Consider the following 55,777-nt stretch of genomic DNA (forward strand, 5'->3'; position numbering starts at 1 on the left):
TAACACTTCCCCTTGCCGGGTGTGTAGGGGACTTCCACCCCCAAGTAGGTGCGCCCTGCCGGGCGCACCAAAAAAAACGGGGCCCCTTGCAGGGCCCCGCTCTCGATGCCAGGACGTTGGTCCTTACATCACCATCATGTTGGCATTCAGGTTGTGCATGATCCACAGCGAACCCGCCACCACGATCACCAGGATCAGCGCCGTGAACAGCAGCGCGATCACGTTGCTGCGCTGCTCGGACGACGTGTCCAGGTGCAGGAAGTACTTCAGGTGGACCAGGATCTGGACCGCGGCCATGCCGAGGATGATCCAGAGGATGGTGCCCTTGTCCATGCTGCCGTCCATCACGAGCTTGAACGGGACCACGGTCAGGATCACGGCCAGGATGAAGCCGATTGCGTACGACTTGAAGCTGGCGTGGGTGTCATGACCCGCGTGCGAGTCGTGCGAATCGTGGGCGCCGTGCGCCGCCGGTGCGTTGTGTTGTGCCATCACAGATGTCCCATCAGGTAGACCACGGTAAACACGCCGATCCAGACCACGTCCAGGAAGTGCCAGAACAGCGACAGGCACATCAGGCGCTTGCTCAGGGTCGGGGTGATGCCCTTCTTCGACAGTTGCCACATCAGCACGATCATCCACAGCATGCCGCTGGCGACGTGCAGGCCGTGGGTGCCGACCAGCGTGAAGAACGACGACAGGAACGCGCTGCGGCCCGGGCCGGCGCCTTCGGCGATCAGGTGATGGAATTCGTTGATTTCCATCGCCATGAATGCCGCGCCCAGCAGGAACGTGATGCCGAGCCACACCTGCACGCGGCTCAGGCTGCGGTTCTGCAGCGAGATCATCGCCATGCCGTACGTGATCGAGGAGAACAGCAGGATGAAGGTCTCCACCAGCACGTAGCTGAGCTCGAACAGCTCCTTCGCCGACGGGCCGCCTGCCAGTTCGCCGCGCAGCACGGCGAAGGCCGCGAACAGTCCGGCGAAGATGATGCAGTCGCTCATCAGGTAGATCCAGAAGCCATACACCGTATTGGCACTGGTATCGTGGTGCGCATGGTCATGGCCATGCGCGTCGGCTTTGGCCGGTGCGCCGGCCTGCGCGGGGATGCGGTCTAGGACTTGAGTCGACATGGTTCTCAGGCTTGCGAAGCAATGCGCTGCAGATGGCGCGTTTCGATCTGCTCGACCTCGGTGGCCGGCACGTAGTAGTCGATATGGTCGTCGTTGCTGCGGTGGATGAACGCCCACACCATGCCCACCAGGCCAACGATGGCCATCCACCAGATATGCCAGGTCAGGGCAAAGCCGAACACCAGGCTGAAGGCGCCGATGATGAAGCCCGCGCCCGTGTTCTTGGGCATGTGGATCTTCTCGTAGCCTTCGGTCGGCAGCGTCTCGCCACGGGCCTTCATGTCGGAGAACGCGTCCAGGTCACGCACCACCGGGGTGTGCGCGAAGTTGTAGAACGGCGGCGGCGACGAGGTGGCCCACTCCAGGGTGCGGCCGCCCCACGGGTCGCCGGTCACGTCGGCCAGCTTCTTGCGGTCGCGGATCGACACCACGATCTGCAGCACCTGGAAGAAGATGCCCAGCGCCACGAACACCACGCCGACCACGGCCAGGTACAGCCACGGCGTCCAGGCCGGGTTGTCGGTGTGGTTCAGGCGGCGGGTCATGCCCATCAGGCCCAGCACGTACAGCGGCATGAAGGCGAAGTAGAAGCCGACCAGCCAGCACCAGAAGGCGCACTTGCCCAGCCGCTCGTTCAGCGTGAAGCCGAACGCCTTCGGCCACCAGTAGGTGATGCCGGCCAGGTAGCCGAACAGCACGCCGCCGATGATCACGTTGTGGAAGTGGGCGATCAGGAACAGGCTGTTGTGCAGCACGAAGTCAGCGGCCGGCACGGCCATCAGCACGCCGGTCATGCCGCCGATCACGAAGGTGATCATGAAGCCCAGCGTCCACAGCACCGGCGAGGTCATCTGGACCCGGCCGCGGTACATGGTGAACAGCCAGTTGAAGATCTTCACCCCGGTCGGGATGGAGATGATCATGGTGGTGATGCCGAAGAACGCGTTGACGTTGGCGCCCGAGCCCATCGTGAAGAAGTGGTGCAGCCACACGATGAACGACAGCACCATGATCGCGGCGGTCGCGTACACCATGCCCTTGTAGCCGAACAGCTTCTTGCCCGAGAACGTGGCGATCACTTCAGAGAAGATGCCGAACGCCGGCAGGATCAGGATGTACACCTCGGGGTGGCCCCAGATCCAGATCAGGTTCACGTACATCATGGCGTTGCCGCCACCGTCGTTCGTGAAGAAGTGGGTACCGACGTAGCGGTCCAGGCCCAGCAGCGCCAGGGTCACGGTCAGCACCGGGAAGGCAGCCACGATCAGCACGTTGGTGCACAGCGCGGTCCAGGTGAACACCGGCATGCGCATCAGCGTCATGCCCGGCGCGCGCATGCGCAGGATCGTCACCAGGAAGTTCACGCCGGTCAGCAAGGTGCCCAGGCCCGAGATCTGCAAGCTCCAGAGGTAGTAGTCCACCCCCACGCCCGGGCTGAAGTCCAGGCCCGACAGCGGCGGGTAGGCCAGCCAGCCGGTCTTGGCGAATTCACCGACGCCCAGCGAGACATTGACCAGCATGGCGCCCGACACGAACAGCCAGAACGACAGCGTGTTCAGGAACGGGAAGGCCACGTCGCGCGCGCCGATCTGCAGCGGCACGACCAGGTTCATCAGGCCGGTCATCAGCGGCATGGCCACGAAGAAGATCATGATCACGCCGTGGGCGGTGAAGATCTGGTCGTAGTGCTCGGGCGGCAGCACGCCGGTCGCGCCATTGGTGGCGAGCGCCAGCTGGGTGCGCATCATGACCGCGTCGGCGAAGCCGCGCAGCAGCATGATCAGCGCGACCAGGCAGTACATCACGCCGATCTTCTTGTGGTCGACCGAGGTGAACCACTCGTTCCAGAGGTAGCCCCACTTCTTGAAATAGGTGATCGCGCCTAGCAGCGCGGCACCGCCCAGGGCGACGCCGGCCAGAACGACCATGATGATCGGCTCATGAAACGGAATCGCCGACAAACTCAACTTGCCAAACATCATTGCTCCTAGGATTGCGCGCCCAGCGCCTTCACAGGCGTGGTCATCGACAGCTGCTCTTCACCGAGGGTGTTGCGCGACGTGCAGATCGGGCCGCCCTTGAACCCGTCGGCGGCGAGCGCCGTGCCGCTGTGGTCCATGTACTTGTGCAGGATGTTGTGGAAGAGCTTGTCTTCCACCTTGCCGTAGTACGTGACCGGCTCCTTCTCGCTGGGTTGTGCCAGCGTCTTGTAGCCTTCAACGCCCAGTTCGGTGGACGAGGCGCGAACCTTGGCGACCCACTGGTCGAACTCATAGTTCGACATGGCGACCGCCTTGAACTTCATGCCCGAGAAGCCGCCGCCGCTGTAGTTGGCGGACACGCCGTCGTAAGAGCCGGCTTCGTTGGCGATCAGGTGCAGCTTGGTCTCCATCCCTGCCATGGCGTATACCTGGCTGCCCAGTTGCGGGATGAAGAACGAATTCATGATCGAATCCGAGGTGATCTTGAAGTTCACCGGGGTGTCGACCGGGAAGGCGATCTGGTTGACCGTGGCGATCTTCAGTTCCGGATAGATGAACAGCCACTTCCAGTTCAGCGCCACCACCTCGACGGTGACCGGCTTCTTGCTGGATTCGAGCGGCTTGTACGGGTCCAGGTCGTGCGAGGACTTCCAGGTGATGATGCCCAGCGCAATGATGATCAGGCAGGGGATCAGCCACACCACCACTTCGATCGCGGTGGAGTGCGACCAGTCCGGCTCATAGCGCGCCGAGGTATTGGACGCGCGGTACTTCCAGGCGAACACCAGCGTGAGCACGATCACCGGCAGCACCACCAGCAGCATGAGCCAGGTCGCGATCAGGATGATGTTCTTGATGTCGACGCCGACCTGCCCTTTCGGGTCGAGCAGCGTCATGTTGCAGCCGGCGAGCAGGAGCAGGCCAAGGCAAGGCAGGAACCGCGTCCAACGCGGCAGTATGGGTTTCTTCATGTCACGACTGGTTTGGTTACACCGCGCTTCGGGCAAAAGCGTGGCTAAACCGCCTGATGCTCGCGCAAGAGGCGTGGGGCTGAGGGAAAACCGGAAGGACGTGTCCTTAGCTGGCGTTGCGGTCGGGCGGCGGATCGAACGCCGGGGGACCATGCGGCCTTGCAACGCCATGAACACGGAAGGACAACTGACTGCGTGCGCTGCAGGCCCTGTAGGACCTTGCCGGCGCTGCGGCACCTGGCCGAAACCGCGAACGGTCCCGGCTCAGTACAGCGGCCGGGTAGCGTTGGAATACGAGGTTTTTGCACTTCCCGACGGACTTGCCTTCATGGCAAGCGCGGTTTTCGGCCGGGGAGCGCAACACGTAAAACATCGTGGGCGCGACTGTACCGCAACGCAACATTAGGGGTAAACCCAACGGCACAGAACACACTGTTCAGCAGAACGGACAATCGACGCACAAATCCGCGAAGCAGTATTTGACTGGCATCAACGTCACAAATCGGTTCCTAAAAATGCAGAAAGCCGCGCATTAGGCGGCCTCCGGGGTGCGGCATGCCTGTGTGGCATATTGTCGCACCGCGTCAAAACTGCCTATCCGTCACCCGTAGCGGCGCGTGATCGACTCGGCGACGCAGACCGGACGGTCGCTGCCCTCGCGCTCCACCGTCACTTCCCAGGTGGACTGTGCGCCCACCAGTTCGGGCGACTTCGGCAGCGGATCGAGACGCTCGACCTTCAGCAGCTTGATGCGCGCGCGCAGCTTGCTGCCCACCGGCACGGGTGCCGTGAAGCGCACGCGGTTCAGGCCGTAGTTGACGCCGATCTTCGACGGCATATGCAGCGCGTTGTGCATGAACTTGGGCAGCAGCGACAGGGTCAGGAAGCCGTGGGCGATCGGGCCGCCATAGGGCGACTCCTTCTTCGCGCGCTCCACGTCGATGTGGATCCACTGGTGGTCGCCGGTGGCATCGGCAAACTGGTTGACCTGCTGCTGGGTCACCTCGATCCAGTCGCTGACCGCGACTTCCTGGCCCTGCAGGCCTTCCAGTTCTTCCAGCGTTGCGATGGTGCGCATGTCGATAGTCTCCTCGTGACGATAAAGTGTTCTTAAGCGGGGCGGCGGCCGTACATGCCCATGCCCTTGACGGCGCAGACCAGTTCGCCGCGCTGGTTGGTGGCTTCCCACTGGGTGTGGACCACGCCGCGGTCCGGCTTGGACTGCGACGGCCGGGTATCGAGCACATTCAGCACGACGGTGAGCGTGTCGCCGGCGTAGACGGGCTTGAGCCAGCGGATCTCGTCCACGCCGGGCGAGCCCATGCTGGCCGACTTGCCGGTGGTGCTCAGCACCAGCAGCCGCATCATGATCGAGCACGTCATCCAGCCGCTCGAGATCACGCCGCCATAGATGCTCTTGGCAGCGGCTTCCTTGTCGATATGGAACGGCTGCGGATCGTACTGGCGGGCAAAGGCCAGGATCTCTTCCTCGGTGACGAGGTACGAACCCAGTTCGCGGCGGCTGCCGACTTCAAAGTCCTCGAAATACAGCATCGGTTGTCTCTCTGTAGTGATTGGCGCCAGGGCGCTAAGTTTGCTCAGGCGATGATCGCATGGCCGCCGGGGGCCGGCGTCCGTATTTGCCGAACCCGCCCCTAACGGTCCCCAAAGAAAAAAACCGCGCCTGGACTACAGCGCGGTTTTGCTTGGACTGACAGGATCAGGCAGCTTCCTGGAACCCCGGCTGGGCGGCGAACCTGCCCAGGTGGTGATCCACGTCGCCGAAGGTGGTGTTGATCAGCGTCAGCCGCTTGAACATGTGCGCGGCCGGCAGTTCGTTGGTCACGCCCATGCCGCCGTGGATCTGCACTGCCTCCTGGCCGACCGTGCGCGCTGCCTGCCCCACGCGCGCCTTGGCGGCGGAGACATAGCGGCGGCGCTCTTCCGGCGTTACTTCTTCGAAGCGTGCCGCGGCCAGCAGCGTGATCGAACGCGACTGCTCGGCGTGGATGAACATCTCCACCATGCGGTGCTGCAGCGCCTGGAAGCGCGCGATCGGCACGCCGAACTGCTGGCGCGTCTTGGCATATTCCAGCGTGGCGGCGTTGAGCGTATCCATCACGCCCACGGCCTCGGCGCACAGCAGCACGGCAGCGTAGTCGGCCACTTGCTCGATCACCGGGAAGGCCTTGCCGGCTTCGCCCAGCAGTTGCGCGGGGGCATCCTGGAAGGTGATGTCGGCCGCGCGCAGGTTGTCGATGGTGCGGTAGTCCTTGATGCTGACGCCGGCGCCCGTGGCATCCACCAGGAACAGCGAGATGCCGTCCGGGTCGGCTTCGGCACCGCTGCTGCGGGCCGACACGATCAGCTTGTCGGCCTGGCCGCCGTGCAGCACCACGGTCTTGCGGCCGTTGAGCTTGCCGTCGCGGGCGGTGACGCGCACGTCGTTCAGTTCATAGCGCGCCTGCGGCTCGTTGAAGGCCACGGCCAGCTTCAGTTCGCCGCCGGCGACCTGTTCCAGCAGCGCATCCTGGCCACCGGCCAGGCCCAGGGCGTAGGCGCCCACCACCGTGGCCAGGTACGGCTCCACGATCAGGCCGCGGCCCAGCTCCTGCTGCACCACCATCATGTCCAGGGCCTTGCCCGCGAAACCGCCCTGCGCTTCCGGCACCGGCAGCGCGGTCAGGCCAAGCTCGACCAGCGAGCCCCAGGCGGCGTCGCCATAACCGGCGGCGCTTTCGTAGTTCTGCTTGCGGGACTCGAAGCCGTAGTCCTTGTCGATGAAACGGCGGACGGCGTCGGCCAGCTGCTTCTGTTCGTCGCTGAGATTGAAGTTCATGTTGCGTGTCTCCTCACAGCCCCAGAATCATCTGGCTGATGATGTTCTTCTGAATTTCGTTGGACCCGCCATAGATGGAGGTCTTGCGATAGTTGAAGTAGTACGCGGCCAGCGGCGCGGCGTCGTCGTAGCCGGTCACGGCGTGCTCGGTCTCGCACTCCAGGTAGGCGGTGTCGAACGGCTGCGCGTACGGGCCGACGGCCTCGACCATCAGCTCGGTCAGCAGCTGCTGGATCTCGGTGCCCTTGATCTTGAGCATCGAGGCCTCGGGGCCGGGGCCCTTGCCTGCCGCTTCGCTCGAGACCACACGCAGCACGGTGATTTCCAGCGCCATCAGTTCGATTTCCAGCGCGGCCACCTTGGCGCCGAACACCGGGTCTTCCAGCAGCGGCTTGCCGTTCTTCTGCTGCTGGCGCGCCACGCGCTTGAGGAAGCCGAGCTCGCGCTTGGAGTTGCCCACGCGGGCGATGCCGGTGCGCTCGTGGCCCAGCAGGTACTTGGCGTAGGTCCAGCCCTTGTTCTCTTCGCCGACGCGGTTCTCGACCGGCACCTTGACGTTGTCGAAGAAGACTTCGTTCACCTCATGCTCTTCGTCGAGCATGATGATCGGGCGCACGGTGATGCCCGGGGTCTTCATGTCGATCAGCAGGAACGAGATGCCCTCTTGCTTCTTGGCCTCGGGGTCGGTGCGCACCAGGCAGAAGATCATGTCGGCGTGCTGGCCGAGCGTGGTCCAGGTCTTCTGGCCGTTGACGATATAGTGCTTGCCGTCCGAAGTCAGCTCGGCACGGGTCTTCAGCGAGGCCAGGTCCGAACCCGAGCCCGGCTCCGAATAGCCCTGGCACCACCAGTCGGTGCAGTCCAGGATGCGCGGCAGGTAGTACGACTTTTGCTCTTCGCTGCCGTACTTCATGATCACCGGCGCGACCATCGCCACGCCGAACGGCAGCACGCCGGGCGCGCCGACGCGGGCATTCTCTTCATCCCAGATATGGCGCTGGGTGGCGTTCCAGCCGGTGCCGCCGTACTGGACCGGCCAGTGCGGTGCCGACCAGCCCTTGCCGGCCAGGGTCTTGTGCCAGCGCACCAGGTCGTCGCGGTTCGGACGGCGGTGGTTGAGAATCTTGCTGCGGATGTCCGCCGGCAAGTTGGCTTCGAGCCAGCTACGCACTTCCTCGCGGAAGGCGTTGTCGGACGCCGAGTAGTTGAGATCCATGCCCGTCTCCAGTGGTGCCGGCTTGGCGTGGGGCCGCCGGCGGTTTGTTCTGCCTGCACGTCAAGCGCCGACAGCAAACGGGCACAAGACGCAATTCAGTGAGCCGTCTGCTTCAGCGCATCCGGCACCACGAGCGGGAAAGTCTCGATGCCCTCTTCGGCCAGCGCCTGCACCTCCTCCGCCGAGGCCGAACCGCGAATGCCGCGTTCCGGCGCCTCGTCATAGTGCATGCGCCTCGCCTCTTCGGCAAAGCGATCGCCAACGTCCTCGGTCTGTGCCAGCACCTGCTTCACTGCATTCATATAGAGCGCTTGCAGTGTCACCGGTGCGGCGGCCGGCTGCGCCGGCCTGGCGCTGCCTTCGCGCGCGGTCGCGCCCGACAGGTTCAGGCGCGGCGCGCTGGGCAGCCGCGTCACGGCGTGGTCGCCACAGACCGGGCATTGGACGAGGTCACGCGAGATTTGCGACTGCGCATCTTCTTCCGAGGCAAACCAGCCCTCGAAACCATGGTCATGCGCGCAGCGCAGGTCGAGCACCTTCATGATCTTTCCAGCCCGTCAAAAGCTATATTATCCGCGAATCGAAATTTTGTGAACGGTCGTGCTAAATTTTTTAGAACGACCGTTCGGGAACAACCGCATGGCGCAGAATCCACGCGGCTCACTACTCACTATACGGCGTAATGCGGCAGCGGCTGTTCGCCCGGTTGCCAGGCACCCGAGATCACTTTTTCCAGCCAGAATGCGCCGATGATGGTCTTTACGTCGGTGATGCGGCCGCTGCGGACCCAATCGATCACCTGCCCCACCGGCGTGATGAAGGTCTCGATGAACTCGCCGTCGTCGAGCTGCGCCTCGCCATGCGTCAGGTCGCGCGCCAGGAAGATGTCGATGAACTCGGTGGAATACGAGATAACCGGGTGGATGCGCGTCAGGTAGTCCCAGCGCGCCGCGCTGTAGCCGGTCTCCTCCAGCAGTTCGCGTTCGCCGCAGCGCTGCGCGCCCTCTTCCGGATCAAGCTTGCCGGCGGGGAATTCCAGCATCACTTCGCCGATCGGATAGCGGAACTGGCGCTCCATCAGCACGGTGCCGTCGCTGAACAGCGGGATCATCATCACCGCGCCCGGATGGACCACGTACTCGCGCCCGGTCTGCTTGCCGTCCGGCAGCCTGACGATATCTTGCTTGAGGGTGAGGAACTTGCCGCGATGGACCGTGGCCGAGGCGACGCACACTTCCTTCAGTGCGTCGTCGTTCCCGGCGGGTTCAGCGGTAGACGGGGTGCCGCGTTGGATCTTGTCGGTCATGGACGCTCCGGATCAGGCAGGGCCCGGCGCCGACAAGACCGGCTTCAGGCCGTGCGGTGTTTGACGAGGTATTGCCAGGTGAAGCCCGGGAAGGCAAACACCAGCATCATGCACGCGGTGATGGCGTAAAACTGCCAGCCCTGCGGGAAGGCGTTGCCAAGGCTGGCCTCCACCGCAAAGCCGGCGGCGCCCGCCACCGCGAACCATACGATCAGTTCCAGCAGGCGCAGCCACAGCGGCTTGCGCGCCCGCCGCAGCGGGATCAGCACGAACAGGCGCTGGTTCACAAACGGCAGGTTCGCACTGATCAGTGCCAGCAGGATGACAAACCAGCCGCTTGCGGATGCGCTCATGGCGTGTGGCGGATCAGGAACCCAGGGTCGAGCGGATGGCCTGGTAGCACAGGTTCATCAGCGCGGCCGGGAAAATACCCAGCAGGATCACCGCGGCGCCGTTCACGCTCAGCATCGAGCGCAGGCCAAAGGTTGCTTCCAGCTCTTCTTCAGCAGCGGGCGCATCGAAGTACATCAGCTTGACGATACGCAGGTAATAGAACGCGCCGATCAGCGAGAACAGCACGGCCACCACGGCCAGCCAGGTCATGCCCGACTTGACCACCGCATCCAGCACGGCCAGCTTGGCATAGAAGCCCACGGTCGGCGGAATGCCGGCCAGCGAGAACATCATCACCAGCATCAGGAACGCGAACCACGGGTTGCGGCGCGACATGCCCCTCAGGTCTTCCAGGGTTTCGGCCTCGAAACCCTTGTTCGTGCGCAGCAGGATGATGCCGAAGGTGCCCAGCGTGGTCAGCAGGTAGGTCACCGAGTAGAACATCGCCGAGCTGTACGCATCGGCGGCGCCGTCAGCCTTGTTGGCGACCACGCCCGACAGCAGGCCCAGCAGCACGAAGCCCATGTGCGAGATGGTCGAGTACGCCAGCATCCGCTTCAGGTTGCTCTGCACGATGGCGGTCAGGTTGCCGATGGCCAGCGAAATGATCGACAGCACCACCAGCATCATCTGCCAGTCGCTGGCCAGGGGCAGCAGGCCTTCCACCAGCACGCGGATGAACAGCGCAAAAGCTGCCACCTTGGGGCCGCCGGCGATCAGCAGCGTCACCGCGGTCGGCGAACCCTGGTAGATGTCCGGGATCCACATGTGGAACGGCGCGGCACCCAGCTTGAACGACAGGCCGGCGACGATAAAGACCACGCCAAAGGCCAGCATGGTGGTGTTGACGCGGCCCGACTCGACCACGCGGAACACTTCGCCCAGGTTCAGCGAACCGGTGGCGCCGTACATCATCGAGATGCCGTACAGCAGGAAGCCCGAAGCCAGCGCGCCCAGCACGAAGTACTTCATCGCCGATTCCGAGGTCACGCGCGATTCGCGGCGCAGTGCCACCAGCGCGTACGACGACAGCGACAGCAGTTCCAGGCCCAGGTACAGGGTCAGGAAGTTGTTGCCGGTGATCATCACGATCTGGCCGCCCAGCGTGAACAGGGCCAGCATGTAGAACTCGCCGGCGAACATGTCGCGCTCAGCCAGGTAGCGGCGCGTGTACACCAGCGTGACAAACAGGCCCGCCGCGCAGAACGCCGACAGCACGTTGGCCATCGGGTCGATCACCACCAGGTTGGAAAACGCGTAGTGGGTCTCGCCGGCGGCGGCGTTCAGGCCGAACCACACCGTCAGCACCAGGGTGGTCAGCAGCGACAGCGGATAGGCAACGCTTTGCTTGCCCTTGCCGCGCGCAAGGTCGATCCAGTTGATCGCGGCGATGGCGATCGCCAGGAAGATGATCGGCGCCACAGGGCCGAGTGTCGAGGACGGTTGCATGTTGATTTCTCTCCCCGATTACAGCTTGGACTGCGCCGCGTGGGACAGCAGGTTCACCACGGACGCGTGCATCACGTCGGTAAAGGGCTTCGGGTGCAGGCCCATGTACAGCGTCATGATGGCCAGCAGGCCGAGCATGACGAACTCACGCTTGTTCAGGTCGACCAGCTCGCGCACGTGCTGGTGGACGATATCGCCGAAGATCACGCGCTTGACCATCCACAGCGAGTAGGCGGCGCCGAAGATCAGGGCGGTGGCAGCCAGCAGGCCGATCCAGAAGTCGAACTTGACCGCGCCCAGGATCACCATGAATTCGCCGACGAAGCCCGAGGTGGCCGGCAGGCCGCAGTTGGCCATCGCGAAGAACACTGCCAGCGCGGCGAACTTGGGCATGGTGTTGACCACGCCGCCGTAGTCGGCGATCTGGCGCGAGTGCACGCGGTCGTACAGCACGCCGATGCAAAGGAACATCGCGCCGGAGATAAAGCCGTGCGAGATCATCTGCACGATGCCGCCTTCAACGCCGATGTCGCTGAAGATGAAGAAGCCCAGCGTGACGAAGCCCATGTGGGCGATCGACGAGTACGCCACCAGCTTCTTCATGTCGGCCTGCACCAGGGCCACCAGGCCGATGTAGATCACCGCGATCAGCGAGATGGTGATGATGAACGGCGCCAGGTAGTGGCTGGCGTCAGGCGCGATCGGCAACGAGAACCGCAGGAAACCGTAGGCACCCAGCTTCAGCATGATGGCGGCCAGCACCACCGAACCGCCGGTCGGCGCTTCCACGTGGGCGTCCGGCAGCCAGGTGTGCACCGGCCACATCGGCACCTTGACCGCGAAGGCGACGAAGAAGGCAATGAACAGCGCGATCTGCTCGTTCATCGACAGCTTGGCCTGGTGCCATTGCAGGATTTCGAAGGTACCGGTCTTGTTGTACAGGTACAGCAGCGCAATCAGCGTCAGCAGCGAGCCCGCCAGCGTGTACAGGAAGAACTTGAACGCGGCATAGACGCGGTTCGGGCCGCCCCAGACACCGATGATGATGTACATCGGGATCAGCGTGGCCTCGAAGAACACGTAGAACAGCATGCCGTCCAGCGTGCAGAACACGCCGACCATCAGGCCCGACAGGATCAGGAACGAGGCCATGTATTCGGCCACACGCTCGGTGATCACTTCCCAGGCCGAGATCACCACGATCACCGTGATGAAGGCGGTCAGCACCACGAACCACATCGAGATGCCGTCAACACCCAGCAGGTAGTTGATATTGAAGCGTTCGATCCAGCTCGCCTTTTCGACGAACTGCATGGCCGCGCTGGCGCGGTCGAAGTGGAATACCAGCGGCAGCGTGACGACAAAGCTGGCGATCGAGCCGAACAGCGACATCCACCGGACAAAGCCCGGGCTGCGGTCCGAGCCGAAGGCCAGGATCAGCAGGCCGAAAAAGACAGGCAGCCAGATTGAGAAAGACAGAACCATTTCTATGTTTTCCTTACTTGGTGCCTATCACTTGGTGCCGATCACGCCCGTGACCGTTAGCGTCAGCAGCACCAGCATGCCGACGATCATCGCGAACGCGTAGTGGTAGATATAGCCCGACTGCAGGTAGCGGCTTGCCGAAGCAAACGAAGCCACCAGGCGCGCCGCGCCGTTAACGAACAGGCCGTCGATCAGGCTCTGGTCGCCGCCCTTCCACAGGCCGGTACCGAGCAGGCGTGCGCCGCGGGCGAACACGGCCTGGTTGATGGCGTCCATGTAGTACTTGTTGTCCAGCAGCTTGTAGAGACCCGAGAAGCGGTTCGCGATGGCTTCAGGGATATCCGGGCGCTTCATATAGAAGAACCAGGACAGCACCACACCGGCGACGGCCAGCCACAGCACGGGCGTGGTCAGCGAGTGGATCGCCATTGCCACCCAGCCGTGGAATGCTTCCTTGAGCTCGGCCATGGCGTGGTGGTTCTCGCCAACGAAGATCACGTCCTTGAACGCGATGCCGTTCTTGAAGAAATTACCAAACAGCATCGGCTCGATCGCGATCGCACCGACGATCACCGACGGGATCGCCAGCAGCACCAGCGGCAGCGTCACCACCCACGGCGACTCGTGCGGCTTCTCGCCGGCGGCCAGGCCATGGTGGTGGTCGTGCGAGACCTCTTCGTCCTCATGGTCGCCTTCATGATGCTGGTGGGCATGGTTCTGGCCCCAGCGCTCCTTGCCGTGGAAGACCAGGAAGTACATGCGGAACGAGTAGAACGCGGTGACGAACACGCCCGCCAGCACGGCGAAGTAGGCAAAGCCCGAACCCGCGATATGCGACTCGGCCACGGCCTCGATGATCGAGTCCTTGGAGTAGAAGCCCGCGAAGAACGGCGTGCCGATCAGCGCCAGCGAACCCACCAGCGAGGTGATCCAGGTGATCGGCATGTACTTGCGCAGGCCGCCCATGTTGCGGATGTCCTGGTCGTGGTGCATGCCGATGATGACCGAGCCCGCACCCAGGAACAGCAGTGCCTTGAAGAACGCGTGCGTCATCAGGTGGAACACGGCCACCGAGTATGCCGAAGCGCCCAGCGCCACGGTCATGTAGCCCAGCTGCGAGAGGGTCGAGTAAGCGACCACGCGCTTGATGTCGTTCTGGATGATGCCCAGGAAGCCCATGAACAGCGCCGTGATGGCACCGATCACCAGCACGAAGGACAGCGCCGTATCCGACAGCTCGAACAGCGGCGACATGCGCGCCACCATGAAGATGCCGGCGGTCACCATCGTTGCCGCGTGGATCAGCGCCGAGATCGGGGTCGGGCCTTCCATCGAGTCAGGCAGCCAGACGTGCAGCGGGAACTGCGCCGACTTGCCCATCGCGCCGATGAACAGGCAGATGCAGGCCACGGTGATCATCAGCCAGTCGGTGCCCGGGAAGATCACGGTCGCCAGCTGGTCGCGCGCGGCGAACACTTCGGTGTAGTTCATGCTGCCGGCGTAGGCCAGCAGCAGGCCGATGCCGAGGATAAAGCCGAAGTCGCCGACGCGGTTGACCAGGAACGCCTTCATGTTGGCGAAGATCGCCGTCGGGCGGGTGTACCAGAAGCCGATCAGCAGGTACGACACCAGGCCCACCGCTTCCCAGCCGAAGAACAGCTGCAGGAAGTTGTTGCTCATCACCAGCATCAGCATCGAGAAGGTGAACAGCGAGATGTAGGCGAAGAAGCGGTTGTAGCCGGGGTCCCCGTCCATGTAGCCGACGGTGTAGATGTGCACCATCAGCGAGACGAAGGTCACCACCACCATCATCATCGCGGTCAGCGAGTCGACCAGGAAGCCGACCTCCATCTTCAGGCTGCCGATGGCCATCCACTCGTAGACGGTGCCGTTGTAGCCGGCGCCGTTCATCACGTCGAGCAGCACCATCACCGACAGCACGCAGGCAATGGCCACGCCCAGAATCGTCGAGGTGTGGGCCACCATCCGGCCGCCGCGCGACTCCGAGGAAAACAGGTCAAAGAACTTGGTACCGAACAGGCCGGCGATCGCGGAGCCGACTAGCGGCGCCAGCGGGATCGCAAGCAGCAGGTTGGGGTTGAGCGTGGTTGCCATAGGACGCTTAGTGGTGTGCGGTCGGTGAGTCTTGGGTATCTGCGTAGTGCGCCACGGATCAGCCCTTGAGGGTATCCATGTCGTCCACGTTGATCGTATCCAGGTTGCGGAACAGCACAACCAGGATGGCGAGACCGATTGCCGACTCGGCGGCGGCCACCGTGAGGATGAAGAAAACGAAAACCTGACCAGCCAGGTCGCCCAGGTAATGCGAGAAGGCGACGAAGTTGATGTTCACCGCAAGCAGCATCAGTTCGATCGCCATCAGCAGCACGATCACGTTCTTGCGGTTCAGGAAGATGCCGACGATGCTGATCGCAAACAGGATCGCACCGAGCACGAGGAAATGAGCGAGAGAGAGCACAGCGATTTCTCCGGGCTTTAGTTCTTATTGGCGGCAGCCGCGGCTTCCGTCTGCTGGGTCTGGCCTTCGGACTGCATCGGCACCAGGCGCACGCGCTCGTCGCGGCGGGTGCGCAGCTGCGCCGACACGTCCTGGGCCTTGACGTCCTTGCGGCGGCGCAGGGTCAGCGCCACGGCGGCGATGATTGCCACCAGCAGGATGATGCCGGCCACTTCGAAGGCGTAGATATAGTCGGTGTAGATCAGCTTGCCGAGCGCGGCGGTGTTCGAGTAGCCCGGGTCCTGCGAACCGTTGGTGGCCACCGGCGTGGTGGTGCCGATAAAGTTGCGCACCAGCACGATCGCCATTTCGGCGATGATCAGCGCGCCCACCACCGAGGCCATCGGCACGTAGGTCCAGAAGTCCCGCCGCAGGTGCTCGATGTCGATATCGATCATCATCACCACGAACAGGAACAGCACCATCACCGCGCCGACATAGACCAGCACCAGCAGGATGGCGAGGAATTCCGCCTTGAGCAGCATCCAGATCGCCGCGGCCGTGAAGAACGACAGCACGAGGAACAGTGCGGAATGCACCGGGTTCTTCGCAGTGATGACTTTCAGTGCGGAGAGCACCAGCACCAGCGCAAAGACGTAGAAGATGGTGGTCGTGAGTTCCATGGTCCCTATCGGATCCTCTCTGGGCCGTCCGGCACAAGCCACCCCTCGGGTGGCCCGCTCCTGCGGCATCCTTGCATTGGCCCCTTGCATTGCAGGGACCGCATTCAAATTCGGTGGCGGCGGCTGCCAGGTCTGCTGCTTGCGGCAGCCGCGAACCGGTCGTTACTTCTGTCGCTGCTTCGGCTTAGCGGTACTTCGCGTCGGCAGCCTTGGCTGCGGCGATCTGCGGCTCGTAGCGGTCGCCCACTGCCAGCAGCATGTCCTTGGTGAAGTACAGGTCGCCGCGCTTCTCGCCGTGGTACTCCAGGATCTGTGTTTCCACGATGGCGTCGACCGGGCAGGCCTCTTCGCAGAAACCGCAGAAGATGCACTTGGTCAGGTCGATGTCATAGCGGGTCGTGCGGCGCGTGCCGTCGGCGCGCGCGTCGGACTCGATCGTGATGGCCAGCGCCGGGCACACCGCCTCGCACAGCTTGCAGGCGATGCAGCGCTCTTCCCCGTTGGGGTAGCGGCGCAGCGCGTGCAGGCCACGGAAGCGCGGCGAGATCGGCGTTTTCTCTTCCGGGAACTGGACGGTGATCTTGCGCGCGAAGAGATAGCGGCCGGTCAGGGCCATGCCCTTGAAGAGTTCCTTCAGGAGCAGGCTGTTGAAGAAGTCCTTGATGGCGAGCAGCATGATGCTTCCTAGTATTTCCACACGGTGCGCGCCACGGCGCGCACCGTCGTTTGGCCGTTCAGTGCCAGATGTTCCAGGGCGACTTGATCCAGATCGCCACGATGATCAGCCACGCCACCGTCAGCGGGATGAACACCTTCCAGCCCAGGCGCATGATCTGGTCATAGCGGTAGCGCGGGAACGAGGCACGGATCCAGATGAAGACGGACAGCAGCAGGAATACCTTGATCACCAGCCAGAAGAAGCCCGGGATCGCATTGGTCAGCACGCTATCGACCGGGGGCGCCCAGCCGCCCAGGAACATCAGCGCGGTCATCGTCGAGATGATGATCATGTTGATGTACTCGGCCAGGAAGAACAGCGCGAAGCCCATGCCCGAGTATTCGATCATGTGGCCGGCCACGATTTCCGACTCGCCTTCCACCACGTCGAACGGGTGGCGGTTGGTTTCGGCCACGCCCGAGATAAAGTAGACGCCGAACATCGGCAGCAGCGGCAGCCAGTTCCACGACAGGATGTTGATGCCCATGTCGGCAAAGTAACCGGTGTTCTGGCCATTGACGATGGCCGACAGGTTCAGGCTGCCGGCAACCATCAGCACCGTCACCAGCGCAAAGCCCATGGCGATTTCATACGACACCATCTGGGCCGCGGCGCGCATGGCGCCGATGAAGGCGTACTTGGAGTTCGAGGCCCAGCCGGCCAGGATCACGCCGTACACGCCCACCGAGCTGATCGCCATCACGTACAGCAGGCCGGCGTTGACGTCCGCCAGCACCACTTCAGCCTGGAACGGAATCACGGCCCAGACCGCCACGGCAGGCATCAGCACCATCAGCGGGGCAATCAGGTACATGCCCCGGCTGACCTGCGTGGGCATCATGACTTCCTTGAGCAGCAGCTTCAGCACGTCGGCGATCGGCTGCAGCAGGCCCAGCGGACCCACGCGGTTCGGACCGATACGGACGTGCATCCAGCCGATCAGCTTGCGCTCCCACAGGATCAGGTAAGCCACGCACAGCAGCAGCGGCACCACGATAATCACGGCGCGAATCAGGATCCACAGCGGTGTCCAGTAGGCACCCAGCAGGCCCTGTCCTTGCGAGGTAATCCAGTCAATCATGTCTTGTTCTCGCTCTTGTTCTTACGCCGTGGCCACGGTGCCGGTGGCCGGCGCCAGGTCAATGGCCTTCTCTACGGTGACCGTGCCGTACATCGCGCCCAGGCTCATGGCCGCCGGCGTTGCCGCCGGCACGCGCACGGTGTTGGCCGGGAGCGTGGCTTCGAGCACGGCCGGCAGCACCACGCTGCCCTGCCCTTGCGTGACCCGCACCGGATCGCCGGACTGGATGCCAAGGCTGGCGAACAAGTCGGCCGGCAGCGAGATCTGCATGGCGCGGCGCGCGGCAGCGCTCAGCTGCAGCGATTCGGCGCGGCGCACGATCGGGTCGGCGTGGTAGATGGGCACATCGGCGATGCGTTCGATGCCGTTGGCGGCAGCGGCGGCAACGCGGATCGGCGCGTCGGTGGCGTTGTCCAGCTGCGCGTCGACCGGGGCCGACAGCACTTCGGCACGCACCGACTCGGCGGTTTCGTAGTCGAAGCCGGCCACGTCCAGCAGGTTGCCCAGCACGCGCAGCACCTTCCAGCCCGGACGCGATTCGCCCAGCGCGCGGACCACGCCGTTGAAGCTCTGCGGCTTGCCTTCGCAGTTGACGAAGGTGCCGGCGGTTTCCGTGAACGGCGTCACCGGCAGGATCACGTCGGCGTACTGCATGGCCGCTTCCGAGCGGAACGGCGACAGCACCACCACCGTGCCGGCCTGGGCCAGCGCGGCCAGCGCCTTGCGCGGGTCGGCGGCGTCGAACTCGGGTTCGGTGTTCAGCAGGATGTAGGCCTTGCGCGGCGTGTCCAGCATCGCCTGCGCATTGGCGCCACCCTGCCTGGGCAGCGCGCCGGCGACATAGCTGCCGACGGTGTTGGCGGCTTCGGTCAGGAAGCCCAGCGTCGCACCGGTTTCAGTGGCGATCCACTGTGCCAGCGCGTGCAGCGCCGAGAACTGCGGATGGCGCACGGCCTCGTTGCCGAGGAACACCGCGCGGCGCTCGCCCGACAGCAGCGCTTCGGCCGTCTTGGCGGCAACATCGCCACCGTCGAAACCTTCGGTGCCGGCCGGGGCGGCCATGCCCTTGGCAGCGGCCACGGCACGGGCCACGCCGGCGAGGGCCGCGGTCCAGCCCGACGGCGCCACGTCGATGCGGGCGGCCACGGGCATCAGCAGGTCTTCACCGCCGGCGCCCAGCACGGCCACGCGGGCGCCCTTCTTGGTAGCCTGGCGCAGGCGCGAGGCCAGCAGCGGATGATCCTTGCGCAGCGACGAGCCGATCACCAGCACGCGTTGCAGCGTGGTCACGTCGGCCACCGGCATGCCGAGCCACGGCGCGCCCTTGAGCGCGGCCGAGAAGTCGGACTGGCGCAGGCGGAAGTCGACGTTGTCGCTGCCCAGGCCGCGCATCAGCTTGCCCAGCAGGAACAATTCTTCGAGCGTGCTGTGCGGGCTGGCGAGCGCGGCGATCTGGTCGGCGCCGTGCTCGCGCTTGATGCCGGCCAGGCCGTTGGCCACGTATTCGAGTGCGGTCTGCCAGTCGGTTTCCATCCATTCGCCGCCCTGCTTCAGCAGCGGGCGGGTCAGGCGGTCGGCGCTGTTCAGGCCTTCATACGAGAAGCGGTCCTTGTCGGAGATCCAGCACTCGTTGATGTCTTCGTTTTCCAGCGGCAGCACGCGCATCACGCGCTGGTTCTTGGTCTGCACCACCAGATTCGCGCCCAGGCCGTCGTGCGGCGACACCGACTTGCGGCGGGCCAGTTCCCAGGTGCGGGCCGAGTAGCGGAACGGCTTGCTGGTCAGCGCGCCGACCGGGCACAGGTCGATCATGTTGCCCGACAGTTCCGAATCGACGGTCTTGCCGACGAAGGTGGTGATCTCGGAATGCTCGCCGCGGCCCAGCATGCCCAGCTCCATCACGCCGGCCACTTCCTGGCCGAAACGCACGCAGCGGGTGCAGTGGATGCAGCGGGTCATCTCCTCCATGGAGATCAGCGGGCCCACGTTCTTGTGGAACACCACGCGCTTCTCTTCCTTGTAGCGCGACTCCGAGGCACCGTAGCCCACGGCCAGATCCTGCAGCTGGCATTCGCCGCCCTGATCGCAGATCGGGCAGTCGAGCGGGTGGTTGATCAGCAGGAATTCCATCACGGACTTCTGCGCCTTGACCGCCTTCTCCGAATTGGTGAAGACCTTCATGCCGGGGGTCACCGGCGTGGCGCAGGCAGGCAGCGCCTTCGGGGCCTTTTCGACCTCGACCAGGCACATGCGGCAGTTGGCCGCGATGGACAGTTTGCGGTGGTAGCAGAAGTGCGGGATATAGGTGCCCAGCTTGCGGGCTGCTTCCATCACCAGGCTGCCTTCAGCAACCTCAACCTTCTTGCCGTCGATCTCTAGTTCAACCATGTTCTGCCACGCTTAGATGTAGGCCGGAACCATGCACTGCTTGTGTTCGACGTGATATTCGAACTCTTTCCAGTAGTGCTTGAGCATGCCGCGGACCGGCATCGCCGCGGCATCGCCGAGCGCGCAGATGGTGCGGCCCATGATGTTTTCCGCGACGTTGTTGAGCAGGTCCAGGTCTTCCTGGCGCCCCTCTCCGTGTTCGATGCGATTGACCATGCGGTAGAGCCAGCCGGTGCCTTCGCGGCAGGGCGTGCACTGGCCGCACGATTCCTCAAAATAGAAGTACGACAGGCGCAGCAGCGAGCGGACCATGCAGCGCGTCTCGTCCATCACGATCACCGCGCCCGAGCCCAGCATCGAGCCGGCCTTGGCGATCGAGTCATAGTCCATGTCGGACGCCATCATCAGGTCGCCCGGCACCACCGGCGCGGACGAACCGCCCGGGATTACCGCCTTGATGCGCTTGCCGCCGCGCATGCCGCCGGCGAGCTCCAGCAGCTTGGCGAACGGCGTGCCCAGCGGGATCTCGTAGTTGCCGGGACGCTCGACGTCGCCCGAGATCGAGAAGATCTTGGTGCCGCCGTTGTTCGGCTTGCCCAGCTTCAGGTAGTTCTCGGGGCCGACGGCCAGCAGGAACGGCACCGCGGCGAAGGTCTCGGTGTTGTTGATGGTGGTCGGCTTGCCGTACAGGCCAAAGCTGGCCGGGAACGGCGGCTTGAAACGCGGCTGGCCCTTCTTGCCTTCCAGCGATTCGAGCAGCGCGGTTTCCTCGCCGCAGATATAGGCGCCGTAGCCGTGGTGCGCGTGCAGCTGGAAATCGAAGCCCGAGCCCAGGATGTTGTCACCCAGGAAGCCGGCCGCGCGCGCCTCTTCGAGGGCTTCCTCGAAGATCTTGTACTCGTTCCAGATTTCGCCGTGGATGTAGTTGTAGCCCACGGTGATGCCCATCGCATACGCGCCGATGGCCATGCCTTCGATCAGCGAGTGCGGGTTGTAGCGGATGATGTCGCGGTCCTTGAACGTGCCGGGCTCGCCTTCATCGGTGTTGCAGACCAGGTATTTCTGACCCGGGAAGGTGCGCGGCATGAAGCTCCACTTCAGCCCGGTCGGGAAACCCGCACCGCCGCGGCCACGCAGGCCCGATGTCTTGACATCGGCGATCACCTGCTCGGGCGGGATCTTCTCGGTCAGGATGCGCTTCAGTTGCTGGTAGCCGCCACGCTTGACGTAGTCTTCCAGGTGCCAATTCTTGCCGTCCAGGCCGGCCAGGATCAGCGGCTGGATATGGCGGTCGTGCAGACTGGTCATATTACTTGTCCCCCTTGGCGGCTTCGCTCTTGAGCTCGTCGACAAGCGCGTCGAGCTTGTCGTCGCTCATGAAGCTGCACATGCGGGTGTTGTTGACGATCATCACCGGCGCGTCGCCGCAAGCGCCCATGCACTCGCCCTCTTTCAGGGTGAAGCAGCCGTCAGCGGTGGTCTCGTTGTAGTCGATCCCGAGCTTGCGCTTCAGGTACTCGCCAGCCCGCTCGCCGCCCGACAGGGCGCACGGCAGGTTGGTGCAGACGGCGAGCTTGAATTTGCCCACCGGCTTGGTGTCATACATGTTGTAGAAGGTCGCCACCTCTTCCACCCACACGGGCGGCATCTCGAGGTAGTTGGCGACGAACTGCATGACTTCGGGGGAAACCCAGCCCACCTCGCCCTGCGCCACGGCAAGCGCCGCCATCACGGCCGACTGCTTCTGGTCGGCCGGATACTTCGCGATCGCGCGATCGATTTCCTTGAGAGCTTCTGCTGATAGCATGGTCATTGCAGTAAAACGGCGTCAGGCAGCGCCACCGGGCGTTCCCTTCCGCAGGTTTGCAGCCGTCGCTGCCCGTTCCGCCGGCAGGCCTGAGGCCGTACCGGTCCGCCGCGGGTCTTCCGCCCGCTCCCCCTTGGGGAGCGCCGCGGAAAGCGCCCGGATCGTCGTCCGGGCCGGCGGTCCGTGATTAGCGGTCGATCTCGCCGAAGACGATGTCTTGCGTGCCGATGATCGTTACCGCGTCAGCAATCATGTGTCCCTTGGCCATTTCGTCGAGCGCGGCCAGGTGGGGGAAACCAGGTGCACGGATCTTCAGGCGGTACGGCTTGTTGGCCCCGTCCGAGATCGCGTAGATGCCAAATTCGCCCTTCGGATGCTCCACCGCTGCATATGCTTCGCCTTCCGGCACGTGCATGCCTTCGGTGAACAGCTTGAAGTGGTGGATCAGTTCTTCCATGTTGGACTTCATGTCCACGCGCGAGGGCGGCGCCACCTTGTGGTTGTCGGTGATCACCGGGCCCGGGTTACGGCGCAGCCATTCCACGCACTGCTTGATGATGCGGTTGGACTGGCGCATCTCTTCCACGCGCACCAGGTAGCGCGCGTAGCAGTCACCGCCCACGCCCACCGGCACGTCGAAGTCCAGCTTGTCGTACACCTCGTACGGCTGCTTCTTGCGCAGGTCCCACTCGATGCCGGAGCCACGCAGCATCGGGCCGGTAAAGCCCATCTGCAGCGCACGTTCCGGGCTGACCACGCCGATATCCACCAGGCGCTGCTTCCAGATCCGGTTGTCGGTCAGCAGCGTCTCGTATTCGTCGACGTACTTCGGGAACCGGTTGGTGAAGTCCTCGATGAAGTCCAGCAGCGAGCCCGAACGCGCCTCGTTCATGGCCTTGATCGCGCGCTCGTTGTGTACCTTGGAGGCACGATATTGCGGCATCGTGTCAGGCAGGTCGCGGTAGACGCCGCCCGGACGGTAGTAGGCCGCGTGCATGCGCGCGCCCGACACCGCCTCGTACATGTCGAACATGTCCTCGCGCTCGCGGAAGGCGTACAGGAACACCGCCATCGCGCCCACGTCCAGCGCGTGCGAGCCGATCCACATCAGGTGGTTCAGCAGGCGGGTGATCTCGTCGAACATCACGCGGATGTACTGCGCGCGCACCGGCACTTCCAGGCCCAGCAGGCGCTCGATCGCCATCACGTAGGCGTGCTCGTTGACCATCATCGACACATAGTCGAGTCGGTCCATGTACGGCACGCTCTGGATCCAGGTCTTCTGCTCGGCCAGCTTCTCGGTGGCACGGTGCAGCAGGCCGATATGGGGGTCGGCGCGCTGGATGACTTCGCCGTCCAGCTCCAGCACCAGGCGCAGCACGCCGTGCGCTGCCGGGTGTTGCGGGCCGAAGTTCAGGGTGTAGTTCTTGATGTCTGCCATGGCGCGTTATCAGTGCAAGCCGCCGTAGTTGTCCTCGCGGATCACGCGCGGGGTGATTTCGCGCGGCTCGATCGTGACCGGCTGGTAGATGACCCGCTTCTGCTCCGGGTCGTAGCGCATCTCGACGAAGCCCGAAACCGGGAAATCCTTGCGGAACGGATGGCCGACGAAACCGTAGTCGGTCAGGATGCGGCGCAGGTCCGGATGGCCGTCGAACACGATGCCGTAGAAATCGAAGGCTTCACGCTCGAACCAGTTGACGCCGTTCCACACGTCGATCAGCGACGGCAGCACCGGGAAATCATCGTCCGGGGCGAACACGCGCACGCGCAGGCGCCAGTTGTGGGTGATCGACAGCAGCTGCGAAACCGCGGCAAAGCGCAGGCCGTCCCAGGCACCGTCGCCGTACTCGGAATAGTCCACGCCGCACAGGTCGATCAGCTGCTCGAAGCGCAGCGACGGATCGTCGCGCAGGATGCGGGCAACTTCGAGGTAGTCGTCGGCCTTGACGATCAGCGTCAGTTCGCCGGTCGCCTCGATCAGGTTCTGCACGCGCTTGCCGAGAGCTTTCTCGAGCGCGGCCTTCAGGATGTCAAGCTTCGCCATTTCAGCCCTTGCGCGCGATGGTGTTGGTGCGCTTGATCTTGTTCTGCAGCTGGATCACGCCGTAGATCAGCGCCTCGGCCGTCGGCGGGCAGCCCGGCACGTAGATATCCACCGGCACGATGCGGTCGCAGCCACGCACCACCGAGTACGAGTAGTGGTAGTAGCCGCCGCCATTGGCGCACGAGCCCATCGAGATCACCCAGCGCGGTTCTGCCATCTGGTCGTAGACCTTGCGCAGCGCGGGGGCCATCTTGTTGCACAGCGTGCCGGCCACGATCATCACGTCCGACTGGCGCGGCGACGGGCGGAAAATCACGCCGAAGCGGTCCATGTCGTAGCGCGCGGCGCCGGCATGCATCATTTCCACGGCACAGCAGGCCAGGCCGAAGGTCATCGGCCACAGCGACCCGGTGCGGGTCCAGTTGATCAGCTTGTCAGCGGTTGTCGTGACAAAGCCTTCGTTGAGAACGCCTTCGATTGCCATTTCACATCACTCCCAATCGAGCGCGCCCTTTTTCCAGATGTAGACGAAGCCCACGATGAATTCCAGCAGAAACACGCCCATGGCGATGAAACCCGGCCAGCCGATATCGCGCAGGGCGACACCCCACGGAAACAGGAAGGCGGTTTCGAGGTCGAACAGGATAAACAGGATGGCGATGAGGTAGTAGCGCACATCGAACTTCATGCGCGCGTCCTCGAACGCTTCGAAGCCGCACTCGTACGGCGACAGCTTCGCGGGATCGGGCTTGTTCGGACCGAGGATCCGACCGATCGACATCAGCGCCACGCCAAGCACGACACCGAAGATGATGAAGATGAGAACGGGGAAGTAGGCTTCGAGATTCAAGGTACGGCCAGCCTTATCTGGAATGTTGTCAACAGCACCAGCTGAAGCGGCGTCCTGTTGCCCACCCCAGGCGCTAAGCCATGAGCCTCATGGCGCGCCGCCTTGCGGACTGCCGGAGCCCCACGCTCGGGTGCATTGCCCGGCCAGGGACTCCGATCAAGTTGTTTGGTGCCGACGGCGAGACTCGAACTCGCACAGCTTTCGCCACTACCCCCTCAAGATAGCGTGTCTACCAATTTCACCACGTCGGCTGGGGGAGAAACAATATTGCCTGGCGCCGGGTTTTCAGGCCCTTCAGGTCCGTTGCAGAGGCTTACGTCTTTGCTCGGAACCCATCGCTGGGGAATCGTTTCAAGCCTTGCATTCTAACCTAGATTTCTTGCTTTGTTCAACGCACAACTGCAAAAAAACTCAGGAATCCGCCGCAAGGCTTACGGATTATTTCGGTACAGCGGGAGCTGCCGGCGCCGATGCATCAGCGGCCGCTGCCGGGGCTGCAGCGGGAGCCGAAGCACCTGCCACTGCGGGCGCCGAAGCCGGCGCCGCGCCCATCACGCCCAGCGATGCAGCCGGCTTGTAGTTGCCCAGCAGCGTTAGCGCCAGCGTGCAGACGAAGAACAGCGTGGCCAGCACGGCGGTGGTGCGCGACAGGAAGTTTGCCGAGCCGGTGGCACCGAACAGGCTGCCCGAGGCGCCCGAACCGAATGCCGCGCCGACATCGGCGCCCTTGCCATGCTGGATCAGCACCAGGCCAATCACGCCCAGCGCCGACAACACCTGCAGCACCACCAACAAAGTCTTGAAGATTGCCATTTGATTTAGATAAGCCTTACTGGCTGGTTACTTGCCTGATCGGTCGATCGGAACGGCCGGCATTCAGGCGTTGCCGATCGCGAGAAAATCTTCCGACTTCAGCGAGGCGCCGCCAATCAGGCCCCCGTCGATATCGGTCATGGAAAACAGTTCGGCCGCATTGTCCGGCTTGACGCTGCCGCCGTACAGGATGGCCATGCGCTCGGCCACACCCGCGTCGCGCGCGGCAACCTGGCCACGCAGGAACGCGTGCACCGCCTGCGCCTGCTCGCTGGTGGCGGTCTTGCCAGTGCCGATCGCCCAGACCGGCTCATAGGCCAGCACCACGCGGCTCAGCTGCTCCACCGTCAGCGCGTCCAGCACGGCCTGCAGCTGCCTGCCGACCACCGCTTCGGTTTCGCCCGCGTCGCGCTGGGCCAGGGTTTCACCCACGCAGACTACCGGGACGATGCCGAATTCCAGCGCGCGCAGCGCCTTCGCCGCCACGGTCTGGTCGGTTTCGCCATGATAGATGCGGCGCTCCGAGTGGCCGACCAGCACATAAGTGCAGCCAAACTCACCCACCATCGATGCCGCGACTTCACCGGTGAAGGCGCCGCGCGCCTCTGCCGACACATCTTGTGCACCCCAGGCCACTTGCGAGCCATTCAGCAACGCCTGGCATTGTGCAAGATAGGGGAACGGCGCGCAGACCGCCAGCGTCGCCTTGGCCGCGCCAGCCTTGATGCCCTCCAGCAGCGCCGCGTTTGCAGCCAGACTGCCATGCATCTTCCAATTGCCGATGACGAGCTTTTGTCTCACGAAGTGCCCCTCCCAAATCAAACCCGCTATTGTAGCTTGTGGCGGGGGCACGGCGCTACCGCCGCCCGATGGCGGCGGGCGGCAGCATTGGCCACATGCAACGGTCGATGTGCCTTACCAGGTCAGCACGATCTTGCCGATATGCTCGCTTGACTCCATCAGGCGATGCGCATCGGCCGCCTGCGCGGCCGGGAACACCTCGTGGATCACCGGCTTGATCTTGCCGGCGGCCAGCAGCGGCCACACCTGCTCGTGCAGTGCCGCGGCAATCTTGCCCTTGAACGATGCCGGGCGCGGACGCAGCGTGGAGCCGGTCACGGTGATGCGCCGGCGCAGGATATCGCCCAGCGGGATCTCGGCCTTGGCGCCGCCCAGCAGCGCAATGATGACGATGCGGCCATCGTCGGCGATGCACTTCAGCTCGCGCGCCAGGTACGGGCCGGCAACCATGTCGAGGATCACGTCGACACCGTTGCCGCCGGTCAGCGCCGACACCTCGGCGACGAAGTCCTGCGTCTTGTAGTTGATCGCGCGGTCGGCGCCCAGGTCTTCGCAGGCCTTGCATTTCTCATCGGTGCCGGCGGTGACGAACACCTTGTAGCCCAGCGCCTTGGCGATCTGGATCGCGGTCGTGCCGATGCCGCTGGAGCCGCCCTGGATCAGCAGGGTCTCATCCTTGCCGCGCGGGCCCTGGCCCAGGCAGCCGCGGTCGAACACATTGCTCCAGACGGTGAAGAAGGTCTCGGGCAGCGCCGCGGCCTCGATATCGCTCAGGCCTTGCGGCGCGGGCAGGACCTGCGCCAGCGGCGCCGTGCACAGCTGTGCGTAGCCGCCGCCCCGCACCAGCGCGCAGACGCGGTCGCCCACCTTCAGGCCGAAGCGGTTGTCGGCATGCGACAGGTCGCCGCCCACCACCACGCCCGCCACTTCCAGGCCGGGCAGGTCCGAAGCACCCGGCGGCACCGGGTAGTTGCCGGTGCGCTGGAATACGTCCGGACGGTTGACACCGGCGGCAGCCACGCGGATCAGGACCTCGCCCGCACCCGCAACCGGGTCGGGACGCTCGGTCAGCTGGAGGACTTCGGGGGCACCGTATTCGCGGATTTCGATGGCTTGCATGCTGCTCTGCTCCTTGTACTTGTCTTGGCGCGGGTCGACGATGCATCGCGCCAGGGTCGGTGTGAGCCTTGGCTCGATAGGGTTGCCGGCAGTGTAAACAAAAAAACGACTGGACATCGTCCAGCCGTTTTTTTGGCGGCGCCACCTTGCGGCGGCACCTGCGGGCAATCCTGCCCCGCTGGCTTTACTGCTGTTCCGAGCCTTCGGCCGGAGCCGCCGGCGCGGCGGCTTCGCCGGCGTTGATCGGGCTGATGCTGCCGCCCTCTTCGGCCAGCGCGGCCTTCAGCGACAGGCGCAGGCGGCCCTTCTCGTCAGCCTGGATCAGCTTGACGCGGACTTGCTGGCCTTCCTTCAGCCAGTCCTTGATGTCCTTGACACGCTCGTTGACGATTTCCGAGATGTGCAGCAGGCCATCCTTGCCCGGCAGGATGTTGACGATGGCGCCGAAGTCCAGCAGCTTCAGCACGGTGCCGGCGTAGATCTTGCCCACTTCGGCTTCCGCGGTGATGCCCTCGATGCGGCGCTTGGCTTCGGCCATGCCGTCGGTCGAGGTCGACGCGATCGTGATCGTGCCGTCTTCCTGGATGTCGATGGTGGTGCCGGTTTCCTTGGTCAGCGCCTGGATGGTCGAGCCGCCCTTGCCGATCACTTCGCGGATCTTGTCCGGATGGATCTTCATGGTGATCATGCGCGGAGCGTGCGCCGACAGTTCGGTGCGGGCGTGGCCCATCGCTTCCTGCATCTTGTGCAGGATGTGCAGGCGGCCTTCACGGGCCTGCGCCAGCGCGACCTGCATGATCTCCTTGGTGATGCCCTGGACCTTGATGTCCATCTGCAGCGCGGTGATGCCGTTGTCGGTACCCGCCACCTTGAAGTCCATGTCGCCCAGGTGATCTTCATCGCCCAGGATGTCGGTCAGCACGGCAAACTTGTTGCCTTCCAGGATCAGGCCCATGGCCACGCCGGCCACGTGCGCCTTGACCGGAACGCCGGCGTCCATCAGCGCCAGGCAGCCGCCGCAGACCGAAGCCATCGACGACGAGCCGTTGGATTCGGTGATTTCCGAAACCAGGCGGATGGTGTAGGCGAATTCATCGTCCTTCGGCAGCACCGGGATCAGCGCGCGCTTGGCCAGGCGGCCGTGGCCGATTTCACGGCGCTTCGGGCTGCCCACGCGGCCGGTTTCACCGGTGGCGAACGGGGGCATGTTGTAGTGGAGCATGAAGCGGTCGCGGTATTCGCCGGCCAGTGCGTCGATGATCTGCTCGTCGCTCTTGGTGCCGAGCGTGGCCACCACCAGCGCCTGCGTTTCACCACGGGTGAACAGCGCCGAGCCGTGCGCGCGCGGCAGCACCGACGAGCGGATCTCGATCGGGCGCACCGTGCGGGTGTCGCGCCCGTCGATACGCGGCTCGCCGGCCAGCACCTGGCCGCGCACGATCTTGGCTTCCAGGTCGAACATGATGTTGCCGACTTCCACCTTGTCGGCTTCCACGCCGGCGGCTGCCAGCGCGGCCGCCACGTTGGCGTTTACTTCCTTCAGCTTCTGGCTGCGGGCCGACTTCTGGCGCAACTGGTAGGCTTCCTGCAGCAGCGGCAGTGCAACTTCGGTGACCTTGGCGATCAGCGGCTCGTTCTTGGCGGCCGGGGCCCAGTCCCACTCGGGCTTGCCGCCTTCGCGCACCAGCTCATGGATGGCGTTGATCGCGATCTGCATTTGCTCGTGGCCATAGACCACGGCGCCCAGCATGACGTCTTCCGACAGCTGGTTGGCTTCCGATTCCACCATCAGCACGGCGCGCTCGGTACCGGCGACCACCAGGTCCAGGTCCGAGGTGGCGAGCTGCGAGCGGGTCGGGTTGAGCAGGTACTGGCCATCCTTGTAGCCCACGCGCGCGGCGCCAACCGGGCCGTTGAACGGGATGCCCGACACGGCCAGCGCGGCCGACGCGCCGATCAGCGCGGGAATGTCAGCGGGCACTTCCGGGTTCAGCGACACCACGTGGATCACCACCTGGACGTCATTGTAGAAGCCTTCCGGGAACAGCGGGCGCAGCGGACGGTCGATCAGGCGCGAGGTCAGGGTCTCGTTTTCCGACGGACGGCCTTCACGCTTGAAGAAGCCGCCGGGGATCTTGCCGGCTGCGTAGGTCTTCTCGATGTAGTCGACGGTCAGCGGGAAGAAGTCCTGGCCCGGCTTCGGGCTCTTGGCGGCGACCACGGTCGCCAGCACCACGGTGTCTTCCACATCGACCAGCACGGCACCGCCGGCCTGGCGGGCGATTTCGCCGGTTTCCATGCGGACCGTGTGCTGGCCCCACTGGAATTCCTTGACGATCTTGTTGAACATGGACATGTGCATTCCTTGGCTTGCGTGCAGGCCGCGCAATCACGCAATAACACGCGCACGGCCTGCGACGCCTGCGTTCTCAGCCGCAGGCAAACTGCCGGGTCGCCGGTCGCAGTCGCAGGGAAGTGCTATGCCATTCCAGCGCGGCACCGGCGTTGCCGATGCCGTGCTGGAATGACACAAAGCCCTGTTTCTTTGGCCGGTCCGGGGTATTGAAAACAGAAAAAAGAACAACTTACTCCGTTGCGCAGCTTGCTGCAACGGGCGCCCGGTGAATCAGAATGTCCGCCGGGCGGCGTGAAGCGAAAATCACTCCATCATCTGCCTGCATCGCTGGACAAGGCGGATTCACCCCGCCAGAAATGCAAAATGCCTGCCCCAGCATTGCTGAAGCAGGCATCGAGGCCTCACGCGAAACCGTGCAAACCCTGGAATCGCGCTGCCATCGGGCGCAACCTTACTTGCGCAGGCCCAGCTTTTCGATCAGGGCGCGGTAACGGTCGGCGTCGTTGGACTTGAGGTAGTCCAGCAGGCGGCGACGGCGGCTCACCATGCGCAGCAGACCGCGGCGGCTGTGGTGATCCTTCATGTTGGCCTTGAAGTGCGGGGTCAGTTCGTTGATGCGGGTGGTCAGCAGGGCCACTTGCACTTCGGGGCTGCCAGTGTCGTTGGCGCCACGTGCGAACTGCTTGATGACTTCGGACTTGTTGATATCGGCAACTGCCATGATGATTTCCTTTCACTTGCGAACGCTACAGCGCGGGATGCGCCGCATGCGTCGTGCCATGTTTTGACTGGCTACCGCCGCCACCGGGCCAACGGCCAGGCAACGACAGCCGCGGATTATAGCCGAAAAGCCGCGGCAGGAATACCGGGCGGCCCGCGCAGGCGCGCTGGCGCTCAGGGGCGCTCCATCCGGCACGTGGTCGGCAGCGTGGTCTGCGCGGCCTTGAGCTTGCGCACGGTACGGAAGCCATAACCCGAGCCCTCGTTGTCGAAGCGCACTGCCCCGCCCTGGCGCTCCATCACGGACACGTACAGCGGCTGCAGCACCTGGTGGTCGTCGGCGCGCACGGTGGCCTCGTGGAACTGGTTGACGTAGCGCATGTTCTCGAGCGCGCGCGCCACCTTGACCGCATCGGTGGAACCGGCCTGCTCGATCGCGCGCGCCAGCATTTCCACCATCATCTGCATGCGCAGGTGCACGTAGTCGTCCTTCGGCTCCGGATAGCGCGCGCGGAACTGCTGGTAGAACGCGTCCGACGCCGCCCCGCCCACGTTCGGGTGCCACTCGGCCACCGCCAGCACGCGGCCCACGCCGGCATCGCCCATCGCCGCGGGCGCGCCCAGGCCATTGCCGTAGAAGGTGTAGAACTTGGCCTGCAGGCCGCCTTCGCGCGCGGCCTTGACCATCAGCGTCAGGTCGTTGCCCCAGTTGCCGGTGATGACCGCGTCCGCCCCGCTCGCCTTGATCTTGGCGATATAGGGCGCAAAGTCCTTGATCTTGCCGATCGGGTGGAACTCGTCGCCCACGATCTGGATGTCCGGCCGGCGCGCCGCCAGCATCTCGCGCGCCGAGCGCGACACCTGGTGGCCGAAGCTGTAGTCCTGGTCGATCAGGTAGACGCGGCGCACGGCCTGGTCCTGGCGGATCACCTCGGTCAGCGCCTGCATGCGCATATCGGCGCTGGCGTCGAAACGGAAGTGCCAGAAGCTGCAGTTCTCGTTGGTCAGGCTGGGATCGACCGCCGAGTAATTCAGGAACAGCGCGCGCGCGTCGGGCTGGCGCGCATTGTGGCGGTTGATGGCCGACACCAGCGCGCCGGCCACGGCCGAGCTGTTGCCCTGCAGGACAAAGGGAATGCGCTTGTCGGTCAGGGCCCGCAACTGGATCAGGCTCTCGTCGACATTGCCCTTGCTGTCAAAGGTGACCAGCTCCATGGGCCGCGCACCCTCTGCGGTCTTCACGCCGCCGCGCGCATTGATGCGCTCGATCGCCAGGCGCAGGTTGCGCGTCACGGCTTCGCCTGCGTTGGCAAACGGGCCGGACAACCCGTCGATCATGCCCAGCCGGATCGGCTCTTGAGCTGACGCGCCCGCCGCGGCCGCCAGCAACAACCCGCCCAGCCATCCACGCCACCGTCCCGCAACCTTCATGTTCTCTCCCGGAAAGCGCAGGATAGTACGGCAGCGACCGGTTGCGGGCAAATGCCACCGGGCCCGATCATTGGTGCCGTTTCCGCGAGGAAAGCGCCAGGTTGCGCGAAGATCCACCGAAAAGCAGCGCCCGGCGCACACAAGCGCGGAGGCCGCACTACACTTGCGGTATTCACCATCCACGCATTGACCGAGGTTCGCCATGAATTCTGTCATCGCCAACGGCGCGCGCCGGCTCTTGCTGGCGCTGGGCGCCGCCATGCTGTCTGCCTGCACCACGCTGATGCCGGTACCGGAAGGCACCAAGCTGGTGGGCCAGCCGCAGGCCGCAGTACAGGCCGCGTTCGGGCCGCCCACCGATGTGTTCCAGCTGCGCGACGGTACCTCGCGCTGGATCTACACCAAGCAGCCGCTAGGCCAGTACGCCTATGGCGCCGACTTCGACCGCAACGGCAACCTGACCCGCTTCAGCAATGTGCTGTCCACGCTGGAACTGTACAAGGCGCAGGTCGGCACCTGGACCAGGCAGGATGTGGCCGAGCATTTCGGCATGACGCGCCTGCCGGTCGAGTACTACCCACTGATGCGGCGCGAGGTCTGGTCCTACCGCTTCCGCCATGAAGACGTGTGGCCGTCGCTGTACCACTTCTATTTCGACGACGCCGGCATCCTGCGCCAGACCCAGATCACGCCCGACCCGATGTACGACCCCGACGAGCGCCGCCGCTGAGCCATGAAAAAAGCCCGCCATCCCCGGGTCGGGAATGGCGGGCCTGGTCCGGACGCTCAGGCCGGGTAAGCCTTCCGCCGTCTACGCAGGGGCCTCGGTCAGATCTGCGGATTGATCTTTTGCACAGCCTTGTCGTGCAGCTTGTTCAGCGCGGCCAGGTAGGCTTTGGCCGAGGCGGCGACGATATCCGGGTCGGTGCCCACGCCGTTGACGATGCGGCCGGCCTTGGACAGGCGCACGGTGACTTCGCCCTGGGCCTCGGTGCCGCCGGTGATGGCATTCACCGAATAGAGCACCATCTCTGCGCCGCTGGACACGCGTGATTCAATCGCATGCAGGGTGGCGTCGACCGGGCCGTTGCCCTCGCCCTCGCCGCTCTGCTCCTGGCCGTCCATGCTGAACACCACGCGCGCATGCGGGCGCTCACCGGTCTCGGAGCGCTGCGACAGCGAGATAAAGCGGAAGTGCTCGTTGGCATCGTGCTGGGCCTCGTTCGAGACGATGGCGACGATGTCCTCGTCGAAGATCTCGGCCTTCTGGTCGGCCAATTCCTTGAAGCGGGTGAAGGCGGCGTTGACTTCGGTCTCGCTCTCGAGCTCGATGCCCAGTTCCTGCAGGCGCTGCTTGAAGGCGTTGCGGCCCGACAGCTTGCCCAGCACGATCTTGTTGGCGCTCCAGCCCACATCCTCCGCGCGCATGATCTCGTAGGTGTCGCGCGCCTTGAGCACGCCATCCTGGTGGATGCCCGAGGCATGCGCGAAGGCATTGGCGCCCACCACGGCCTTGTTCGGCTGCACCACGAAACCGGTGATCTGCGACACCAGCTTCGAGGCCGGCACGATCTGCGTGGTATCCACGCCGATATCGAGGTCGAAATAGTCGCGGCGGGTCTTCACCGCCATCACCACTTCTTCCAGGCTGGTGTTGCCGGCGCGCTCGCCCAGGCCGTTGATGGTGCATTCGATCTGGCGCGCGCCGGCCATCTTGACGGCGGCCAGCGAGTTGGCCACGGCCATGCCCAGGTCGTTGTGGCAGTGCACCGACCAGATCGCCTTGTCCGAGTTGGGAATGCGCTCGCGCACCGAGCGGATCAGCTCGGCGTAGCCTTCCGGCACGGCATAGCCCACGGTATCCGGCAGGTTGATGGTGGTCGCCCCCTCGGCGATCACGCCTTCCAGCACGCGGCACAGGAAGTCCATGTCCGAGCGGCTGCCGTCTTCCGGCGAGAACTCGATATCGTCGGTGAACTGGCGCGCAAAGCGCACCGCCAGGCGGGCCTGCTGGTACACCTCGTCCGGCGTCATGCGCAGCTTCTTCTCCATGTGCAGCGCGGAGGTGGCGATGAAGGTGTGGATGCGGAACGAGTTGGCCGGCTTGAGCGCCTCGGCGGCGCGGGCAATGTCCTTGTCGTTGGCTCGGGCCAGCGAGCAGATGGTCGAGTCCTTGACCACCTGCGCGATCGAGCGGATGGCCTCGAAGTCGCCGTTGGAGCTCGCCGCGAAACCGGCCTCGATCACATCGACCTTCAGGCGTTCCAGCTGGCGTGCGATGCGGATCTTTTCCTCGCGGGTCATCGAGGCGCCGGGCGACTGCTCGCCGTCACGCAAGGTGGTGTCGAAAATGATGAGTTTGTCAGACATTTTGTGGAGCTCCTGATTGCTTGTCGTGTGCTGTCCCCGGCATGCTGCGTCCGGGGCCTACCGCCTGTTCCGCGCTCCACGGCTGTGGAATGCAAAACGCCCCGGCGTGCATGGAGCAGGCCGGGGCGTTGGAAAAATTCCTTGCGGATGTCGCGCTAAGGGGTAAGTCCGTCCTTAGCGCGCGCGCGTCCCGACCTGATGGCCTAGTAGGCCACCTAGGGTGGTGGTGCGGGCGATTAGGACTTGGCGCGAAATCATGCCAGCGACTATAGCCGAGTTGGCGCGCCCGTGCAATACAGGGTTTAGCCCATATTGCCCGGACGCGCCAGCGGCACGGATCAGCCCTTGGGCGGAATGCGCAGCTTCTGGCCCGGGTAGATCTTGTCCGGGTGGCTCAGCATCGGCTTGTTGGCCTCGAAGATCTTGTTGTACTCGGCACCGTTGCCGTAAGCAGCCTGGGCGACCGCCCACAGCGTGTCGCCCTTGACCACGGTATGCCAGCTCGATTCCGCGGATTCGACGTTGACCGACATCTTGTCCTCGACCTTGTCCACGCCCTCGACGTTGCCGGCGCACAGGATGATCTTCTCGCGCGTGGCCTGGTCCGGTGCCACGCCGAACACCGTGACCAGCCCCTGCGAGCCGTCCACCTGCACCATCAGCCCGGTGGCATCCAGACCCATCTTCCGGATGTAGCCCTCGATCGCATCGCCCGCGGCGCGATTGGCCGCATCGACCTTCTCCGCCGACGCATCCGCCGCGGCGGCCTCTTGCGCGGCCTTGGCCTCGCCCGTGCCGAACAGCTTTTCTCCCGCTTCCTTGATGAAGTCGAACATGCCCATGACATCCTCCTGACGGTGAGTGGAAAACACTGCAGAGTGCCACGCCTCGATGGCCGCGGCATGAAAACAATTGTGAACCCGGAAATGCATGAAGGGCGCCTGAGCGCCCTTCTGCCTGAAGCGTCTATGAAGCCTTGGCGCCGTTCTCGCGCTGCTTCTTCTCGATGGCCGGCTTGCCGTGCATCGCCCGCCAGGCCCATAGCACATAGCCCGAGATCGCATAGGCCACGAACAGGCCGAACAGCGCCACCGGCGGATCGGTGGACACCACCACGAACAGCACCAGGACCAGCACCATCATGCCGAACGGCACGCGGTAGCGAACGTCAAGCGCCTTGCCGCTGTAGAACGGCGCGTTGGACACCATCGACAGGCCGGCGTACAGCGTGATGCCGAACGCCACCCACGGCATCCACAGCTCCTTGACCGGCAGCTTGTTGTCGATCACCAGCCAGACGAAGCCCGCGACCAGCGCGGCGGCGGCCGGGCTGGGCAGGCCTTGGAAGAAGCGCTTGTCTACCACGCCGATGTTGGCGTTGAAGCGCGCCAGGCGCAGCGCCGCGCAGGTGCAGTAGACAAAGGCTGCGATCCACCCCCACTTGCCCAGGTCATGCAGGATCCACTCATACATCACCAGCGCCGGCGCAACCCCGAAAGAGGTCATGTCCGACAGCGAGTCATACTGCTCGCCAAACGCACTCTGCGTATTGGTGATGCGCGCCACGCGCCCGTCCATGCCGTCCAGCACCATCGCCGCGAAGATGGCAATGGCCGCCGCATCGAAGCGCATGTTCATGGCCTGGACGATGGCGAAGAAACCCGCGAACAGCGCCGCGGTGGTGAACGCGTTGGGCAGCAGGTAGATGCCGCGCCGGCGCGGACGCTGGTAGACGATGTCGTGGTCGTCGGCGGTTTCGTCGTCGAAGTCATCGTCGGCGCCGCGCAGCTGGTTATGGCGGAACGGCCGCAGGTGGGTCACGTTGCCGCTGCTGCTGCGCTTGTTACGTCGATGGAAGGCAACCATCACAGTCCTCCGGTCAGGCTGTCGCTCACTTCACGTCGAGTTCGGCGAGGATGGTCGACGAGGCCGATACCTTCTCGCCGATGGTCACGCGCGGGCGTGCATCGAGCGGCAGGTAGACGTCCACGCGCGAGCCGAAGCGGATAAAGCCGTAGCGCTGGCCGCGCGCGAGGTTGTCGCCCACCTTGGTGTAGCACAGGATGCGGCGGGCCACCAGGCCGGCCACCTGCACCAGCGTCACCAGCTGGCCGTCCGCAGCGCGCCGGATCAGCACGGCATTGCGCTCGTTCTCGACCGAGGCCTTGTCCATGTCGGCGTTGACGAACTTGCCGGGGAAATATTCGACCTTCTCGACCGCGCCGTCGACCGAGACCCGGTTCGAGTGCACGTTGAAGACGTTCATGAAGACGCTGATCTTCAGCGCCTCGCGGCCGGCGTACGGGTCCTGGGTCTTTTCGACCACGACGATGCGGCCGTCCGCTGGGGCCAGCACGGCGTTGGGTTGCGACGGGATCGGGCGCGGCGGATCGCGGAAGAACTGAAGCACGAATACCGTGATGATCCACAACGGCAACGCCCACCAGAAGCCCGCGCTGGCGTGCACCAGCAGCGAGATGACAAAGGCGCCGGCCAGGAACGGCCAGCCTTCACGGGCGATCAGCGGATGAGGGTAGTTCATGCAGTACAGGTGTCGGTGGATACAAGACCATGGCAAGGCGGCGCGGCGGCGGCGATAGCCACCATCGGGCGGCGCCCCCGTGGTCGCGGAGCAGGATAATGCACGCCTTGCCCAAAGTCTGACAAGCATAACAAAAAGCCGTTCAGGTCCCGCGACTCCCCTCTGATAATAGAAGGGCGTGGCACGGAACGCTGAACGGCTTCGGCCCGCCGCCGTGCGGCGCGGGCCATCAGACAGCGATGCAGCTTAGTTCTTCGACTGGTCGACCATCTTGTTCTTGGCGATCCACGGCATCATCGCGCGCAGCTTGGCACCCACTTCCTCGATCTGGTGCTCGGCCGTCAGGCGGCGGCGCGAGATCAGCGTCGGGGCGCCGGCCTTGTTCTCCAGCAGGAAGCTCTTGGCGTACTCGCCGGTCTGGATGTCGGTCAGGCACTGCTTCATCGCCTTCTTGGTCTCTTCGGTCACCACGCGCGGGCCAGTGACGTACTCACCATATTCCGCGTTGTTGGAGATCGAGTAGTTCATGTTGGCGATGCCGCCTTCGTAGATCAGGTCGACGATCAGCTTCAGTTCGTGCAGGCACTCGAAGTAGGCCATTTCCGGCGCGTAGCCGGCTTCCACCAGGGTTTCGAAGCCAGCCTTGATCAGCTCGACGGTACCGCCGCACAGCACGGCCTGCTCGCCGAACAGGTCGGTTTCGGTTTCTTCGCGGAAGTTGGTCTCGATGATGCCGGCACGGCCGCCGCCGTTGGCGGTGGCGTACGACAGCGCGATGTCACGGGCGGCGCCGGACTTGTTCTGGTGCACGGCGATCAGGTGCGGCACGCCGCCACCTTGCGTGTACGTGGCGCGCACGGTGTGGCCCGGGGCCTTCGGCGCGATCATGATCACGTCCAGGTCGGCGCGCGGGATCACGGCACCGTAGTGCACGTTGAAGCCGTGGGCGAAGGCCAGCGCCGCGCCTTCCTTGATGTTGTCGTGCACTTCGTTCTTGTACACGTCGGCGATCTGCTCGTCCGGCAGCAGGATCATGACCACGTCGGCACCCTTGACGGCCTCGGCCACTTCCTTCACTTGCAGGCCGGCGTTGGCAGCCTTGTTCCACGACGCGCCGCTCTTGCGCAGGCCGACCGTCACATTGACGCCCGAATCCTTCAGGTTCAGCGCGTGGGCATGGCCCTGCGAGCCATAGCCGATGATGGTGACGTTCTTGCCCTTGATCAGGGAGAGGTCGGCGTCCTTGTCGTAAAACACTTTCATGATGATTCCTTCAATCTCTGTCTTTTGTATGAGGGGGGCGGCATCCTCGGACGCATCGTGTGCGTCCGGATCGCGCCGCCCCGGGGATGCTGCGTGAAGCCGTATGGGTGAGCCGGGGCCCGGTCAGACCTTCAGGATGCGCTCGCCGCGGCCGATGCCCGAGCCGCCGGTACGGACGGTCTCGAGGATGGCGGTGCGGTCGATGGCGTCCAGGAACGCATCGAGCTTGACGCCGTTGCCGGTCAGCTCGATGGTGTAGGTCTTCTCGGTGACATCGATGATGCGGCCGCGGAAGATGTCGGCGGTGCGCTTCATTTCCTCGCGCTCCTTGCCCACCGCGCGCACCTTGACGAGCATCAGCTCGCGTTCGATGTGCGCGCCTTCGGTCAGGTCGACCACCTTGACCACTTCCACCAGGCGGTTCAGGTGCTTGGTGATCTGCTCGATCACGTCATCCGAGCCGGAGGTGACAATGGTCATGCGCGACAGCGAGGCATCCTCGGTGGGTGCCACGGTCAGCGTCTCGATGTTATAGCCGCGGGCCGAGAACAGGCCCACCACGCGCGACAGCGCGCCCGGTTCGTTTTCCAGCAGGACCGAAATGATGTGACGCATTACAGGTCCTCCGCGCCGAGCAGCATTTCGGAAATGCCCTTGCCCGCCTGGACCATCGGCCAGACGTTTTCGGTGGGATCGGTCTGGAAGTCCAGGAACACGGTACGGTCCGTCAGGCGGAACGCCTCGCGCAGCGCCGGCTCGACGTCCGACGTCTTCTCGACGCGCATGCCGACGTGCCCGTAGGCCTCGGCCAGCTTGACGAAATCGGGCAGCGCGTCCATGTAGGAGTGCGAGTAGCGATTGTCGTACTCGATTTCCTGCCACTGGCGCACCATGCCCAGGTAGCCATTGTTGAGCGAGCAGATCTTCACCGGGGTGTCGTACTGCAGGCAGGTCGACAGTTCCTGGATGCACATCTGGATCGAGCCTTCACCGGTGATGGTGACGACTTCCTTCTCCGGGAACGCCTTCTTGATGCCCATCGCGTACGGCAGGCCCACGCCCATCGTGCCCAGGCCGCCGGAATTGATCCAGCGGCGCGGCTCGTCGAACTTGTAGAACTGCGCGGCCCACATCTGGTGCTGGCCGACGTCGGAGCAGATGAAGGCATCGCCCTTGGTCAGTTCCCAGATCTTTTCCACCACGTACTGCGGCTTGATGATCTCGGAGCTGCGGTCGTACTTCAGGCAGTCCACCGAACGCCATTGCTCGATCTGCTCCCACCATTTGGCGAGCGCTTCGCGCTTGGGCTTGATGTCGCTGGCCTTGATCTGGGCGATCAGTTCCTGCAGCACGTCCTTGACGTTGCCGACGATGGGGATGTCGACCTTGACGCGCTTGGAGATCGACGACGGATCGATGTCGATATGGATGATCTTGCGCGCCTGCGAGGTGAAGTGCGCCGGGTTGCCGATCACGCGGTCGTCGAAGCGGGCACCGATGGCGATCAGCACGTCGCAGTTCTGCATGGCCATGTTGGCTTCATACGTGCCGTGCATGCCGAGCATGCCGACGAACTGCTTGCTGGTGCCGGGGAACGCGCCCAGGCCCATCAGCGTGTTGGTCACCGGGTGGCCGGTCAGCGCCGCCAGCTGGCGCAGCTCGTCGCTGGCATTGGCCAGCACCACGCCGCCGCCGGTGTAGATATACGGACGCTCGGCACCTTGGAGCAGGGCCACGGCCTTGCGGATCTGGCCCGAGTGGCCCTTGTTCACCGGGTTGTACGAGCGCATGTCGATCGACTTGGGGTACTCGTACTTGCAGGCATTGCGCGAGACATCCTTGGGGATGTCCACTACCACCGGGCCCGGACGGCCGGTCGCGGCAATGAAGAACGCCTTCTTGATGGTCGCGGCGAGGTCGCGCACGTCCTTCACCAGGAAGTTGTGCTTGACGATCGGGCGGGTAATGCCGACGGTGTCGCACTCCTGGAAGGCGTCCTGGCCAATGGCGTGGGTCGGCACGTTGCCGGTGATCACCACCATCGGGATCGAGTCGAGGTACGCGGTGGCAATGCCGGTGACGGCATTGGTCACGCCGGGACCGGAGGTCACCAGTGCCACGCCCACCTTGCCGGTTGCCCGTGCATAGCCGTCTGCGGCATGGACCGCGGCCTGCTCGTGGCGCACCAGGATGTGCTCGAACTTGGTTTGCTTGTGGAGCTCGTCGTAGATATACAGCACTGCGCCGCCGGGGTAGCCCCAGACGTACTCGACGCCTTCTTCGGCAAGTGCGTGAACGAGAATTTCCGCCCCGATCATTTCGGGTGCGGCAGATGAATTGCTGTCTGCGTGGGAGAATTCCGCGCTGGGCATGTTCATTTCAGTCCTTTGCAATTTTCGGCAAAAAATTGTTTGGATGCTCTCTGCCGGGCTTGTGGCTCGGGTTCAAGCGGTGCGCGTCTGCATGGAAGACCGCCTCATAAGCGGCCGGATGAGACAACCACTGATGTCGTGTGAACCGACGATGATACTGCAATGCACCAGCGCGGTCTACGGTTGTTTTTGCCCTGCGCATGAGGGATTTTCCCGAGTGCGGCGGATCTTTTGCGCGCCGCAATGTATTTGCAGCAATACAAAGTGGTACAGGGGGTCGTTTTTTTGCTAGCATCGCAGCACCTCGAATGTGCCACGGGCCGTACGCAGCACATTCACCAGAACCGGGCATTTGTCCCGCAGCAACGAGCCGCAACCGCCTGAATGGCCACCGACCAGGAACTGTCCGATTTTCTTGCCAGCGTCGAGCGCCGCGCCTTCAAGCAGGCCGTATTTGCGGTCCGCGACGACGACGCCGCGCTGGACATTGTCCAGGACGCCATGATCAAGCTGGCCGAGAAGTACGGAGACAAAGACGCCGCCGAGCTGGCGCCGCTGTTCCAGCGCATCCTGCAGAACACCATCCACGACTGGTTCCGCCGCCAGAAGGTGCGCAACACCTGGGTCTCGCTGTTTTCCAGCCTGCGCGACGACCGCGAAGGCGACGACAATGACCTGCTTGAGACGCTGGAGGCACAGGCTGGCTCTGCATCGGCCGAAAGCAGCGCCGACAAGGTCGAGCGCGCCCAGGTCATGCACATCATCGAGCAGGAAATCCAGCGCCTGCCGACGCGTCAACGCGAGGCATTCCTGATGCGTTACTGGGAAGATATGGACGTCGCCGAAACCGCCGCCGTAATGGGGTGCTCCGAAGGCAGCGTCAAGACGCACTGTTCCCGTGCCACGCATACACTTGCGCAGGCCCTGCGCGCACGGGGGGTCCGACTATGAGCAGAAACGAAAAAGAAATCCGCGAACGCCGGTTTGCCCAAGAGATTCGGGCGGCACTCGATGCCGGCACCGACGACCTGCCGGCCGACATCACCGAACGGCTCGCCGCTGCGCGCCGGATGGCGGTCGCCCGCAAGAAGGCCGCGGCACCCGTGCTGGTCCCGCAACTGGCCATGCCCGGCGCGCACGTCCCGCTGTTTGATGAAGACAGCTCCCCGCTGCACCGCGCCGGCGCCTGGCTGCGCCGCCTTGGCCTGATCTGGACGCTGGTGGCGCTGGCCGCCGGCCTGATCGGCATCTATCACTGGCAGGAGCAGAAGCGCATCGAGGAACTGGCCGATATCGACGCCGCCATGCTGCTCGACGATCTGCCGCCCACGGCCTACGCCGACGAGGGCTTCCACGTATTCCTGAAGCGCGGGCAATAGCATGGCGCGCGCAATATTCCACCCCGACGCCTTGCGCCGCCGGCTGGCCGCGCTGCTGGCCGGTGCCGGCGCAGCCGCCTGCTGGGGCCTGCTGCCGCCCGCGGCGCATGCCCAGGGGGCTTCGGCGGTGACAGCGCCTGCGGCCGCGCAGGCAACCAATGCCCGGCCGGCCTGGGCCGATCTGAGCCCGGTCAACCAGCGCATCCTGGCCCCGCTGCAGCCGCTGTGGGACAGCCTGCCGGAACTGAACCGCCACAAATGGCTGCGCATCGCCGAGCGCTACCCCAAGTTCTCCCCGGCCGAGCAGGCCCGGCTGCAGGCTCGCATGGCGGAATGGGTCAAGATGACCCCGCAGCAACGCCGGCTGGCGCGCGAGAACTACCAGATCACCCGCTCGCTGCCGGCCGAGAAAAAGGCCGAGGCCTGGGACAAGTACCAGCAGCTGCCTGAAGAGCAGAAAAAGAAGCTGGCCGCCACCGACCATGTGCCGCGCCGCCCCGGCGCTGTCAGCGCGCTGCCCAGCGGCAAGCGCCTGCCCAGCGACACCAGCCGCCAGTTCCACCGCGAGCCGAAAGCGGCCAGCGCCGCAGCGGGTCGCAGTGGCCACGCTGCCGGCATGCCCGCCAGCGAAGCCCAGGCGCAACCGGCCTCCGCGCCCGCGGCCGTGACCGCCGCCGCGGCGCCGGCTGCTTCGGCACCGGCAGCGCTCGCCGCACCGGCATCCGCAGCCGAGGCCGCCACCGAAGCGGCCGCGGCTTCCGACGCCACCGTGCGCCAGTAATCCCCACGTCATTTGGCATAATGGCCGTCTCACGCCGGCCAGCGCAGCAAGGCCGGCCCCGACTGACCCGCGCCGGCACCGCCATGCCCCCGTGCGCCAGCCCAGCCTTCTTCGCCTTCCATGCCCGCTGCCACCCTCGATCCCAACCCCGCCGCAGCCGCCCGCCCCGCCGCCCCGCCCTTGCGCCGACGCATCGCCTGCATGCTCTATGAGGGCGTGCTGCTGTTCGGCGTGCTGAGCGCCTCGACCGCTGCCTACCTGCTGGTGCAACCGCTGCTGCAGAAGCTTGGCGTGGACGGGCCGCTCGTGATCCAGGTGTGGAGCTTCCTGGTGATGGGCCTGTATTTCACCTGGTTCTGGCAACGCAACGGCCAGACCCTGGCCATGCAGACCTGGCGCATGCGCGTCGAGAACGCCGCCGGCGTGCCGCCGCGCTGGCCGCAAGCGGCGCTGCGCTACGTGCTGGCATGGCTGTGGCTGCCGCCATCGGCGGCAGTCGGCCATATGCTGGGGCTGGTCAAGGGGCCGTTCGTAGCGGTGCTGTGCGCCGGCCTGCTGGTCTGGGTCCTGCTGGCGTGGCTGGATCCGCGCCGCCAGTTCCTGCATGATCGCCTGGCCGGCACGCGGCTGACCGACCTGCGCCCGCCCAAGCCATGAGCCTGTCGGCTGCCGGCATCCGCCGCCTTGCGGTGACCTTGCAGGCGGCCGCCGCGCTGGGCATCGCCGCCGGGCTGGTGCAACTGGCCGGCTGGCCATGGCCCGGCGCGGTCGCCGCCGGCGTCGCGGCCATCCTCGGCAGCTTCGCCAGCGGCATTGCCTTCGCCTTCGCCCTGAGCGGGCGCGGCCTGTGGGTCGGGCGCGGCAATCACCCGCCCGCACCACCGCTTGAACTCGCCGCCACGCGCCGGCCGCTGCGCCTGCCTGAGGCGTTGCGCTGCTTTGCGGCCGAGTGCGTGGCCGTGCTGCGCATGTTCGACTGGCTGCAGCCGTTCCGCGCGCACGCTCCTTATGCCGCACCGCTTGACGCCCTGCCTGGCCGCGACGCCCCGCCGGTGCTGCTGGTGCACGGCTACGCCTGCGGGCAGGCCATCTGGCTCGACATGCAGCCGGCACTGGCCGCCGCCGGCTACCGCTGCGAGGGGATCGAGCTCAAGCCGGTGTTCGGCGACATCGACGACTACGCCCGCACGCTGCTGGCCGCCATGCGGCGCATCACAGCCGAGGCCGGACGCCCGCCGCTGCTGGTCTGCCACAGCATGGGCGGGCTGGCCGCGCGCGCCGCGCTGCAGCTGGCGGGCGACGAAGACGTCTGCGCCGGCGTGGTGACGCTGGGCAGCCCCCACCACGGCAGCGCGCTGGCGCGCTTTGGCGGCGGCCCCAATGCGCGCCAGATGCGTTGCGGCAGCCCCTGGCTGCGCGCGCTCGCCGCCGCGGAAACCCCGCGCCGCCGCGCGCGCATGATCTCGATCTTCAGCTGGCATGACTCGATCGCCGGGCCGCCTTGCACCGGCTGGCTCGACGGCGCCGGGCATATTGCGCTGGCCGGCATCGGTCATGTCACGCTGCTGCGCCATCCCGCCGCGGTGCGTGCGGTGCTGGACGCACTGGCCGAGCTGTCCGCCCGCGGGCACTGACACCTGCGCCAGCCAGGACTGTTCCACTTCCGCCACGATTCATATGTCAGTCATGTTTCCGTCACGGCACCGTCATCGCGGGCTGGCTGAATGCAGCCATCGCCGCAACCGGGACAGCCATGGTGCAAGCAATCCGATCTGCCCGCGGGTATTTGTCGAAGACCGCGCAACTGACGCAATGGCTGCGCCGCAGCCCTGACAGCGACAGCGCCGCGCCGCTGACCGCCTTCATGGCGCCGGCCCTGGATGCCGCGCTGGCGCCCCAGCGCGAACAGCAGCAGACCTACCCGCCCGAGCCGCACCCGATCCAGCGCTACCGCGCCATCTGGCTGTCGGACATCCACCTGGGCACGCCCGGCTGCCAGGCCAACTACCTGCTGGACTTCCTCAAGCACAACGAGTCCGACCAGCTCTACCTGGTCGGCGACATCATCGACGGCTGGCAGCTGCGCCGCGGCTGGTACTGGCCGCAAAGCCACAACGACGTGGTGCAGAAGCTGCTGCGCAAGGCGCGCAAGGGCACTGAAGTGATCTACGTTCCCGGCAACCACGACGAGGCCGCGCGCCAGTTCGACGGGATGGCCTTTGGCGACATCACCGTGCGCGAAGAAGCCGTGCACGTCACCGCCACCGGGCGCCGGCTGTGGGTGGTGCACGGCGACCTGTTCGACGGCGTGGTGCAGCACGCGCGCTGGCTGGCCTACCTCGGCGATTCGCTGTACACGGTGATCCTGGCGCTGAACCGCCACTTCAACCGGCTGCGCGCGCGCCTGGGCTTCCCCTACTGGTCGCTGTCGCAGTTCCTCAAGCACCAGGTCAAGAACGCGGTCAACTACATCGGCGCCTTCGAGAGCGCGATGGTCGATGAAGCGCGCCGCCGCGGCTGCGACGGCGTGGTCTGCGGCCATATCCACAAGGCCGAGATCCGCGAGGTCAACGGCCAGCTCTACTGCAACGACGGCGACTGGGTCGAAAGCCTGTCGGCACTGGTCGAGACCATGGAAGGCGAGCTGAAGATCGTCTACTGGACCACGCTGCTGGACGCGCCGGCCCCGGCCACGCGCCGCCGTCGCCGCGCCGCCGTGGCGGGCTGATCCCGGCCTGCCACCGTTTGCCCCAACCGCATTGCCCTTCCACCGCGCCCGAGGAGGCTGCATGAAGATCCTGATCGTCACCGATGCCTGGGAACCGCAGGTCAACGGCGTGGTGCGCACGCTCAAGTCCACGCGCCGCGAACTCGAGGCCATGGGCCACACGGTCGACATGATCACGCCGCTGGAATTCCGCACCGTGCCGTGCCCGACCTACCCCGAGATCCGCCTGTCGCTGTTCCCGGCGGCGCGCGTGCAGCGCCGCATCGAGGCCTTCGCTCCGGATGCCCTGCATATCGCCACCGAAGGGCCGCTGGGCCTGGCCGCGCGGCGCCACGCGCTCCGCCGCCGGCTGCCCTTCACCACCGCCTATCACACGCGCTTTCCGGAATACGTGCAGGCACGCTTCGGCATCCCGCTGGCGTGGACGTACCGCTTCCTGCGCTGGTTCCACGGCCCGGCCCAGGCGGTGATGGCGCCCACCCCGGTGGTGCTTGACGACCTGCGGCACTATGGCATCACCAACGCCGTGCTGTGGACGCGCGGCGTGGACCTGGACGTGTTCACGCTGCAGCGCCCCAACGTGCTCAACACCGCCCACCCGATCTTCCTGTACGTGGGCCGCGTGGCGGTGGAAAAGAACGTCGAGGCCTTCCTGGCGCTGGACCTGCCCGGCTCCAAGTGGGTGGTCGGCGACGGCCCGGCGCTGCCGGCGCTGCGCGCGCGCTATCCGGGCGCCAACTACCTGGGCGTGCTGAGCCAGCCCGAGCTGGCCCGGGTGTATGCTTCGGCTGATGTGTTCGTGTTCCCGAGCCGCACCGACACCTTCGGGCTGGTGCTGCTGGAAGCGCTGGCCAGCGGGCTGCCCGTGGCCGCCTATCCGGTCACCGGCCCGATCGATGTGCTGGGCGACAGCCCCGCCGGCGCGATGCACGAAGACCTGCGCGAAGCCTGCCTGGAAGCGCTGCGCATCGACCGCGCCACGGCCCGTGCCCACGCCGAGCGGTTCTCGTGGCGCGCCGCCTCCGAGCAGTTCCTGGCCCATCTTCGGCCGTTCGCTGCCGGCAAGCCAGGCCGCGACAGCGCAGCGGCCCAACCCGCCCCGCAAAACCATGTCCAAACCCCATCCGGAACTGCCGTCCGACCCGCCTCTGCAGAGGCCGCCGCAGGCAATCCAGAGCGCTGACTATTCGATCGAGCAGAACCCCCACAAGGGCAACCGCGGCCTGACGCGCGCCTGGCATGCGGCCATCAATTCGCTGTCGGGGCTGCGCTATGCGGTGCTCGAGGAAAGCGCGTTCCGCCAGGAGCTGACGCTGGTGGTAATCCTGGCGCCGTGGGCATTCCTGCTGCCGGTGGACGTGGTCGAGCGCATCCTGCTGCTGGGCACGCTGCTGGTGGTGCTGATCGTCGAGTTGCTCAATTCCAGCGTCGAGGCGGCGATCGACCGCATTTCGCTGGAGCGGCACAGCCTGTCCAAGCGCGCCAAGGATTTCGGCAGCGCCGCGGTAATGCTGGCGCTGGTGCTGTGCGGCGGCACCTGGGTCGCCATCGCCGGGCCGCACGTGGTGCGCTGGGTGCGGGCGCTGGCGGGCTGATCCGTCACTCGCCGGGGATGCCGGATGGGGTGGCCGGGCCGATTGCTTATAATCGCTAGCCTGCCCCCCGATTTACCGATCGCACCGATCGCCCGGACGCCCATGGAACCGAAACCGCAAACCGGCCCCCGCCGCACCAGGGACCGCATCCTCGACGTCTCGCTGCGCCTGTTCAACGAAGTCGGCGAACCCAACGTCACCACCACGACGATTGCGGAAGCCATGGAGATCAGCCCCGGCAATCTCTACTACCACTTCCGCAACAAGGACGACATCATCAACTCCATCTTCGTGCGCTTCGAGCAGGAGATGGAGCGGCGCCTGAAGATGCCGGACGACCACAAGGCCACGCTGAACGAAAGCTGGGGCTACCTGCAGTACATGTCCGAGTTCCTGTGGAACTACCGCTTCCTGTACCGCGACATCAACGACCTGCTGGCGCGCAACCGGATGCTGGAGACCAACTTCAAGCGCATCGTCGAGCAGAAGAAGCGCTTTGCGCACGAGATCTGCCGCCAGTTCATCGACGACGGCGAAATGGAAGCCACGCCCGAGCAGGTCGAGGCCATCTGCACCAACATGGTGGTGATCGCCACCTACTGGCTGTCGTTCCAGTTCGTGCAGCATCCGCGCCAGTACAACGACCCCGAGCAGATCCGCGGCTACCTGCACGGATCGAGCTACCACATCTTCTCGATCCTGGCGCCCTACCTGCGCGGCCGGGCCCGGGACGCATTCGACCAGCTGGCGCGCGACTACGCGGCAGCCAAGGCCGCAGCCGACGCGGCAAAGGAAGCAAAGTGAAATCGGTCTGCGTGTATTGCGGCTCCAGCCCCGGCAACCGTCCTGAATACGCCGAAGGCGCGCGCCTGCTCGGCCGCACCCTGGCCGAAAGCGGCCTGGCGCTGGTGTACGGCGGTGGCAAGGTGGGCCTGATGGGCATCGTCGCCGACGCCGTGATGGAACATGGCGGCAACGCCATCGGCATCATCCCCGACGCGCTGATGCAGAAGGAAGTCGGCCACCGCGGCCTGACCGAGCTGCACGTGGTGCGCAACATGCACGAGCGCAAGCAGATGATGGCGGATCGTGCCGACGCCTTTATCGCCATGCCGGGCGGCGTGGGTACCTTCGAAGAACTGTTCGAGACCTTCACCTGGCTGCAGCTGGGCTACCACGACAAGCCGGTGGGCCTGCTGAATGTCGGCGGGTTCTACGACGGCCTGCTGGGTTTCCTTGCGCACGCGGTGCAGGAAGGCTTCATGAAGCAGGTGCATGCCGACCTGCTGCATGTGGCAGACACGCCCGCCGGCCTGCTGGGCCAGCTGGCGGCCGCGCCGCGCGTGCGGGTCGACAAGTGGCAACAGGCGCGCGACAAGACCTGAGCGCGCCCCTGCAGCCGGCCTGGTTCAGAACGACGAGCCCGGCTGCCGCAGGAACGCCAGTTCCTGCTCGGTGCTCTGCCTGCCCAGCACCGCATTGCGGTGCGGGAAGCGGCCGAAGCGCGCGATGATCGCGCGGTGCTTCCCGGCCCACTCCACCACATCCACCACCCCGCCGCTGGCCTCGCGCAGCTGCGTCATCAGGCGCACCGCCTCGTCCTGGTCCTCCAGCGCCTCGGAATGCTCGAACGGCATGTAGCAGAACATGCGGTGGTAGTCCGTCGGCAGCTTGCGGTCCATGCCGGTGGCGACGATGCGCCTGGCCAGTGCCAGCGCCAGCGCATCGCTGCCGAAGCTGCGCGGATCGTTGCGGAACATGTTGCGCGGGAACTGGTCCAGCAGCACCACGCGCGCGCAGGCGCCCTCTGGCGTGACCGACCAGTCGTCCGGTGCCCCGTCGCAGGCGACCTGCCAGTCGGACAGGAAGTTGGTGCGGATCTGCGCATCGAAGGCGTCCGACTTGGTGAACCATTGCGGGCGCTCGGTATTCCAGGCGGCCGACCCGGGCTGGCCGAACCAGAAATCGAGCAGACGCAGGGCGTCTTCAGGCAGTTGGTCTGTCATGGGCCGGGAAACCTTTCGGTTGAAAGAAGGGAGCAGCGGCGCCTCAGCGCGCCACGTTGCGCATCCAGTCGGCGGTCTGGAAGAAGGCCTGCATCAGGCGCAACTGCAGGTCTTCGGACAGGCCGATGTCCTGCATTGCCAGCGCCATGCAGCGCATCCACTGGTCGCGCTCGCTCACGCCGATCTCGAACGGCATATGGCGCGCGCGCAGGCGCGGATGGCCGAAGCGCTCGATAAAGTGGTTGGGGCCGCCCAGCCAGCCGCACAGGAACCAGAACAGCTTGTCGCGCGAGCCCTCCAGCGAGGGCGGGTGCAGCGCACGCAGTCCGGCGAACTGGGTCTCCAGGTCCATCAGGTCGTAGAAGCGGTCGACCAGCTCGCGCACGCGCGCTTCGCCGCCCACCAGTTCAAATGCGGTCACCTCGGCCGTGCCGGGCTTGTCGTTGGATTCAGTACTCATCACACACTCAGTCTGCGCAGGCTGCCTCAGGCATCACGCAAGGTCGCCAGCGCGGGCTGGCGCAGCACTTCGCGCAGGCCCAGCCAGCCGCCGGCAAAAGCGCACAGCATGCCAGAAACCACGCCCACCGGCACGATCCAGGCATTGAAGCGGTACGGGAAATCGAAGACGAACTGCGACAGGCCCCAGCCCACCGCGATCGCGCCAAGGCTGGCCAGGAATCCGGCCAGGCCGCCCACCACCAGGAACTCGGCGTACTGGGTCTGGCGCACCAGCGCGGCCGAGGCGCCCAGCGCCTTGAGCAGGCCGGCGTCGCGCATGCGCTCGTCGCGCGCGCCGGACAGCGCCGCGTACAGCACGGTGACGCCCGCGGCCAGCGTAAATACAAAGAGGAACTCCACCGCCGCGATCACCTGGTCCAGGATGTCCTGGATCTGGCGCAGGATCAGGTCGGTATTGACCACGGTGATGTTGGGGAAGGCCGCGATCAGCCGGTTGCCCAGCGCCGTGCTGGCGGGCGGCAGGTGGAACGACGTGATGTAGGTCTCGGGCAGCCCCTGCATCGCCTGCGGCGGCAGGATCACGAAGAAATTGACGCGCATCGAGCCCCAGTCCAGCTTGCGCAGCGAGGTCACGCGGGCCTGCACCGCCTGGCCGGCAACGTCAAAGCGCAGCGTGTCGCCCAGCCGGATGCCCAGCGTCTTGGCGATGCCCTCTTCCACCGAGGCGCCGGCGTCCGGGCCGTTGGACCAGCGCCCGGCAATCACGCGGTTGCCTTCGGGCAGCGCATCGGTATAGGACAGGTTGAATTCGCGCTCGACCAGGTTGCGCGCGCGCCCGTCCTCGAAGCTGTCGCCGCGGATGGCGCGCTCGCCGATATGAGTCAGGCGCCCGCGCACCATCGGGTAGAGCAGGTCGTTGATGCCGGCGCCGGCCAGCATCTGGCGCAGCGGCTCGCGCTGGTCCGGCTGGATATTGATGATGAAGCGGTTGGGCGCGTCGGCCGGCGTGGCCTGGCGCCAGGAATCGACCAGGTCGTTGCGGGTCATGCCGAGCAGCAGCAGCGCCATCAGCCCCACCGCCAGCGCCACGGTCTGCAGCACCGTGACCGCGCGGCGGCGTTCCAGCACCGCCAGCGCAAAGCGCCAGCCCATCGCCGCGCGCCCGCGCAGGCGCCCCCGCAGCAGGCGCGACAGCAGCGTCAGCAGCGCCAGCGCCAGCACCGCGAAGACCACGCCCGCGGCGACAAAGCCGCCCGCCGTGGTCAGCCCCAGCCGCAGGTCGCGCGCCGCCACCAGCAGCAGCGCGACAAAGGCGCCCAGGCCCAGCACATAGGCCACCCAGGCCGACACCGGCGGCAGCCCGATATCGCGGCGCAGCACCCGCAGCGGCGCCACCCGTGTCAGCGCCAGCAGCGGCGGCAGCGCGAACCCGGCCAGCAGCACCAGCCCGGCCAGCACGCCCACCAGCGCCGGCAGCAGCGACGGCTGCGGCAGCGACACCCGCAGCAGCCCGCCCAGCGACAGCAGCAGGCCATAGTGCGCCAGGTACCCGAGCAGCACCCCGGCGAGCGCGCCCGCGGCCCCCACCAGCAGGAACTCCAGGCCGAAGGCGCGCAGGATCTGCCCGCGCGACAGCCCCAGGCACTTGTAGACCGCGCAGGCATCGGTGTGGCGCTGCATATAGCGGCGCGCCGACATGGCGATGGCCACCGCCGCGATCATCGACGACAGCACCGCCACCAGCGACAGGAAGCGCTCGGCGCGGTCCAGCGTGGCACGCATCTGCGGCTGGCCCGACTCCAGCGACTCGACCCGCGTATTGCGCAGCTTGCGGCGTCCGATCTCGTCCTGCGCCCATTTCTGGAAGGCAGCGCCCGCGGCGTCGGGGCCGGCCACCAGCAGCCGGTAGGTCACGCGGCTGCCCCAGCCGATCAGCCCGGTGCTGTCCAGGTCCGACAGCGGCATCAGCACGCGCGGCGCGAAGTTCATGAAGCCGGTGCCGCGATCAAGCTCCTGCGTGATGATGCGTTCGATGCGGAAGCTGCGGCTGCCCAGTTGCAGGGTGTCGCCCACGGCAACCCCCAGGGCGCCCAGCAGCGCCTCGTCGACCCATACCGTGCCCGGCGCCGGAATGCCTTCGGCGGGCGCATCCGGCGCCCCCGCCGCACTGGCTACCTTGAGCTTGCCCCGCAGCGGATAGCCGTCGGTCACCGCCTTGAGCGCGGCCAGCTGGCTGGGCGCGTCGCCGCCGGCCGGCGCCTTGCCGTTGGCAGTAGCCATGCTCGGGAAGGTGACGGTCTGGGCCACGGCCAGCCCCGCCGCTTGCGCACGCTGCGCGAAGGCGGCATCGAAAGGCTGGTCAGCCACCAGCAGTACGTCGGACGCGATCATCTGGCGTGCGTCGCGCTCCAGCCCCAGCCGCATGCGGTCGGCCATGAAGCCCACGCTGGTCAGCGCAGCCACGGCAAGCACCAGCGCAAACAGCAGCAGGTAGAGCTCGCCGGCCAGCCAGTCGCGCCGGGCCATGCGCAGCGCCTGGTGCCAGGCGGAGAAGCGGCCGCCATGCGCGGGACGCGTGCCGGCGGGGTTGGCGGCCGTGGCCGGGGCTTCGATGGCGGACTCGGGAGGCATCGGTTGGTTGGTTCTTGGTTTCTGGCGGCGGCGCGCCTCGGGTCAGTCGAAAAAAAAGCGGAAATGGCCGGGAAGCTAGCGAGGTGTGCCAGGCCGCTCAGACCTGCCGCGCAGGCTCGCATGCAGCCGGCGCACGCCGCGCCACAATTTCGGCAGCAGCCACACCGACACCAGCAGGAAGACCACCAGCAAGACCAGGAACACCACCGGCAGGAAAAACGCCAGCAGCAGGCTGCCGGTCGCGGTCAGGTCTTCAGTGAATGAGGCCGTCCAATTGGAGAACGGTTCCGGCGACACATTGATCAGCGCGCGCGTGCCCGCCTTGACCGCATGCGCGGTGCCGGCCAGCGTGCCGCCGATCAGCCCTGCCGCCACCATCCACTGCGGATCCAGCTGGCCGAAGGCGGCGGCGGCCAGGATCGCGCCGGCGGGGATCCGGATAAAGGTATGGATGCCGTCCCAGACGGTATCGAACGCGGGCACCTTGTCGGCGACGAATTCGGCCACGGCCAGCACGGCGGCCACGCCGATGACCCACCAGGATTCCAGCGGCTGCAGCCCGGGCGGCAGGTCCAGCCAGCCCAGGCGCGCCAGCACGCCGGCGGCCAGCACCGCAAGGTAGAGGCGAAAGCCGCTGGCCCAGGACATGCCCGCGGCCAGCGCGGCGGTTTCCAGCATGGCGCTCCTTGCAAGGGTCTGGCGCAAGCCGATGCAAACCGCGGTGCGCCTGGCAGGGAGTGTAATACGGACCGGGCCGCGCAGCCGCGCGCCCGTCGGCGTCATGCCGCCTGGCTGGCCCTCAGTTGTCTTCCTTGCCGCCCGGCCCGAACCACGGCAACGCCTCCTGCGGCGTCAGGATACCGGCCGGCTCGGCCATGGTGTAGCCGGGCAGCGCCTCGATGCGCCGGGCAAAGGCCGGATCAGCCAGCAGGGCCAGCAGCGCTGCCATCCAGCCGGCGGTCTGGTCGTTCTTGCGCAGCGCCAGGTAGTAGGCCTCGCGCGTCAGCGGCACAAAGGCGAGCCCGTGGGCCTCGGCATTCATGCGCAGCCCGAAGCCCACCTGCGCGCGGCCGCCGTGCACGGCCTCGGCCACCTTCTCGTTGCTGAACTCGGTCTCGTCGTAGCCGGCGATCTGGTCGGAGTACAGGCCCTGCGCGGCCAGCAGCTGGTCGAACAGCATGCGCGTGCCCGAACTGCGCTGCCGGTTGACGAAGCGCGCCTGGGTGCGCGCCAGGTCGCGCAGGTCATGCACCTCGCGCGCCACCTCCGGCGCCAGGATCAGGCCCTGCTCGCGCCAGGCCAGCCGCAGCAGCCGCACCGCGGCCGGCCGCAGCCACTTGCGCAGCGTCACATGCGCGACCGAGCCCGCGGTCTGCACCGGCGAGACATAGAAGCCGGCCAGTTCCGACTGCCGCTCCTGCAGGCAGATCAGCCCCTCCACGCTGCCGCAGAACACCGTGTCGAGCTGCAGCGAGGTTCCTGCCTCGCCCAGCGCGGCGGCCAGCACCTCCACCGCCGGGTCATGGCTGCCGGTGAAATGCACCTGCGACTGCGGCTGCTGGGCATCGTCCAGCTCGGCAACGAAGTCGGCCATGGCCTTCTGCACCACCGGGTCGACCGATTCGCGCAGGCGCAGCTCGGCGCGCAGCAGGCGTTCGCCAAAGCGGGTCAGCGAGGCACCGCGGCCGCGCTCCATATCGAGCACGCTGCGCCCGAGCATTTCCTCCCAGGCCCGCATCACGCCCCAGGCATGGCGGTACGACAAGCCGATCTCGCGCGCGGCGCGGTGCAGCGAGCCGGTCTCGCGCACGGCCTTGAGCAGTTGGAAGACCTTGCCGTTGGCGCGCGGATTGTCGTCGGGCGCGATCACGGGGAACAGGTCAAAGCGGAAGGTCATATGTCATCCGCAGCATATTTACTTGTCGATCTCGGCTGGACCACAATGAATACCCCATTCTTATGTTCTTTTGCCGCATTCTCCATGAGATCGAAAGGCAAAAGCAATTATGTCTGAAAAAACATAATACAAAGGAGCCACCGCATGTCGCCTCGCCTTGCCCAACGCCTGCGCCGCCCAGCGCGCCATCTCGTTGCGATTGCCTGCGCAGGCCTGCTGTCGGCGGCCCATGCCGGGGAACTGAAGCTGGCCACCACCACCAGCACCGAGAACTCGGGCCTGCTGAAATACCTGCTGCCGCGCTTCGAGCAAAAGGCAGGCGTCACCGTCAAGGTGATCGCGGTCGGCTCGGGCAAGGCCATGAAGATGGGCGAGATGGGCGACGTCGACGTGCTGCTGGTGCATGCGCGCAAGATGGAAGACGCCTTTGTCGCGGCCGGCTACGGCGTGAACCGCCGCGACGTGATGTACAACGACTTCATCGTGGTCGGCCCGGCCAGCGACCCGGCAGGCGTCAAGGGCGGCAAGGACGTGCTGGCGGGGTTCCGCAAGCTCGCCGGCAGCGGCAGCAAGTTCATCTCGCGCGGCGACAACTCCGGCACCGACGTGATGGAGAAGGACTACTGGAAGCAGCTCGGCATCGAGCCCAAGGGCCAGCCGTGGTACGTCAACGCCGGCCTGGGCATGGGCGAGGTGCTGACGATGGCCGCGCAGATGCCGGCCTATACGCTGTCGGACCGCGCCACCTACGGCGCCTATCGCGCCAAGACCGGCCTGGCCATCGCCATCGAAGGCGATCCGAAGATGTTCAACCCGTACGGCATCATCGCGGTCAACCCCGCCAGGCATGCGGGTATCAACCACACGGATGCGATCAAGCTGGTGGAGTGGATCACGTCAAAGGAAGGACAGGATGCGATTGCCGGGTACCAGGTGGAAGGCGAGCAGCTGTTCTTCCCGAGCTACAAGGCAAAGTAAGCTCCTCGCCTGCTGCCCCGGCCCGCTCAGCCGGCCTCTGCCTCCAGCCGCGGCAACTGCGGCAGGTCCGCCGCCACCTCGGCGATCATGCGCCGGATCCACATCACATCCGGCGCCGCGTGGCAGCGCTCGTGCCACAGCTGGTAGAAGCGCATGCGCGGGAACGACACCGGCGAGGGCACCATGCGGATCGGCAGGTACTGCGCGTAGTGCGCGGCAAACTGGCGGCCGGTGGTAAAGACCATATCCGTCTTCATCAGCACATACGGCACCAGGCCGAAATACGGCAGCGTGACCTGGATGTTGCGCTTGTAGCCCTGCTCGGCCAGCGCCTGGTCGATCATGCTGCGCTGCATCGACGCATACGGCGCCGGGGCCAGGTGCGGCATCTCCAGGTAGTGCTTGAGCGTCAGCCCCTTGCGCGCCAGCGGATGCTGGGCGCCCAGCATGCACACCACCTCGTCGTCGAACAGCGGCGAGATATGCAGGTGCTCCGGCGGCGACAGCCAGTTGCCGACCACGATATCGAGCTGCCCCTGCTCCAGGTCGTCCAGGAAGTCCGACGACGACGTCATCGGATGCACGAACAGCTTGGCGCCCGGCGCCAGCCGGCGCACGCGTTCGACGATATTGGGCAGGAAGAAGGCGTCCAGGTAGTCCGGCGCGCCCAGGTGGAAGGTGCGCGTGGTGGTAGCCGGGTCGAACTGCTGCGGCGGGCGCGCGA

The 55,777-nt window shown here is 65.5% G+C and carries 56 protein-coding genes and 1 tRNA gene (1 of these 57 cut by a window edge); 12 read left to right on the forward strand and 45 right to left on the reverse strand.

Features of this window, described 5'->3' with window-relative positions; translation table 11 throughout:
- Positions 1-123 precede the first annotated feature (123 nt).
- The 32 genes from cyoD to AC3WVS_RS26105 all read right to left on the reverse strand — a co-directional run bounded on the left by cyoD (position 124) and on the right by AC3WVS_RS26105 (position 32,049).
- On the reverse strand, positions 124-492 hold the full coding sequence (cyoD, locus tag AC3WVS_RS25950; RefSeq protein WP_492320904.1) for a cytochrome o ubiquinol oxidase subunit IV: 369 nt from the start codon (positions 490-492) through the stop codon (positions 124-126).
- Positions 492-1,136: a cytochrome o ubiquinol oxidase subunit III gene (cyoC, locus tag AC3WVS_RS25955; protein ID WP_492320905.1), complete on the reverse strand. Its 645-nt coding sequence runs from the start codon at positions 1,134-1,136 to the stop codon at positions 492-494. Before cyoC ends, cyoD begins: the two co-directional genes overlap by 1 nt.
- A 5-nt stretch (positions 1,137-1,141) precedes the next feature.
- Positions 1,142-3,115, reverse strand: coding sequence for a cytochrome o ubiquinol oxidase subunit I (cyoB, locus tag AC3WVS_RS25960; protein WP_010809110.1), 1,974 nt, complete (start codon positions 3,113-3,115; stop codon positions 1,142-1,144).
- Positions 3,116-3,123: 8 nt separating this feature from the next.
- Positions 3,124-4,089 carry a ubiquinol oxidase subunit II gene (gene cyoA, locus AC3WVS_RS25965; RefSeq protein WP_010809111.1) on the reverse strand — a complete coding sequence of 322 codons (966 nt, stop codon included), beginning with the start codon at positions 4,087-4,089 and terminating at the stop codon, positions 3,124-3,126.
- A gap of 601 nt (positions 4,090-4,690) precedes the next feature.
- The gene (locus AC3WVS_RS25970) at positions 4,691-5,167 is read right to left on the reverse strand and encodes a MaoC family dehydratase (RefSeq protein WP_492320906.1); all 477 of its coding nucleotides are present in this window, start codon (positions 5,165-5,167) and stop codon (positions 4,691-4,693) included.
- 32 nt (positions 5,168-5,199) lie between these two features.
- The gene (locus AC3WVS_RS25975; protein ID WP_492320907.1) at positions 5,200-5,643 is read right to left on the reverse strand and encodes a MaoC family dehydratase; all 444 of its coding nucleotides are present in this window, start codon (positions 5,641-5,643) and stop codon (positions 5,200-5,202) included.
- Positions 5,644-5,809: 166 nt separating this feature from the next.
- A complete protein-coding gene (locus AC3WVS_RS25980) occupies positions 5,810-6,928 on the reverse strand; it encodes an acyl-CoA dehydrogenase family protein (RefSeq protein ID WP_492320908.1) in 1,119 nt (372 codons plus the stop codon).
- Positions 6,929-6,941: 13 nt separating this feature from the next.
- Positions 6,942-8,144, reverse strand: coding sequence for an acyl-CoA dehydrogenase family protein (locus AC3WVS_RS25985; RefSeq protein ID WP_492320909.1), 1,203 nt, complete (start codon positions 8,142-8,144; stop codon positions 6,942-6,944).
- A gap of 95 nt (positions 8,145-8,239) precedes the next feature.
- Positions 8,240-8,686, reverse strand: a complete 447-nt coding sequence (locus AC3WVS_RS25990; protein ID WP_492320910.1) for a DUF1178 family protein — start codon at positions 8,684-8,686, stop codon at positions 8,240-8,242.
- A 128-nt stretch (positions 8,687-8,814) separates the two neighbouring features.
- Positions 8,815-9,450: an NUDIX domain-containing protein gene (locus AC3WVS_RS25995; protein WP_492320911.1), complete on the reverse strand. Its 636-nt coding sequence runs from the start codon at positions 9,448-9,450 to the stop codon at positions 8,815-8,817.
- A gap of 44 nt (positions 9,451-9,494) precedes the next feature.
- Positions 9,495-9,803: a DUF2818 family protein gene (locus AC3WVS_RS26000; protein WP_010809118.1), complete on the reverse strand. Its 309-nt coding sequence runs from the start codon at positions 9,801-9,803 to the stop codon at positions 9,495-9,497.
- A 13-nt stretch (positions 9,804-9,816) separates the two neighbouring features.
- Positions 9,817-11,292 carry an NADH-quinone oxidoreductase subunit NuoN gene (nuoN, locus tag AC3WVS_RS26005; RefSeq protein ID WP_492320912.1) on the reverse strand — a complete coding sequence of 492 codons (1,476 nt, stop codon included), beginning with the start codon at positions 11,290-11,292 and terminating at the stop codon, positions 9,817-9,819.
- Positions 11,293-11,310: 18 nt separating this feature from the next.
- Entirely contained in the window at positions 11,311-12,777 is a 1,467-nt protein-coding gene (locus tag AC3WVS_RS26010; RefSeq protein ID WP_492320913.1) for an NADH-quinone oxidoreductase subunit M, read from the reverse strand.
- A gap of 27 nt (positions 12,778-12,804) precedes the next feature.
- Positions 12,805-14,892, reverse strand: coding sequence for an NADH-quinone oxidoreductase subunit L (gene nuoL / locus AC3WVS_RS26015; protein WP_492320914.1), 2,088 nt, complete (start codon positions 14,890-14,892; stop codon positions 12,805-12,807).
- A gap of 58 nt (positions 14,893-14,950) precedes the next feature.
- Entirely contained in the window at positions 14,951-15,256 is a 306-nt protein-coding gene (nuoK, locus tag AC3WVS_RS26020) for an NADH-quinone oxidoreductase subunit NuoK (protein WP_010809122.1), read from the reverse strand.
- Positions 15,257-15,273: 17 nt separating this feature from the next.
- Entirely contained in the window at positions 15,274-15,918 is a 645-nt protein-coding gene (locus tag AC3WVS_RS26025; protein ID WP_010809123.1) for an NADH-quinone oxidoreductase subunit J, read from the reverse strand.
- A gap of 184 nt (positions 15,919-16,102) precedes the next feature.
- Positions 16,103-16,594: an NADH-quinone oxidoreductase subunit NuoI gene (gene nuoI, locus AC3WVS_RS26030; RefSeq protein WP_010809124.1), complete on the reverse strand. Its 492-nt coding sequence runs from the start codon at positions 16,592-16,594 to the stop codon at positions 16,103-16,105.
- 58 nt (positions 16,595-16,652) lie between these two features.
- Positions 16,653-17,717 carry an NADH-quinone oxidoreductase subunit NuoH gene (gene nuoH / locus AC3WVS_RS26035; RefSeq protein WP_340528739.1) on the reverse strand — a complete coding sequence of 355 codons (1,065 nt, stop codon included), beginning with the start codon at positions 17,715-17,717 and terminating at the stop codon, positions 16,653-16,655.
- Positions 17,718-17,738: 21 nt separating this feature from the next.
- A complete protein-coding gene (gene nuoG / locus AC3WVS_RS26040) occupies positions 17,739-20,105 on the reverse strand; it encodes an NADH-quinone oxidoreductase subunit NuoG (RefSeq protein ID WP_492320915.1) in 2,367 nt (788 codons plus the stop codon).
- A 12-nt stretch (positions 20,106-20,117) separates the two neighbouring features.
- Positions 20,118-21,413 carry an NADH-quinone oxidoreductase subunit NuoF gene (gene nuoF, locus AC3WVS_RS26045; protein ID WP_340528743.1) on the reverse strand — a complete coding sequence of 432 codons (1,296 nt, stop codon included), beginning with the start codon at positions 21,411-21,413 and terminating at the stop codon, positions 20,118-20,120.
- Between the two features lies 1 nt (position 21,414).
- The gene (nuoE, locus tag AC3WVS_RS26050) at positions 21,415-21,912 is read right to left on the reverse strand and encodes an NADH-quinone oxidoreductase subunit NuoE (protein WP_492320916.1); all 498 of its coding nucleotides are present in this window, start codon (positions 21,910-21,912) and stop codon (positions 21,415-21,417) included.
- Positions 21,913-22,099: 187 nt separating this feature from the next.
- Positions 22,100-23,353: an NADH-quinone oxidoreductase subunit D gene (locus tag AC3WVS_RS26055; protein WP_492320917.1), complete on the reverse strand. Its 1,254-nt coding sequence runs from the start codon at positions 23,351-23,353 to the stop codon at positions 22,100-22,102.
- A 9-nt stretch (positions 23,354-23,362) separates the two neighbouring features.
- The gene (locus AC3WVS_RS26060; RefSeq protein WP_010809130.1) at positions 23,363-23,959 is read right to left on the reverse strand and encodes an NADH-quinone oxidoreductase subunit C; all 597 of its coding nucleotides are present in this window, start codon (positions 23,957-23,959) and stop codon (positions 23,363-23,365) included.
- A 1-nt stretch (position 23,960) separates the two neighbouring features.
- On the reverse strand, positions 23,961-24,443 hold the full coding sequence (locus AC3WVS_RS26065) for a NuoB/complex I 20 kDa subunit family protein (RefSeq protein ID WP_008643342.1): 483 nt from the start codon (positions 24,441-24,443) through the stop codon (positions 23,961-23,963).
- A gap of 6 nt (positions 24,444-24,449) precedes the next feature.
- On the reverse strand, positions 24,450-24,809 hold the full coding sequence (locus AC3WVS_RS26070; RefSeq protein WP_010809131.1) for an NADH-quinone oxidoreductase subunit A: 360 nt from the start codon (positions 24,807-24,809) through the stop codon (positions 24,450-24,452).
- A gap of 166 nt (positions 24,810-24,975) precedes the next feature.
- A tRNA-Leu gene (locus AC3WVS_RS26075) sits at positions 24,976-25,060 on the reverse strand.
- A gap of 187 nt (positions 25,061-25,247) precedes the next feature.
- Entirely contained in the window at positions 25,248-25,622 is a 375-nt protein-coding gene (secG, locus tag AC3WVS_RS26080; RefSeq protein ID WP_010809132.1) for a preprotein translocase subunit SecG, read from the reverse strand.
- 63 nt (positions 25,623-25,685) lie between these two features.
- Positions 25,686-26,423, reverse strand: coding sequence for a triose-phosphate isomerase (gene tpiA, locus AC3WVS_RS26085; RefSeq protein ID WP_492320918.1), 738 nt, complete (start codon positions 26,421-26,423; stop codon positions 25,686-25,688).
- A 114-nt stretch (positions 26,424-26,537) separates the two neighbouring features.
- Positions 26,538-27,542 carry an NAD(P)H-quinone oxidoreductase gene (locus AC3WVS_RS26090; protein ID WP_492320919.1) on the reverse strand — a complete coding sequence of 335 codons (1,005 nt, stop codon included), beginning with the start codon at positions 27,540-27,542 and terminating at the stop codon, positions 26,538-26,540.
- Positions 27,543-27,726: 184 nt separating this feature from the next.
- Positions 27,727-29,898 (reverse strand): polyribonucleotide nucleotidyltransferase, encoded by a 2,172-nt coding sequence (pnp, locus tag AC3WVS_RS26095; protein ID WP_492320920.1) that lies wholly within the window; start codon positions 29,896-29,898, stop codon positions 27,727-27,729.
- Between the two features lie 451 nt (positions 29,899-30,349).
- The gene (gene rpsO / locus AC3WVS_RS26100) at positions 30,350-30,619 is read right to left on the reverse strand and encodes a 30S ribosomal protein S15 (RefSeq protein WP_010809136.1); all 270 of its coding nucleotides are present in this window, start codon (positions 30,617-30,619) and stop codon (positions 30,350-30,352) included.
- Between the two features lie 173 nt (positions 30,620-30,792).
- On the reverse strand, positions 30,793-32,049 hold the full coding sequence (locus AC3WVS_RS26105; protein ID WP_492320921.1) for a branched-chain amino acid ABC transporter substrate-binding protein: 1,257 nt from the start codon (positions 32,047-32,049) through the stop codon (positions 30,793-30,795).
- Between the two features lie 202 nt (positions 32,050-32,251).
- Between AC3WVS_RS26105 and AC3WVS_RS26110 the strand changes: the two genes are divergently transcribed.
- On the forward strand, positions 32,252-32,779 hold the full coding sequence (locus AC3WVS_RS26110; RefSeq protein ID WP_492320922.1) for a hypothetical protein: 528 nt from the start codon (positions 32,252-32,254) through the stop codon (positions 32,777-32,779).
- A gap of 98 nt (positions 32,780-32,877) precedes the next feature.
- On the opposite strand, the gene AC3WVS_RS26115 is transcribed toward AC3WVS_RS26110, so the two are convergent.
- From AC3WVS_RS26115 to AC3WVS_RS26145, 7 genes are all read right to left on the reverse strand, one after another.
- Entirely contained in the window at positions 32,878-34,419 is a 1,542-nt protein-coding gene (locus tag AC3WVS_RS26115; protein ID WP_010809139.1) for a 2-isopropylmalate synthase, read from the reverse strand.
- A gap of 338 nt (positions 34,420-34,757) precedes the next feature.
- Positions 34,758-35,261 carry a peptidoglycan-binding protein LysM gene (gene lysM / locus AC3WVS_RS26120; RefSeq protein ID WP_492320923.1) on the reverse strand — a complete coding sequence of 168 codons (504 nt, stop codon included), beginning with the start codon at positions 35,259-35,261 and terminating at the stop codon, positions 34,758-34,760.
- Between the two features lie 124 nt (positions 35,262-35,385).
- The gene (gene pssA, locus AC3WVS_RS26125) at positions 35,386-36,285 is read right to left on the reverse strand and encodes a CDP-diacylglycerol--serine O-phosphatidyltransferase (RefSeq protein ID WP_492320924.1); all 900 of its coding nucleotides are present in this window, start codon (positions 36,283-36,285) and stop codon (positions 35,386-35,388) included.
- A 25-nt stretch (positions 36,286-36,310) separates the two neighbouring features.
- A complete protein-coding gene (locus AC3WVS_RS26130) occupies positions 36,311-36,961 on the reverse strand; it encodes a phosphatidylserine decarboxylase (RefSeq protein WP_492320925.1) in 651 nt (216 codons plus the stop codon).
- Between the two features lie 246 nt (positions 36,962-37,207).
- The gene (gene ilvC / locus AC3WVS_RS26135) at positions 37,208-38,224 is read right to left on the reverse strand and encodes a ketol-acid reductoisomerase (protein ID WP_010809143.1); all 1,017 of its coding nucleotides are present in this window, start codon (positions 38,222-38,224) and stop codon (positions 37,208-37,210) included.
- A 123-nt stretch (positions 38,225-38,347) separates the two neighbouring features.
- Entirely contained in the window at positions 38,348-38,839 is a 492-nt protein-coding gene (gene ilvN / locus AC3WVS_RS26140) for an acetolactate synthase small subunit (protein ID WP_010809144.1), read from the reverse strand.
- Positions 38,839-40,602 (reverse strand): acetolactate synthase 3 catalytic subunit, encoded by a 1,764-nt coding sequence (locus AC3WVS_RS26145; RefSeq protein ID WP_492320926.1) that lies wholly within the window; start codon positions 40,600-40,602, stop codon positions 38,839-38,841. The genes ilvN and AC3WVS_RS26145 overlap by 1 nt, the downstream gene beginning before the upstream one ends.
- Positions 40,603-40,980: 378 nt before the next feature.
- On the opposite strand from AC3WVS_RS26145, the gene AC3WVS_RS26150 reads away from it, so the two are divergent.
- The 10 genes from AC3WVS_RS26150 to AC3WVS_RS26195 all read left to right on the forward strand — a co-directional run bounded on the left by AC3WVS_RS26150 (position 40,981) and on the right by AC3WVS_RS26195 (position 48,464).
- Complete coding sequence (locus tag AC3WVS_RS26150; RefSeq protein WP_492320927.1) at positions 40,981-41,547, forward strand: RNA polymerase sigma factor; 567 nt, start codon at positions 40,981-40,983, stop codon at positions 41,545-41,547.
- Positions 41,544-41,975: a DUF3619 family protein gene (locus AC3WVS_RS26155; protein ID WP_492320928.1), complete on the forward strand. Its 432-nt coding sequence runs from the start codon at positions 41,544-41,546 to the stop codon at positions 41,973-41,975. Before AC3WVS_RS26150 ends, AC3WVS_RS26155 begins: the two co-directional genes overlap by 4 nt.
- Before the next feature lies 1 nt (position 41,976).
- Positions 41,977-42,756 carry a DUF3106 domain-containing protein gene (locus AC3WVS_RS26160; protein WP_492320929.1) on the forward strand — a complete coding sequence of 260 codons (780 nt, stop codon included), beginning with the start codon at positions 41,977-41,979 and terminating at the stop codon, positions 42,754-42,756.
- Between the two features lie 120 nt (positions 42,757-42,876).
- Positions 42,877-43,413, forward strand: coding sequence for an RDD family protein (locus AC3WVS_RS26165; RefSeq protein WP_492320930.1), 537 nt, complete (start codon positions 42,877-42,879; stop codon positions 43,411-43,413).
- The gene (locus AC3WVS_RS26170; protein WP_492320931.1) at positions 43,410-44,390 is read left to right on the forward strand and encodes an esterase/lipase family protein; all 981 of its coding nucleotides are present in this window, start codon (positions 43,410-43,412) and stop codon (positions 44,388-44,390) included. The genes AC3WVS_RS26165 and AC3WVS_RS26170 overlap by 4 nt, the downstream gene beginning before the upstream one ends.
- A gap of 119 nt (positions 44,391-44,509) precedes the next feature.
- The gene (locus AC3WVS_RS26175) at positions 44,510-45,484 is read left to right on the forward strand and encodes a UDP-2,3-diacylglucosamine diphosphatase (protein ID WP_492320932.1); all 975 of its coding nucleotides are present in this window, start codon (positions 44,510-44,512) and stop codon (positions 45,482-45,484) included.
- Between the two features lie 61 nt (positions 45,485-45,545).
- Entirely contained in the window at positions 45,546-46,667 is a 1,122-nt protein-coding gene (locus AC3WVS_RS26180) for a glycosyltransferase family 4 protein (protein ID WP_492320933.1), read from the forward strand.
- Positions 46,594-47,079 (forward strand): diacylglycerol kinase, encoded by a 486-nt coding sequence (locus AC3WVS_RS26185; protein WP_492320934.1) that lies wholly within the window; start codon positions 46,594-46,596, stop codon positions 47,077-47,079. The genes AC3WVS_RS26180 and AC3WVS_RS26185 overlap by 74 nt, the downstream gene beginning before the upstream one ends.
- A 102-nt stretch (positions 47,080-47,181) precedes the next feature.
- Positions 47,182-47,883 carry a TetR/AcrR family transcriptional regulator gene (locus AC3WVS_RS26190; RefSeq protein ID WP_492320935.1) on the forward strand — a complete coding sequence of 234 codons (702 nt, stop codon included), beginning with the start codon at positions 47,182-47,184 and terminating at the stop codon, positions 47,881-47,883.
- Entirely contained in the window at positions 47,880-48,464 is a 585-nt protein-coding gene (locus tag AC3WVS_RS26195; protein ID WP_492320936.1) for an LOG family protein, read from the forward strand. Before AC3WVS_RS26190 ends, AC3WVS_RS26195 begins: the two co-directional genes overlap by 4 nt.
- Before the next feature lie 24 nt (positions 48,465-48,488).
- On the opposite strand, the gene AC3WVS_RS26200 is transcribed toward AC3WVS_RS26195, so the two are convergent.
- The 5 genes from AC3WVS_RS26200 to AC3WVS_RS26220 all read right to left on the reverse strand — a co-directional run bounded on the left by AC3WVS_RS26200 (position 48,489) and on the right by AC3WVS_RS26220 (position 54,075).
- A complete protein-coding gene (locus AC3WVS_RS26200) occupies positions 48,489-49,085 on the reverse strand; it encodes a DUF924 family protein (RefSeq protein ID WP_492320937.1) in 597 nt (198 codons plus the stop codon).
- Between the two features lie 43 nt (positions 49,086-49,128).
- On the reverse strand, positions 49,129-49,545 hold the full coding sequence (locus AC3WVS_RS26205; RefSeq protein WP_010809157.1) for a group II truncated hemoglobin: 417 nt from the start codon (positions 49,543-49,545) through the stop codon (positions 49,129-49,131).
- 26 nt (positions 49,546-49,571) lie between these two features.
- Positions 49,572-52,178 (reverse strand): ABC transporter permease, encoded by a 2,607-nt coding sequence (locus AC3WVS_RS26210; RefSeq protein ID WP_492320938.1) that lies wholly within the window; start codon positions 52,176-52,178, stop codon positions 49,572-49,574.
- Between the two features lie 75 nt (positions 52,179-52,253).
- A complete protein-coding gene (locus AC3WVS_RS26215; protein WP_492320939.1) occupies positions 52,254-52,856 on the reverse strand; it encodes a DUF4126 domain-containing protein in 603 nt (200 codons plus the stop codon).
- A gap of 121 nt (positions 52,857-52,977) precedes the next feature.
- Positions 52,978-54,075 carry a substrate-binding domain-containing protein gene (locus AC3WVS_RS26220; RefSeq protein ID WP_492320940.1) on the reverse strand — a complete coding sequence of 366 codons (1,098 nt, stop codon included), beginning with the start codon at positions 54,073-54,075 and terminating at the stop codon, positions 52,978-52,980.
- 144 nt (positions 54,076-54,219) lie between these two features.
- Here AC3WVS_RS26220 and AC3WVS_RS26225 point away from each other — a divergent pair, with 144 nt between their 5' ends.
- Positions 54,220-55,053, forward strand: coding sequence for an ABC transporter substrate-binding protein (locus AC3WVS_RS26225; protein ID WP_492320941.1), 834 nt, complete (start codon positions 54,220-54,222; stop codon positions 55,051-55,053).
- Between the two features lie 26 nt (positions 55,054-55,079).
- Here the strand turns inward: AC3WVS_RS26225 and AC3WVS_RS26230 are convergent, their stop codons facing one another.
- On the reverse strand, positions 55,080-55,777 hold the 3' portion of the coding sequence (locus AC3WVS_RS26230; RefSeq protein WP_010809162.1) for a LysR substrate-binding domain-containing protein. The gene runs 250 nt beyond the window's last position; 698 of the gene's 948 nt are visible here — the last part of the coding sequence; the start codon falls outside the window, past its right edge — the gene reads right to left on this strand; its stop codon occupies positions 55,080-55,082.

The organism is Cupriavidus sp. CPT47-8839-RL05A, from assembly GCF_058792255.1.

Excerpts from the sequence above, each read along its gene's own strand:
- cyoD (WP_492320904.1), bottom strand. The coding sequence starts at position 492 with ATGGCACAACACAACGCACCGGCGGCGCACGGCGCCCACGATTCGCAC.
- cyoC (WP_492320905.1), bottom strand. The coding sequence starts at position 1,136 with ATGTCGACTCAAGTCCTAGACCGCATCCCCGCGCAGGCCGGCGCACCG.
- cyoB (WP_010809110.1), bottom strand. The coding sequence starts at position 3,115 with ATGTTTGGCAAGTTGAGTTTGTCGGCGATTCCGTTTCATGAGCCGATC.
- cyoA (WP_010809111.1), bottom strand. The coding sequence starts at position 4,089 with ATGAAGAAACCCATACTGCCGCGTTGGACGCGGTTCCTGCCTTGCCTT.
- AC3WVS_RS25970 (WP_492320906.1), bottom strand. The coding sequence starts at position 5,167 with ATGCGCACCATCGCAACGCTGGAAGAACTGGAAGGCCTGCAGGGCCAG.
- AC3WVS_RS25975 (WP_492320907.1), bottom strand. The coding sequence starts at position 5,643 with ATGCTGTATTTCGAGGACTTTGAAGTCGGCAGCCGCCGCGAACTGGGT.
- AC3WVS_RS25980 (WP_492320908.1), bottom strand. The coding sequence starts at position 6,928 with ATGAACTTCAATCTCAGCGACGAACAGAAGCAGCTGGCCGACGCCGTC.
- AC3WVS_RS25985 (WP_492320909.1), bottom strand. The coding sequence starts at position 8,144 with ATGGATCTCAACTACTCGGCGTCCGACAACGCCTTCCGCGAGGAAGTG.
- AC3WVS_RS25990 (WP_492320910.1), bottom strand. The coding sequence starts at position 8,686 with ATGAAGGTGCTCGACCTGCGCTGCGCGCATGACCATGGTTTCGAGGGC.
- AC3WVS_RS25995 (WP_492320911.1), bottom strand. The coding sequence starts at position 9,450 with ATGACCGACAAGATCCAACGCGGCACCCCGTCTACCGCTGAACCCGCC.
- AC3WVS_RS26000 (WP_010809118.1), bottom strand. The coding sequence starts at position 9,803 with ATGAGCGCATCCGCAAGCGGCTGGTTTGTCATCCTGCTGGCACTGATC.
- nuoN (WP_492320912.1), bottom strand. The coding sequence starts at position 11,292 with ATGCAACCGTCCTCGACACTCGGCCCTGTGGCGCCGATCATCTTCCTG.
- AC3WVS_RS26010 (WP_492320913.1), bottom strand. The coding sequence starts at position 12,777 with ATGGTTCTGTCTTTCTCAATCTGGCTGCCTGTCTTTTTCGGCCTGCTG.
- nuoL (WP_492320914.1), bottom strand. The coding sequence starts at position 14,892 with ATGGCAACCACGCTCAACCCCAACCTGCTGCTTGCGATCCCGCTGGCG.
- AC3WVS_RS26025 (WP_010809123.1), bottom strand. The coding sequence starts at position 15,918 with ATGGAACTCACGACCACCATCTTCTACGTCTTTGCGCTGGTGCTGGTG.
- nuoI (WP_010809124.1), bottom strand. The coding sequence starts at position 16,594 with ATGCTGCTCGCCATCAAGGACTTCTTCAACAGCCTGCTCCTGAAGGAA.
- nuoH (WP_340528739.1), bottom strand. The coding sequence starts at position 17,717 with ATGATTGACTGGATTACCTCGCAAGGACAGGGCCTGCTGGGTGCCTAC.
- nuoG (WP_492320915.1), bottom strand. The coding sequence starts at position 20,105 with ATGGTTGAACTAGAGATCGACGGCAAGAAGGTTGAGGTTGCTGAAGGC.
- nuoF (WP_340528743.1), bottom strand. The coding sequence starts at position 21,413 with ATGACCAGTCTGCACGACCGCCATATCCAGCCGCTGATCCTGGCCGGC.
- nuoE (WP_492320916.1), bottom strand. The coding sequence starts at position 21,912 with ATGCTATCAGCAGAAGCTCTCAAGGAAATCGATCGCGCGATCGCGAAG.
- AC3WVS_RS26055 (WP_492320917.1), bottom strand. The coding sequence starts at position 23,353 with ATGGCAGACATCAAGAACTACACCCTGAACTTCGGCCCGCAACACCCG.
- AC3WVS_RS26060 (WP_010809130.1), bottom strand. The coding sequence starts at position 23,959 with ATGGCGAAGCTTGACATCCTGAAGGCCGCGCTCGAGAAAGCTCTCGGC.
- AC3WVS_RS26065 (WP_008643342.1), bottom strand. The coding sequence starts at position 24,443 with ATGGCAATCGAAGGCGTTCTCAACGAAGGCTTTGTCACGACAACCGCT.
- secG (WP_010809132.1), bottom strand. The coding sequence starts at position 25,622 with ATGGCAATCTTCAAGACTTTGTTGGTGGTGCTGCAGGTGTTGTCGGCG.
- AC3WVS_RS26090 (WP_492320919.1), bottom strand. The coding sequence starts at position 27,542 with ATGCAAGCCATCGAAATCCGCGAATACGGTGCCCCCGAAGTCCTCCAG.
- pnp (WP_492320920.1), bottom strand. The coding sequence starts at position 29,898 with ATGTCCATGTTCAACAAGATCGTCAAGGAATTCCAGTGGGGCCAGCAC.
- rpsO (WP_010809136.1), bottom strand. The coding sequence starts at position 30,619 with ATGGCAGTTGCCGATATCAACAAGTCCGAAGTCATCAAGCAGTTCGCA.
- AC3WVS_RS26105 (WP_492320921.1), bottom strand. The coding sequence starts at position 32,049 with ATGAAGGTTGCGGGACGGTGGCGTGGATGGCTGGGCGGGTTGTTGCTG.
- AC3WVS_RS26110 (WP_492320922.1), top strand. The coding sequence starts at position 32,252 with ATGAATTCTGTCATCGCCAACGGCGCGCGCCGGCTCTTGCTGGCGCTG.
- AC3WVS_RS26115 (WP_010809139.1), bottom strand. The coding sequence starts at position 34,419 with ATGTCTGACAAACTCATCATTTTCGACACCACCTTGCGTGACGGCGAG.
- lysM (WP_492320923.1), bottom strand. The coding sequence starts at position 35,261 with ATGGGCATGTTCGACTTCATCAAGGAAGCGGGAGAAAAGCTGTTCGGC.
- pssA (WP_492320924.1), bottom strand. The coding sequence starts at position 36,285 with ATGGTTGCCTTCCATCGACGTAACAAGCGCAGCAGCAGCGGCAACGTG.
- AC3WVS_RS26130 (WP_492320925.1), bottom strand. The coding sequence starts at position 36,961 with ATGAACTACCCTCATCCGCTGATCGCCCGTGAAGGCTGGCCGTTCCTG.
- ilvC (WP_010809143.1), bottom strand. The coding sequence starts at position 38,224 with ATGAAAGTGTTTTACGACAAGGACGCCGACCTCTCCCTGATCAAGGGC.
- ilvN (WP_010809144.1), bottom strand. The coding sequence starts at position 38,839 with ATGCGTCACATCATTTCGGTCCTGCTGGAAAACGAACCGGGCGCGCTG.
- AC3WVS_RS26145 (WP_492320926.1), bottom strand. The coding sequence starts at position 40,602 with ATGAACATGCCCAGCGCGGAATTCTCCCACGCAGACAGCAATTCATCT.
- AC3WVS_RS26150 (WP_492320927.1), top strand. The coding sequence starts at position 40,981 with ATGGCCACCGACCAGGAACTGTCCGATTTTCTTGCCAGCGTCGAGCGC.
- AC3WVS_RS26155 (WP_492320928.1), top strand. The coding sequence starts at position 41,544 with ATGAGCAGAAACGAAAAAGAAATCCGCGAACGCCGGTTTGCCCAAGAG.
- AC3WVS_RS26160 (WP_492320929.1), top strand. The coding sequence starts at position 41,977 with ATGGCGCGCGCAATATTCCACCCCGACGCCTTGCGCCGCCGGCTGGCC.
- AC3WVS_RS26165 (WP_492320930.1), top strand. The coding sequence starts at position 42,877 with ATGCCCGCTGCCACCCTCGATCCCAACCCCGCCGCAGCCGCCCGCCCC.
- AC3WVS_RS26170 (WP_492320931.1), top strand. The coding sequence starts at position 43,410 with ATGAGCCTGTCGGCTGCCGGCATCCGCCGCCTTGCGGTGACCTTGCAG.
- AC3WVS_RS26175 (WP_492320932.1), top strand. The coding sequence starts at position 44,510 with ATGGTGCAAGCAATCCGATCTGCCCGCGGGTATTTGTCGAAGACCGCG.
- AC3WVS_RS26180 (WP_492320933.1), top strand. The coding sequence starts at position 45,546 with ATGAAGATCCTGATCGTCACCGATGCCTGGGAACCGCAGGTCAACGGC.
- AC3WVS_RS26185 (WP_492320934.1), top strand. The coding sequence starts at position 46,594 with ATGTCCAAACCCCATCCGGAACTGCCGTCCGACCCGCCTCTGCAGAGG.
- AC3WVS_RS26190 (WP_492320935.1), top strand. The coding sequence starts at position 47,182 with ATGGAACCGAAACCGCAAACCGGCCCCCGCCGCACCAGGGACCGCATC.
- AC3WVS_RS26200 (WP_492320937.1), bottom strand. The coding sequence starts at position 49,085 with ATGACAGACCAACTGCCTGAAGACGCCCTGCGTCTGCTCGATTTCTGG.
- AC3WVS_RS26205 (WP_010809157.1), bottom strand. The coding sequence starts at position 49,545 with ATGAGTACTGAATCCAACGACAAGCCCGGCACGGCCGAGGTGACCGCA.
- AC3WVS_RS26210 (WP_492320938.1), bottom strand. The coding sequence starts at position 52,178 with ATGCCTCCCGAGTCCGCCATCGAAGCCCCGGCCACGGCCGCCAACCCC.
- AC3WVS_RS26215 (WP_492320939.1), bottom strand. The coding sequence starts at position 52,856 with ATGCTGGAAACCGCCGCGCTGGCCGCGGGCATGTCCTGGGCCAGCGGC.
- AC3WVS_RS26220 (WP_492320940.1), bottom strand. The coding sequence starts at position 54,075 with ATGACCTTCCGCTTTGACCTGTTCCCCGTGATCGCGCCCGACGACAAT.
- AC3WVS_RS26225 (WP_492320941.1), top strand. The coding sequence starts at position 54,220 with ATGTCGCCTCGCCTTGCCCAACGCCTGCGCCGCCCAGCGCGCCATCTC.